The sequence below is a fragment of the Rothia sp. HMSC058E10 genome (assembly GCF_001809415.1).
GTDB classification, from domain to species: Bacteria; Actinomycetota; Actinomycetes; order Actinomycetales; family Micrococcaceae; genus Rothia; species Rothia dentocariosa.
Genome location: NZ_KV797619.1, coordinates 259,501 through 317,171 on the forward strand (window position 1 = coordinate 259,501; position 57,671 = coordinate 317,171).

Annotated in this window: 49 protein-coding genes, 2 tRNA genes and 1 riboswitch (1 of these 52 running past the window's edge); of the genes, 13 read left to right on the top strand and 38 right to left on the bottom strand. The window is 49.5% G+C overall.

Annotated features, from left to right (window positions below; genetic code table 11):
* Nucleotides 1-573: 573 nt before the first annotated feature.
* The 4 genes from HMPREF2609_RS04030 to HMPREF2609_RS04045 all read left to right on the top strand — a co-directional run bounded on the left by HMPREF2609_RS04030 (nt 574) and on the right by HMPREF2609_RS04045 (nt 7,010).
* A complete protein-coding gene (locus tag HMPREF2609_RS04030) occupies nt 574-1,938 on the top strand; it encodes a hypothetical protein (protein ID WP_048754325.1) in 1,365 nt (454 codons plus the stop codon).
* Nucleotides 1,939-2,632: 694 nt separating this feature from the next.
* Nucleotides 2,633-3,973 carry a hypothetical protein gene (locus HMPREF2609_RS04035; protein ID WP_239661842.1) on the top strand — a complete coding sequence of 447 codons (1,341 nt, stop codon included), beginning with the start codon at nt 2,633-2,635 and terminating at the stop codon, nt 3,971-3,973.
* A gap of 154 nt (nt 3,974-4,127) precedes the next feature.
* Nucleotides 4,128-5,444, top strand: a complete 1,317-nt coding sequence (locus HMPREF2609_RS04040; RefSeq protein ID WP_070448653.1) for a hypothetical protein — start codon at nt 4,128-4,130, stop codon at nt 5,442-5,444.
* Nucleotides 5,445-5,558: 114 nt separating this feature from the next.
* On the top strand, nt 5,559-7,010 hold the full coding sequence (locus tag HMPREF2609_RS04045; RefSeq protein WP_048754323.1) for an alpha/beta fold hydrolase: 1,452 nt from the start codon (nt 5,559-5,561) through the stop codon (nt 7,008-7,010).
* Nucleotides 7,011-7,086: 76 nt separating this feature from the next.
* Here the strand turns inward: HMPREF2609_RS04045 and HMPREF2609_RS04050 are convergent, their stop codons facing one another.
* Entirely contained in the window at nt 7,087-7,611 is a 525-nt protein-coding gene (locus HMPREF2609_RS04050) for an NAD(P)-dependent oxidoreductase (RefSeq protein ID WP_246825564.1), read from the bottom strand.
* A gap of 237 nt (nt 7,612-7,848) precedes the next feature.
* On the opposite strand from HMPREF2609_RS04050, the gene HMPREF2609_RS04055 reads away from it, so the two are divergent.
* On the top strand, nt 7,849-8,247 hold the full coding sequence (locus HMPREF2609_RS04055) for a winged helix-turn-helix transcriptional regulator (protein ID WP_048752271.1): 399 nt from the start codon (nt 7,849-7,851) through the stop codon (nt 8,245-8,247).
* Between the two features lie 21 nt (nt 8,248-8,268).
* On the opposite strand, the gene HMPREF2609_RS04060 is transcribed toward HMPREF2609_RS04055, so the two are convergent.
* The 5 genes from HMPREF2609_RS04060 to HMPREF2609_RS11105 form a co-directional block, all read right to left on the bottom strand.
* Nucleotides 8,269-8,964: a hypothetical protein gene (locus tag HMPREF2609_RS04060; protein WP_070535130.1), complete on the bottom strand. Its 696-nt coding sequence runs from the start codon at nt 8,962-8,964 to the stop codon at nt 8,269-8,271.
* Nucleotides 8,965-9,118: 154 nt separating this feature from the next.
* Entirely contained in the window at nt 9,119-9,802 is a 684-nt protein-coding gene (locus tag HMPREF2609_RS10555; RefSeq protein ID WP_083296690.1) for a transcriptional initiation protein Tat, read from the bottom strand.
* Between the two features lie 209 nt (nt 9,803-10,011).
* Nucleotides 10,012-12,180: an excinuclease ABC subunit UvrB gene (gene uvrB, locus HMPREF2609_RS04065; RefSeq protein ID WP_070535132.1), complete on the bottom strand. Its 2,169-nt coding sequence runs from the start codon at nt 12,178-12,180 to the stop codon at nt 10,012-10,014.
* Nucleotides 12,181-12,294: 114 nt separating this feature from the next.
* The gene (locus HMPREF2609_RS04070; RefSeq protein WP_246825565.1) at nt 12,295-13,494 is read right to left on the bottom strand and encodes a hypothetical protein; all 1,200 of its coding nucleotides are present in this window, start codon (nt 13,492-13,494) and stop codon (nt 12,295-12,297) included.
* A gap of 139 nt (nt 13,495-13,633) precedes the next feature.
* On the bottom strand, nt 13,634-14,326 hold the full coding sequence (locus tag HMPREF2609_RS11105; RefSeq protein WP_371326039.1) for an IMPACT family protein: 693 nt from the start codon (nt 14,324-14,326) through the stop codon (nt 13,634-13,636).
* Between the two features lie 33 nt (nt 14,327-14,359).
* Between HMPREF2609_RS11105 and coaE the strand changes: the two genes are divergently transcribed.
* Nucleotides 14,360-14,980, top strand: coding sequence for a dephospho-CoA kinase (coaE, locus tag HMPREF2609_RS04075; RefSeq protein WP_246825566.1), 621 nt, complete (start codon nt 14,360-14,362; stop codon nt 14,978-14,980).
* 116 nt (nt 14,981-15,096) lie between these two features.
* Here coaE and rpsA read toward each other — a convergent pair whose 3' ends face one another.
* Both rpsA and polA read right to left on the bottom strand, forming a co-directional pair.
* Nucleotides 15,097-16,557, bottom strand: a complete 1,461-nt coding sequence (gene rpsA, locus HMPREF2609_RS04080) for a 30S ribosomal protein S1 (protein ID WP_004004572.1) — start codon at nt 16,555-16,557, stop codon at nt 15,097-15,099.
* Nucleotides 16,558-16,877: 320 nt separating this feature from the next.
* Nucleotides 16,878-19,823, bottom strand: a complete 2,946-nt coding sequence (polA, locus tag HMPREF2609_RS04085; RefSeq protein WP_080972532.1) for a DNA polymerase I — start codon at nt 19,821-19,823, stop codon at nt 16,878-16,880.
* Between the two features lie 229 nt (nt 19,824-20,052).
* Between polA and HMPREF2609_RS04090 the strand changes: the two genes are divergently transcribed.
* Nucleotides 20,053-21,330 carry a dicarboxylate/amino acid:cation symporter gene (locus HMPREF2609_RS04090; RefSeq protein WP_048754319.1) on the top strand — a complete coding sequence of 426 codons (1,278 nt, stop codon included), beginning with the start codon at nt 20,053-20,055 and terminating at the stop codon, nt 21,328-21,330.
* A gap of 79 nt (nt 21,331-21,409) precedes the next feature.
* Here HMPREF2609_RS04090 and HMPREF2609_RS04095 read toward each other — a convergent pair whose 3' ends face one another.
* Complete coding sequence (locus tag HMPREF2609_RS04095; RefSeq protein ID WP_037230878.1) at nt 21,410-21,823, bottom strand: nuclear transport factor 2 family protein; 414 nt, start codon at nt 21,821-21,823, stop codon at nt 21,410-21,412.
* 112 nt (nt 21,824-21,935) lie between these two features.
* Here HMPREF2609_RS04095 and HMPREF2609_RS04100 point away from each other — a divergent pair, with 112 nt between their 5' ends.
* Nucleotides 21,936-22,400 (top strand): PaaI family thioesterase, encoded by a 465-nt coding sequence (locus HMPREF2609_RS04100; protein ID WP_048754318.1) that lies wholly within the window; start codon nt 21,936-21,938, stop codon nt 22,398-22,400.
* 440 nt (nt 22,401-22,840) lie between these two features.
* Here HMPREF2609_RS04100 and HMPREF2609_RS04105 read toward each other — a convergent pair whose 3' ends face one another.
* Complete coding sequence (locus HMPREF2609_RS04105; protein ID WP_048754317.1) at nt 22,841-23,455, bottom strand: ANTAR domain-containing response regulator; 615 nt, start codon at nt 23,453-23,455, stop codon at nt 22,841-22,843.
* A gap of 211 nt (nt 23,456-23,666) precedes the next feature.
* On the opposite strand from HMPREF2609_RS04105, the gene HMPREF2609_RS04110 reads away from it, so the two are divergent.
* A tRNA-Leu gene (locus tag HMPREF2609_RS04110) sits at nt 23,667-23,746 on the top strand.
* A 199-nt stretch (nt 23,747-23,945) separates the two neighbouring features.
* Here the strand turns inward: HMPREF2609_RS04110 and pyk are convergent.
* Entirely contained in the window at nt 23,946-25,424 is a 1,479-nt protein-coding gene (pyk, locus tag HMPREF2609_RS04115; RefSeq protein ID WP_013398979.1) for a pyruvate kinase, read from the bottom strand.
* Nucleotides 25,425-25,933: 509 nt separating this feature from the next.
* Here pyk and HMPREF2609_RS04120 point away from each other — a divergent pair.
* A complete protein-coding gene (locus HMPREF2609_RS04120) occupies nt 25,934-26,506 on the top strand; it encodes a flavodoxin domain-containing protein (RefSeq protein ID WP_048751652.1) in 573 nt (190 codons plus the stop codon).
* Between the two features lie 228 nt (nt 26,507-26,734).
* On the opposite strand, the gene lgt is transcribed toward HMPREF2609_RS04120, so the two are convergent.
* The 12 genes from lgt to pnuC all read right to left on the bottom strand — a co-directional run bounded on the left by lgt (nt 26,735) and on the right by pnuC (nt 38,737).
* Entirely contained in the window at nt 26,735-27,865 is a 1,131-nt protein-coding gene (gene lgt, locus HMPREF2609_RS04125) for a prolipoprotein diacylglyceryl transferase (protein WP_080972530.1), read from the bottom strand.
* A 1-nt stretch (nt 27,866) separates the two neighbouring features.
* Nucleotides 27,867-28,718: a tryptophan synthase subunit alpha gene (trpA, locus tag HMPREF2609_RS04130; RefSeq protein ID WP_048751648.1), complete on the bottom strand. Its 852-nt coding sequence runs from the start codon at nt 28,716-28,718 to the stop codon at nt 27,867-27,869.
* Nucleotides 28,715-30,046 (bottom strand): tryptophan synthase subunit beta, encoded by a 1,332-nt coding sequence (gene trpB, locus HMPREF2609_RS04135; RefSeq protein WP_013398974.1) that lies wholly within the window; start codon nt 30,044-30,046, stop codon nt 28,715-28,717. Before trpB ends, trpA begins: the two co-directional genes overlap by 4 nt.
* A 187-nt stretch (nt 30,047-30,233) precedes the next feature.
* On the bottom strand, nt 30,234-31,028 hold the full coding sequence (gene trpC / locus HMPREF2609_RS04140) for an indole-3-glycerol phosphate synthase TrpC (protein WP_048751644.1): 795 nt from the start codon (nt 31,026-31,028) through the stop codon (nt 30,234-30,236).
* A 94-nt stretch (nt 31,029-31,122) separates the two neighbouring features.
* A complete protein-coding gene (locus HMPREF2609_RS04145; RefSeq protein WP_048751642.1) occupies nt 31,123-31,377 on the bottom strand; it encodes an HGxxPAAW family protein in 255 nt (84 codons plus the stop codon).
* A gap of 173 nt (nt 31,378-31,550) precedes the next feature.
* On the bottom strand, nt 31,551-32,234 hold the full coding sequence (locus HMPREF2609_RS04150; protein WP_070535134.1) for a Trp biosynthesis-associated membrane protein: 684 nt from the start codon (nt 32,232-32,234) through the stop codon (nt 31,551-31,553).
* Between the two features lie 24 nt (nt 32,235-32,258).
* Nucleotides 32,259-33,851 carry an anthranilate synthase component I gene (locus tag HMPREF2609_RS04155; protein WP_070535136.1) on the bottom strand — a complete coding sequence of 531 codons (1,593 nt, stop codon included), beginning with the start codon at nt 33,849-33,851 and terminating at the stop codon, nt 32,259-32,261.
* A gap of 139 nt (nt 33,852-33,990) precedes the next feature.
* A complete protein-coding gene (ribH, locus tag HMPREF2609_RS04160) occupies nt 33,991-34,464 on the bottom strand; it encodes a 6,7-dimethyl-8-ribityllumazine synthase (RefSeq protein ID WP_048751639.1) in 474 nt (157 codons plus the stop codon).
* An 82-nt stretch (nt 34,465-34,546) separates the two neighbouring features.
* A complete protein-coding gene (locus HMPREF2609_RS04165; RefSeq protein WP_048751638.1) occupies nt 34,547-35,308 on the bottom strand; it encodes a GTP cyclohydrolase II in 762 nt (253 codons plus the stop codon).
* Complete coding sequence (gene ribB, locus HMPREF2609_RS04170) at nt 35,305-36,582, bottom strand: 3,4-dihydroxy-2-butanone-4-phosphate synthase (RefSeq protein ID WP_070535138.1); 1,278 nt, start codon at nt 36,580-36,582, stop codon at nt 35,305-35,307. Before ribB ends, HMPREF2609_RS04165 begins: the two co-directional genes overlap by 4 nt.
* 191 nt (nt 36,583-36,773) lie before the next feature.
* Entirely contained in the window at nt 36,774-38,021 is a 1,248-nt protein-coding gene (gene ribD, locus HMPREF2609_RS04175; protein WP_070535140.1) for a bifunctional diaminohydroxyphosphoribosylaminopyrimidine deaminase/5-amino-6-(5-phosphoribosylamino)uracil reductase RibD, read from the bottom strand.
* Nucleotides 38,018-38,737, bottom strand: coding sequence for a nicotinamide riboside transporter PnuC (gene pnuC / locus HMPREF2609_RS04180; RefSeq protein ID WP_070535143.1), 720 nt, complete (start codon nt 38,735-38,737; stop codon nt 38,018-38,020). Before pnuC ends, ribD begins: the two co-directional genes overlap by 4 nt.
* Before the next feature lie 123 nt (nt 38,738-38,860).
* Nucleotides 38,861-39,000, bottom strand: a riboswitch (FMN riboswitch).
* A gap of 479 nt (nt 39,001-39,479) precedes the next feature.
* Between pnuC and HMPREF2609_RS04185 the strand changes: the two genes are divergently transcribed.
* A complete protein-coding gene (locus tag HMPREF2609_RS04185; RefSeq protein ID WP_070535145.1) occupies nt 39,480-40,955 on the top strand; it encodes a GH25 family lysozyme in 1,476 nt (491 codons plus the stop codon).
* Nucleotides 40,956-41,163: 208 nt separating this feature from the next.
* Here HMPREF2609_RS04185 and fabF read toward each other — a convergent pair whose 3' ends face one another.
* The 14 genes from fabF to orn form a co-directional block, all read right to left on the bottom strand.
* Nucleotides 41,164-42,432: a beta-ketoacyl-ACP synthase II gene (gene fabF, locus HMPREF2609_RS04190; protein WP_070535147.1), complete on the bottom strand. Its 1,269-nt coding sequence runs from the start codon at nt 42,430-42,432 to the stop codon at nt 41,164-41,166.
* Nucleotides 42,433-42,520: 88 nt separating this feature from the next.
* A complete protein-coding gene (locus HMPREF2609_RS04195) occupies nt 42,521-42,763 on the bottom strand; it encodes an acyl carrier protein (protein WP_004004541.1) in 243 nt (80 codons plus the stop codon).
* Between the two features lie 202 nt (nt 42,764-42,965).
* Nucleotides 42,966-43,991, bottom strand: coding sequence for a beta-ketoacyl-ACP synthase III (locus HMPREF2609_RS04200; protein ID WP_004004540.1), 1,026 nt, complete (start codon nt 43,989-43,991; stop codon nt 42,966-42,968).
* A 56-nt stretch (nt 43,992-44,047) separates the two neighbouring features.
* On the bottom strand, nt 44,048-44,947 hold the full coding sequence (locus HMPREF2609_RS04205) for an ACP S-malonyltransferase (protein WP_070535149.1): 900 nt from the start codon (nt 44,945-44,947) through the stop codon (nt 44,048-44,050).
* A gap of 294 nt (nt 44,948-45,241) precedes the next feature.
* Complete coding sequence (locus HMPREF2609_RS04210) at nt 45,242-46,312, bottom strand: tyrosine recombinase XerC (protein ID WP_083296692.1); 1,071 nt, start codon at nt 46,310-46,312, stop codon at nt 45,242-45,244.
* A 60-nt stretch (nt 46,313-46,372) separates the two neighbouring features.
* Nucleotides 46,373-47,707 carry a DNA-processing protein DprA gene (gene dprA, locus HMPREF2609_RS04215; RefSeq protein ID WP_246825567.1) on the bottom strand — a complete coding sequence of 445 codons (1,335 nt, stop codon included), beginning with the start codon at nt 47,705-47,707 and terminating at the stop codon, nt 46,373-46,375.
* 200 nt (nt 47,708-47,907) lie between these two features.
* Nucleotides 47,908-49,452 carry a YifB family Mg chelatase-like AAA ATPase gene (locus tag HMPREF2609_RS04220; RefSeq protein WP_070535154.1) on the bottom strand — a complete coding sequence of 515 codons (1,545 nt, stop codon included), beginning with the start codon at nt 49,450-49,452 and terminating at the stop codon, nt 47,908-47,910.
* Nucleotides 49,452-49,898 carry a YraN family protein gene (locus HMPREF2609_RS04225; RefSeq protein ID WP_238789094.1) on the bottom strand — a complete coding sequence of 149 codons (447 nt, stop codon included), beginning with the start codon at nt 49,896-49,898 and terminating at the stop codon, nt 49,452-49,454. Before HMPREF2609_RS04225 ends, HMPREF2609_RS04220 begins: the two co-directional genes overlap by 1 nt.
* A gap of 279 nt (nt 49,899-50,177) precedes the next feature.
* Nucleotides 50,178-50,513, bottom strand: coding sequence for a DUF2469 domain-containing protein (locus tag HMPREF2609_RS04230; protein ID WP_013398957.1), 336 nt, complete (start codon nt 50,511-50,513; stop codon nt 50,178-50,180).
* A complete protein-coding gene (locus HMPREF2609_RS04235) occupies nt 50,513-51,307 on the bottom strand; it encodes a ribonuclease HII (protein ID WP_070535156.1) in 795 nt (264 codons plus the stop codon). Before HMPREF2609_RS04235 ends, HMPREF2609_RS04230 begins: the two co-directional genes overlap by 1 nt.
* 163 nt (nt 51,308-51,470) lie before the next feature.
* Nucleotides 51,471-52,601, bottom strand: a complete 1,131-nt coding sequence (gene lepB, locus HMPREF2609_RS04240) for a signal peptidase I (RefSeq protein ID WP_070535158.1) — start codon at nt 52,599-52,601, stop codon at nt 51,471-51,473.
* Between the two features lie 105 nt (nt 52,602-52,706).
* Nucleotides 52,707-53,339, bottom strand: a complete 633-nt coding sequence (gene lepB / locus HMPREF2609_RS04245) for a signal peptidase I (protein WP_070535160.1) — start codon at nt 53,337-53,339, stop codon at nt 52,707-52,709.
* Nucleotides 53,340-53,361: 22 nt separating this feature from the next.
* Complete coding sequence (gene rplS / locus HMPREF2609_RS04250; protein ID WP_004004530.1) at nt 53,362-53,709, bottom strand: 50S ribosomal protein L19; 348 nt, start codon at nt 53,707-53,709, stop codon at nt 53,362-53,364.
* 256 nt (nt 53,710-53,965) lie between these two features.
* Nucleotides 53,966-54,601, bottom strand: a complete 636-nt coding sequence (gene orn / locus HMPREF2609_RS04255) for an oligoribonuclease (protein ID WP_004004529.1) — start codon at nt 54,599-54,601, stop codon at nt 53,966-53,968.
* Between the two features lie 256 nt (nt 54,602-54,857).
* Between orn and mptB the strand changes: the two genes are divergently transcribed.
* Together mptB and HMPREF2609_RS04265 are read left to right on the top strand one after the other, a co-directional pair.
* Nucleotides 54,858-56,501: a polyprenol phosphomannose-dependent alpha 1,6 mannosyltransferase MptB gene (gene mptB, locus HMPREF2609_RS04260; RefSeq protein ID WP_037230863.1), complete on the top strand. Its 1,644-nt coding sequence runs from the start codon at nt 54,858-54,860 to the stop codon at nt 56,499-56,501.
* A 172-nt stretch (nt 56,502-56,673) separates the two neighbouring features.
* Nucleotides 56,674-56,746, top strand: a tRNA-Arg gene (locus HMPREF2609_RS04265).
* A gap of 104 nt (nt 56,747-56,850) precedes the next feature.
* Here the strand turns inward: HMPREF2609_RS04265 and HMPREF2609_RS04270 are convergent.
* Nucleotides 56,851-57,671: the 3' portion of an HNH endonuclease family protein gene (locus HMPREF2609_RS04270; protein ID WP_070535162.1), read on the bottom strand. 85 nt of this gene lie beyond the right edge of the window; only the last 821 of its 906 coding nucleotides appear in the window; the start codon falls outside the window, past its right edge; its stop codon occupies nt 56,851-56,853.

The following is a 57,671-nucleotide window of genomic DNA, read 5'->3' on the forward strand; positions in this document are numbered from 1 at the left end:
CCCCCCCCCCCGCGTCTATAAAATTATCCTCTTCCACATCATTTTGCGCCGTCATACATTGCAAATAGCTTGCGTAGTTTGATGTACTTATAGTCCACATACCGCGTTTATCGAACACGCTCATTTTCCAAATATGAAGAATAGTTTCTTTACTTAGAAAAATATGTCACAAATCACAAATTTCCGCCAAAGTGCCTAAATTTCTAGAATATTTAGTATCTTACATCACAAAAACTTCTATAAATCTTAAATTTTTTGTGATCTGAAACAAATTTTATGGAAGTGCACTACCAAAATCTCTCTGCATTTCCGACCACTACAATCTTCAACCACGTAAACTATAGATACAGTTACGATTCAAAACACACAGATAACAAGAATCTAACCTTAATATCAGCATATATTCTGCCAAGTATATACTTATACCTGACATATATTGTTGATTACAGATTAAGGTTCGCCTATGTAATTCTTTGCGTCTGTTGTGCTCAGTAACGCATCCCGGAATTTGCTCTGATAGGCAAACAGGGAAAGACAGTATCACTACATCTCAGACATTTAGGATTATCATACGTGGCAAGCTCAATTTCTAGACGTCGTGTTATTCAGGGCACCACATGGGCAACCCCCATTGTTATCGCCAGCTCCGCCGTTCCTGTATACGCATCATCCCGCGAAAAATGCGTTCCCGACATTTCTGTCCCGGTTAACCAGAACCTCACTAATGATGGGTCATCTACCCTAGAAGCTTTCACCATTCCTGCTGGTGTTGAAACCGTTACTTTCCGCATTACTGGCGGTGTGGGCGGCTCTTACCGCGGTCTTGCAATGCATGGTTCCGGCGGCCGAGGCGCACTCATTACTGGGACTCTTGCGGTCAAGGAGAATGACGTTCTCAAGTTTGTTCTTGCTGGGGGCGGCGCCTATAACCGCGATAAGCCAACGGAACCAGGTAAGGGCTGGGCTAACGGCGGTTCACACGGACCATCCTACAAAACGACCGACGCACGCACCGTTAAATTCTTTGAAGGCCCCAACACTGCCGAGGAATACTACGGCCCTACGGGCGGTGGCGCATCTGCGGTATTCCTCAATGACAAACTCATTGCCGTCGCCGGTGGAGGTGGCGGAGCGGGAACTAGGTTCTACTCCTACACCGTATGGAACGATATGCAGTCCGGCCCCCAGCCCAAAGAGTTTCTCCCTCTCGTTCTTGAAACAACCGAAGCTGCCCAAGGCGGCAGCGGCGGCGCTGGAAACGGCGCAAATGGCAGCTCATTCTCTGAGATCTACAAGTTCTTCCCTGGTCCCAGCATAAGAGCAAACGGTGGTTTTGCGGGAGAGAATGGTAAGGGTGGTGCTGGCGCAGCAACAGGTGGTCTGCGCAATATGGATTCCAATGCTTCCATTGTTTTTGCAACTAACGATGAAAACGACGTATTTTACGAGGATGTAGCTGGCAAATCGGGTGAAGACGCTACCCTTGACAGAAATAGCCTCGGCAATAACGGCGGCACAGGTGGTGGCAGCGTAGTTGGTCGCGCCTTTGTCGATAACCGTCAGTTTACCCACAAATATCTGCACCAGGGCGCGCTTGTGCACTCCTCAACCGGTGGCGGGGGTTACGGCGGGGGCGGCTCTGGCTCCGTAACAACCGCAGGTGCTTATGCTTCTGATCAGCGCTGGGTTAAATACGACCGAGGCGGCTGGGCTCCTGTTGGTGCTGCCGCTGTGTCTGGCGGCGCGGGTGCGGGCGGTTCATACCTAACCCATGACGATGCTCTCCTTGAAGGGCAGATCCTACCGGATCTGGCCACCCGTCCGGCTACTGCTTTGAGCCGTATTAACGCAGTAGCAGAACTTTCTTGGTGCCGCCTCCCCAACAACGAGGACCCCAAGAAAGAAAACTCGGATAATAAAGACAATAAAGGTGAGTAAGTAAAGACAACGCCGAATAGCATATGATGATGCTTACGCGTTACGGTGCTCTCTAGAGATAAGGCTTTGCATGTGTAGAATTTTGACCATGCAAAGCCTTATCTCATATACCCCAAATAAGTAAAACTTTACATCAATACTATTTCGAATCTGACTTCATGCGTGTATCGCAAGCCATAAATTTTATCAAAAATAACTTTACTAATAAATCATTTCTAGATGCTCCCTATATCAAAATCTCTTCTCATGCATTTCATCATGCTCCCTCATTCACTACATGACACATTCTTAATATTTTTACTCGATATCATTCCGTAAGAGGTTGAGAGATTTGTAAATATCACATCAATATTGACGTAAAATAGTGAATTTTATAATATTCTCAACTTTGGAAATACATTTCACAGAGAAAATACTCTATAATCCTTAAATAATCCATGCGCTTCAAATGATCGTACTATATCTATCCTCGAAAGACACCGCTACACAAAATAACTTAGGACTTTCTCATCTCCGCAGAGCAGTTTCATATCAGAGGTTTAACAGCTCTGGCTGATAAATCTGCAGAGATACCAAGGATAATGACACCTATCGCCTACTAATGACAGTGGTGATAATGCCATCATTCGATAGTGCGTCAAAAATAGCGCTAAGATTTTCATATCACTCACATATCAAACACTGGAAGGACACAATGAAGCATTCCATATCTCGCCGCAACGTTGTGAAAGGTGCTGCGTGGGCTACTCCTATGGTCGTAGCAAGCGCTTCTGTACCAGCTTTCGCATCATCACTATGCACCCCAGGTATTACCCTGGATGTACCCACTAACACTACGACAAACGGTGATTCTGTAACCCACACCTTCACCGCTGGCAATATTGAAGTCATGACCTTCACCCTTTTGGGTGGAGCTGGTGGTACTTATCAAGGCAATGCCCGCGATGGCCACGGTGGTTCTGGTGCTCTTGTTACCGGAACCCTCGATCTTAACCCAACCGATGAGGTAACCTTCATCATTGCTGGCGGCGGAGGCCCATATAATAATACCCCGTCTACACCGGGTAAAGGCTGGGCTGACGGTGGCTCTCATAGTGAAGCGATCATGGATGAAAATGAGTACACGAAGCGGTACAAGGAGCATTCTAGCAAGAGCCTAATAAACGAGCTATATGGTCCTACTGGCGGCGGTGCATCAGCAATCCTCTTGAATGGTACTCCTATTGCTATTGCTGGCGGCGGCGGCGGTGCAGGGGCTCGCCAGATTTCGCGTACTTCTTGGAATAAGGAGTTTTACGGTCCGCAGCCCGAAAGCTTTAAAGGTCTCAAATTTAATACAGGCGATATGGCAAACGGCGGTTCTGGCGGACGTGTGGGTGAACGCGGCGGCAGCTACCAAGAAACCTACTTGTTCTTCCCAGGACCTGCCCTCAACATGAACGGTGGTCTTGGCGGCGGTAATGGGCAGGGCGGAGCAGGTGCACCTGCAGGTTCTTTGTCTGATCCGAAGAGCAACAGTGCTATTTCCTTTGAGGGTTCACAAGAGCGCTACTTATTCAGCCAAAACGTTGCCGGTAACGCAGGTGCCGATGCTACCCTCACAAAAAATTCCCAAGGAAATAATGGAGGTCAAGGCGGTGCAGGCGTGGTTGGTATCGGTATGGCTATTACCTGGTACCGCACAAGTGATCTGAACCAGTGTTCCATTCTCCACGGCTCAACCGGCGGCGGTGGATACGGCGGCGGCGGTAGCGCGTCAGTGACTACTGCTGCCGGTTATGGCGCGGATCAATCCTACGCCTCTGTCACAGGTTGGGTTGATGGGAACTACATCGAGGGGGGATACTGGTCACCAGTTGGCTCAGCGGCGTTCTCCGGCGCAGGTGGCGGTGGAGGGTCCTACGTCGATACCTCTCGCGTCTATGACTCCAATATAACTATTGGTAGCAACATTGGTAAGCCCGGTATGCGTGTGAATGGCGCGGCAACCGCTGTTGTATGCCGTAATTTCACAGCAGACAAGAAGACCAAGTAAATAAAGTACGGTGCGAAATACTTGTACGTATTTCGCACCGTATTTCTTTCCCTATAATACGTGTAACTAGGAATCTACACCTTATACGTTGATTGTTCCGTCCTCCTTACTGCACTTTGCAAATCTTTATTCAACTTCTCAAGGAGTTAATCCCATGAAAGCAAATTCCTCCCCTTTCTTATCTCGTCGAACTCTTGTACAGGGGTCGGCGTGGGCTGTCCCCCTCGTGACAGCAAGCGCTACCATTCCCGCTTACGCATCATCGGTGGAATGTGAATATGGCGGCTACGAACAGGCCTTTGCAAATACCTCAGCCGACGGTACGTCGCGTACATATACTGTAACGGTAGATAAGAAAACTAAAGCCTTCAAATTTTCTATTACCGGTGGCTCTGGAGGCTCGTACCAGGGGTCTGCCCAAGGTGGCATCGGGGGTGCGGGAGCCACAGTCTCTGGTGCTGTCAATGTCAATGAAGGTGACGTTATCACCTTCATTGTGGCCGGTGGAGGCGGCCCTTATGGTTCTACTGCTTCTACACCGGGACGCGGTTGGGCAGACGGTGGTTCCCATGTTGGTGCATATATTGGCACTAATAGTCAGGTACAAAGGTTTCAGGAGCATCCAGGCGGATTGATGGAGTTCTATGCGCCTACGGGCGGAGGCGCATCTGCGGTTCTTCTCAACGGTACTGTTATCGCTATCGCTGGCGGTGGCGGTGCAGGAGGCGGTCGCCAGACGCTTTATACGGACTGGCGAGAAGATAGCCTTGGACCTCGCCCAGCAGACTTTAAATCCCTTTATTTCACTCCGGGTACCGTCGCTAATGGTGGTACGGGAGGCTCTGGCGACACGAACGGCGGTAGTTATGAAGAAATATACCACTATTTTCCAGGTCTCGGACTCAAAATGAATGGTGGACTTGGTGGCCGTGACGGGCGCGGAGGTGCTGGCGGCGCTGTTGGCGGTACCGTTAATACACGGAATATCACTTCGGTTTCCTATGAGAATAATGCCGAGCATTCCACAATAAACCAGTACCTTGCGGGTAACATGGGAGACGATGCACGTCTAACGGGTAATGGTTCCAACGGTGGTACTGGGGGTTCCGGTATAGTCGGTATCGGCATGGTGAACACGACGAATTCATCCGATGAAGAAGTTAACCAATGTTCTATTCTCCACGGCGCAACCGGTGGTGGGGGTTATGGAGGCGGTGGTTCAGGTTCGGTAACTACATCGGGCGGCTACATCACCGATCAGAGCTGGACTCGTGAAACATATGGACCGTGGACTACCCGTACATGGTCTCCTGTGGGTGCCTCTGCTTTTTCGGGCGGCGGCGGCGCAGGCGGTTCATATGTAGATAGCTCGCAAGTCTATAACTCTAATATTTCTTCAGGCACGACTCCGGGTTCCCCAGGTCGTCGTGTTAATGGAACCGCTGAGTCTTCGCTGTGCAAGCTTTCCTAACGCATTAAGTACGCACATGTAAGCGAATCTGACTTCTTGCACTACCATAAAACTATCGCGCTCTGCCTTAAGAGGTGGGGCGCGATAGACTATACACACGATAAGTTTATAGGTATGAAAGAAGGTTCACCGTTGACCATTTCTGCACTTCCTCAAGTTGAATACCGCCAAGGCACTGTCATCAAACATGATGGATACGAAATTATCGACCATTGGTTTCAGGTTCCGCTCACTCACGGCCTGATTTTTTCCAAAGGGCGTGATGCCGCGCTATCTTCACGTTTTGCAGATCAAAGCATCAAAATTTTTGCTCGTGAAGTCATCAATACAAGCGAGACTCTGACTCTTCCCGTCGAGAAGCGTCCCTATATCGTCTATCTACAGGGCGGTCCTGGGTTTGGTTCTCCTAAGACCGGTTCCATTGGCGGGTGGATAGCCGAGTTGGCTAAAACTCACCGCGTTATCCTGCTGGATCAGCGTGGCACCGGTATGTCTTCTCCCCTATCCGCACGCAACATTACAGCGGTGGGTGCCCCCCAGATTCAGGCCGAATATGTTGAGCTTTTTCGAGCAGACTCCATCATCGCAGATGCGGAAGCTATACGCGAGGTCTTACTCGCCGACCGTGAGGACAAGCGGTGGTCAACCACCGGCCAGTCCTTCGGCGGATTCTTGACCCTGTCTTACCTGTCCTTCGCCCCACAATCACTGCGTGATTCGCGGATTACTGCGGGTTTGGCGCCAATTCGCACCACAGTAGACAACGTGTACCAGCATACCTTCGATCGTATGGCGGAGCGCAACAAGGAATACTATGAGTGGTTCCCCGAGGATGCAGTTCTCGCTACTCGCATCGCAGAGCATCTGCGCACCCACGAAGAGTACCTTCCCACGGGTGAGCGCCTGACCGACCACCGTTTTCAGATGGCTGGTCACTATTTAGGTGGGCGCTGGCGCGAGCGCGGTCTGCACTACTTCTTAGAAACTGCTTTCGCTGAAGGAGACGATCGCCTCTCAGATCAGTTCCTCTCATCTATGAGCAGCGAAGTTTCTTTCCTGGCAAATCCTCTCTATGCCCTTATGCATGAGACTATCTATGCAGATGGTCCCGCTGACGGTACCTTGCCGGGCATTGCGGGTTATGAGCTCTCACCTTCGCCTGCCCCCACTAATTGGGCAGCGGCACGGGTAGCGGCACAGCGCCCCGAGTTTTCGCCTGAAGCCGATACTCTCTTCTTCACGGGCGAGCACATTTTCCCGTGGTACTACGAAGAAGATCCTGCCCTGCGCACTCTGGCAGATGTTGCGCAGATTCTTGCGGAGAAGAAAGATTGGGGTCGACTCTACGATCATGAGCAGTTGCATCGGAATGAGGTTCCGGTAGTTGCTGCAGCTTACAACCCAGATATTTATGTGGATTTTGAGAACTCAATGGAGACAGCCCGCTGGGTTGGTAATACTCAGGTATGGACCTCGAAAACTCATCATCATGATGGTTTTGGTTCCGATCCACTTACTATTTTGGGCCATTTGAAGAATATGCTAGCAGAGGTTCATAATCAGTAAATTCTTCGTGAACACTAAAATCCGGTACAGCTTCGTAAGAAGCTGTACCGGATTTTAGTATTTCCAACCCTATATTTTAGTGAGCAACGGTAAAGCGAACACCGGGATGTTTTGGGGTTTCCGCTTCATCAAGTAGAGCAACAGCAAAATCTTCAGCACTAATCTCAGTACCAGCAGGAGTGTCAAGCGATACATTGTATTTGCCGGTGCGCTCACCGGGACGGATAAGAGGTGCGGGGGAAAGCAACGTCCAAGCTAGCCCGTCGGATGCTCGGTATTCTTCAAGGATCTGGCAGAAAGCTTTGGCTTCATTTTTGTATGCCTCGGGGAACCCAGCGGTATCAACGAGACGCACGCCATTTTCGTCCATGAGGGAACCGGCACCACCTACAATCAGTAGACGGCCAGCAGGCTTGGCTGCAATTAGCGCCTTATGAGCGTTGATAACCGGATCTGCAGAAGTACCGCGACCGGCAGAAACAGCAATAATGGTAACGTCGTGACCGTTAACGATTGAGACAAGTTCGTCGGTGTTAGCTAGATCAACGATTTTGCTTTCTGCACCCACCGGGTACAGCGTTACCAGAACGGCTGTATGCATCGACCTGATGCCCGCGCGCAACTGCCTCTGCCACAGTGCGCTCCCCGACCATACCGGTTGCCCCAATAACCGCGATGTTCATCTGTATATCCTTTCCTGTTTCCAAACACGCCAGCTCGGATTTTTGTCTTGTACTCCCCCAGCTTGCCGGGCTTCCGAGACAATAGTATCCTTTAGTAACCAGATACCTCAAGGTAACTATAGAAACTTTCTCAATTTTTGGACTGGAAAGTAGTTATGGCTGCAACTCTAACATCACGTAATGGAGCCCCCGCCAATATTCTGGCTAGCGCGTGTCCTTCACGTACTGTATTGCGACATCTTACGGACCGCTGGACTCCTATGATTGTTGCTGTTCTTGCCGATCAGCCAAGTGCTCGTTTTGGGGAGATTAAGGATCATATCGAAGGGTTATCCCCCAAAGTTCTTACCCAGACTTTGCGCTCCATGGAGCGCGATGGCCTGCTCACCCGCGCGGTCACGGCTTCTATGCCACCACGTGTAGATTATTCATTAACTCCGCTTGGTAATACACTTATTGCCCCGATGAATGCTTTACGCCAGTGGGCAGAAACTAATATGGATGCAGTTCTCGCCGCCCGCGAACGTTACGATCAGAACGTTGTTGCCTCATAGTTTTCCCTAGGCAGGAAGCATCTACCCCGCAAATTCAAAGCAGGGTGAGGTAATTCCGATTGCTCGGGCTACGACTTTATCGCGCCGTTTTTCTTCCGCGGCAACAGTAATAACAGTTTCGAGGCGGTAAAGCCCTTCCTGAGCAGTTACATAAACCTCATGCGCAGACACCTGCCCGCCAAGAGGAACAGAGGTTGATTTGTTAGTGTTCTGCCTCGGCTTTGTCGTATAGGTATGCCCACTGTTACGCACCTGGACCCCATCAGGGTCATAGAGGTAAACATCTAACTTGACGTCACCTTTGCCTTTGCGCCTACCATGGTCTGCGTCATGTGCCGCTACAGAGTATTTAAAAGAATACCGACATCCTGGTCGTAGCTGAGCTTCTGAATCGTAGCCAGCACGGTACGCCGTGCGCAAAACAATACTCGCTTTTTCATTGCCTGCTGCGGTGCTTTCCGACATCCAGTATTCCTGCCCACCAATAATTTTTATCCCATTCGAGGCAGGCGATATCAGTTCCCCGGATGCAGGATTGGAGATAGACCACCGCTCCAGCTGGGCAAAACTGGGCCCAGGTACATCTTCACAGCCGGAAGCTGCAAAAGCTGGTACTGTCACTGCTGACAGCACTGCAGGTACCGCCCAGGCTATACCTTTAGTAACAGTGCGGCGATTTGCCCTGTAATCGCAGCTCTGCGACGCACCGGTTCGCACAGGTATTGTTCCTTCTTTCAAGTTTTGATGACCACCTAAACCCTTATGGAACAAGAACACATCCGGAGTGTAGATATACGTGTAAATCTATGCATATGCACTACGACATTATTATCTTTCTGTGCATGTACAAGGTTATGCAAAATAATCTACTTTACATTGGCTCAAAAATTGGCACAGTAAAGCCAAGACCACGATTCTGGACTCGACGAGACTCCAGGCCCTCGGCAGGAACGTCAAAGACAGCCTCAAACCTATAGACTCCAGGAATTGCTTTGAGAGTCCATTCTTGTGCCTGTATATCTTCACCTAAGGGAACTGAAAGAAACCCCCCAGGTTGTCCAGCGGGGTCAGTGGTATATCGAAGAGTTTTTCCGTTAATAAGTTTTCCTCGAGGATCTCTCAGGGTAATAGTTACTTTAGGATTACCGCGGTATTCTCCAGAAGCTGCTCGTGTTTCTATAGCCGTCATATAGATACGTACACGATACATACCACATTCAGTATTTAAAATACTGCTGTCATCAGTTCCTGATTCAAACCCCGCAGTAATCCTAATAGTAGCGGGTTCTTCGCCTAAAGCAGTTGTATTTGAAATCCAATATTCTTTTCCATGAAACGTGCTCGGACGATTAGATCCAGCGGACTTGAGTTTTCCTCTGTCTGGATTCTTAATGGCCCACGAACCCGCCTGGCGAAATCCAGGGGCGCTCTTAGGATCACATCGGGATGCAGCAACTGCGGGAACCGCTGTAGAAGCGACCACTATCGGGGTAGCCCATGCGACGCCCTTAGCCACAGCACGTCGATTAATAGATATTGACTTATTTCTGGGCAAAAGCTTCTCCTTGAATGCCTACGCATATCTTGTGAGTGAGTGTAATTGCTTCTCTGCTGATAAGTAATTATAATGCGCAAATTCCTATACATCTGTGAAGCGAAAATGACGCATATCTTCATCGAAGCAATATTCTAAATTTTAGGGCAAAACACAATATCTCAACAAGTATAAGGTTGAACCTTTATATTTTCATTCTTAATAAGACATTACGCATGCCCAGCTTCTCGCATCTGCCGAAATTCTTTTTTGAGATCGGTAAGTTCATCACGTAAACGTGCCGCTAACTCAAACTGCAGGTTTTCTGCAGCCAGACGCATCTGCTCACTCAATTGTTCGATAAGTTCCAACAGATCCTCAGCAGGCTCAGCTGCGAGACCATCGGCGCGAACACGGTCTTGAGCTTTGGCAAGAAGAGCATCCGACTCTGGAGTACTTGCTACGATCTTCGAAGAAGTACTTGACCCTGTCTTCGCTCCGGCTTCAACTGTTCGAGAACCTTTCTTACCGCTCTTGCGTAATTGCAAAAGCTCATGGGTGTCTTCCTCTTCGCGAGCGAGAACATCTGTAATATCCGCAATTTTCTTCCTCAGAGGCTGCGGATCTATGCCATGCTCCCGGTTATACGCCTGCTGAATCTCTCGACGACGGTTCGTCTCGTCAATAGCAGTACGCATTGAATCGGTGACAGTATCTGCATACATATGTACCTGCCCCGAGACGTTACGCGCTGCACGACCAATCGTCTGGATGAGCGAGGTCGTCGAACGTAAGAATCCTTCTTTATCAGCGTCCAAAATAGCCACCAGTGAAACCTCAGGAAGGTCCAGTCCCTCACGAAGCAGATTAATACCTACCAGAACATCAAAAGTGCCCATGCGAAGCTCACGTAACAGCTCTACGCGTTTGAGAGTATCTACATCGGAGTGCAAATATTGCACACGTACTCCATGCTGCACCAAATACTCGGTCAAGTCTTCTGCCATACGTTTGGTTAGAGTCGTCACCAAAACACGCTCGTCGCGTTCAGTACGCTCTTGAATTTGTTCAAGAAGGTCGTCAATCTGCCCCTTCGTAGGCTTTACAATAATCTCTGGGTCCACCAGTCCTGTTGGACGAATAATCTGCTCAACATAACCATCAGCCTGCGAAAGCTCATACTTGCCGGGAGTAGCCGAAAGATAAATAGTTTGCCCTATGCGCTCTAAGAATTCATCCCATTTTAGAGGGCGGTTGTCCATGGCAGAAGGCAGACGGAACCCATGTTCCACGAGCGTACGTTTACGAGACATATCGCCCTCGTACATGGCGCCGATTTGAGGTACCGTCACGTGTGACTCGTCGATAATAAGCAGGAAATCATCGGGGAAATAGTCTAACAGACAATGCGGAGCCGAACCTGCTGAACGACCGTCGATATGGCGTGAATAGTTCTCAATACCACTGGTGAACCCCATCTGTTCCATCATCTCAAGGTCATAGGTGGTACGCATACGTAGCCGCTGTGCCTCCAGAAGCTTCCCCTGAGATTCTAGCGTTTGTAGACGTTCCTGGAGCTCGTCTTCGATAGAGGCAATAGCGCGAGCCATGCGCTCAGGACCGGCAACATAGTGGCTCGCTGGGAAGACATACATCTCGTCTTCCTCTCGAATAACCTCACCCGTGAGCGGGTGCAGAGTATAGATAGCTTCAATCTCATCGCCGAAGAATTCAATACGAATAGCATGCTCTTCGTACATAGGGATGATTTCGACAGTATCGCCCCTCACCCGAAAGGTTCCACGGTGAAAATCCATGTCATTGCGGGCGTACTGCATATTCACGAATTGGCGCAGCAGATCATCACGATCTATCTCATCCCCGCGCTTAAGAGTGACCATCTGCTCCACATATTCTTCGGGCGTACCCAAACCGTAAATACACGAAACAGTCGAGACCACAACAACATCGCGGCGAGTCAAAAGGGAATTCGTAGCAGAGTGCCGCAGGCGTTCTACTTCTTCATTGATTGAGGAGTCTTTCTCAATAAAAGTATCCGTCTGCGGAACATAGGCCTCAGGCTGATAGTAGTCATAGTATGAGACGAAATACTCGACCGCGTTATTGGGCAAGAGTTCACGTAGTTCATTGGCTAACTGGGCAGCAAGAGTCTTATTCTGCACCATAACAAGCGTAGGGCGCTGCACAGATTCGACCACCCATGCCGCCGTAGCAGATTTACCGGTGCCGGTGGCACCCATCAGAACGATATCTTTTTCACCGTTCTCCACGCGCTCAGTAAGCTCAGCAATAGCCTTAGGCTGATCACCAGCTGGCTGATATGGACTGACAACTTCAAAAGGGGCTACGACTCGTTTAATCTCCGGAGCAAGACTCATACATCTATTCTAGTTGATGTATTCGAGAAATCAGAGGGTTTCACTCTAGGAAGATGTATGCCACCATCTAAGAAATTAATGGGTTTCATATTCCACACGATCCAAACTTGATACTTATTTAACTACAGCTCCCGATAGCTGCATGAAATCTCGTACTGTCATGGGCAGGTAACCATTTAGCGCTCCCATGAGAGCGGCGAGCGTATTGTCTTCGTCAGCTTTCATTGGAATGCCGACCGCAGGCATAGTAATTCGTTGCTTATAAAGATCGAGTACGGCACAAACCGTGCGCCCTGGAACATCCAGAACGTGAAAATTACCGCGATGTGCAACCGGGCGAATATTTTCATCCGGGGTAATAATCAAAGATCGCAGATCTGGCGCAACCCGAGAATCAAACCGTGGAGCGCCATTTTGCGACGGTGCATTACAGGTATCATCCTCATCAGTGCTCTGAGGAAAGCACTCACCTACAAGAGCCGTCACTACGACGTACCGCGTCCCCATTTTCATGGCGCGGTGCACGTTAATTTCAGCGTACTCTTCAACACGGTATCCCAGCTCAAGCCCACATCGAATATCGTTCTCTGAATCTTCTACTTCTTCATCCCAGAAACATGAGAAGCAAGTATCTGGTGCACCCCGCTCTATGGTATGCACGCGTTGGTAGTCATCGTCGAGGAGCATAACAGATAGTTCATACCCATCAGGAATTTCACGTATACCTGTAGCACTCAGCGCCGCAGCTTCATTGGAGTTTCCCAACGGAAAAGTTTCCCACAGACTGGGTATAAAGGGGTTAACTGCACCATCGAGCGCTGGGTTACATGAGACTGGCTGAGGTTCAGTTTCCATAGGCCGATAAAAATCTTGAGGCGGCATGGTCACAATTAGTCCACGCATCTTAGGTGCCAAACAGAGCTCTAGGGCTAGGAGTAGACGGGCAGCATGAGCACGAGTTATCACAGGGACCTGGATGATATGCAGCATACGAGAATTATCTTGAGAGATTTTCTCCCCCACGCCGCGAGCTGCGTTGGAATACTGATTATAGAGGCGAACTAGGGTTCCTTGAGGAAGATTTTCGCCTACTTCTTGAAGAGTGACTGCTATACGTTCAATTTCAGAAGGAAAAGCACGGCAAATACGGTTAAGCTGTTGCGCAAAATCATGCGGCCGCTGCGTCAACACGTTCAGGAGCGTATCTAGGTTACCCTGCGCATAAGCATTGAGAATCTGCTCAACAGTCGCAGGTTCAACATCGGGTTTAGACGTATGTGTGACGGAGCTATGCTGTTCAGAGTTAAAATGCACGGGAAAATTCTCGGCTTTCACTTGCGGTATATGTGGCAGACAATGCTGCACCGTATTCAACGTACCACAATCAGCACCAAGATACTATGCCTAGCCTAGTTTAAAATTTAGGGTATGCTCCAAATCTAATATGGCTAGGCTAAAAACAGGGAATATCTACCCACCGGGTATCGCCCCATACGATATTTTTCCGACCAGAAGTTATTGCTATAACACGTTCCTGTGCCTCGCGCTTCTTCTGCTCCCGGTCGAAAACACCTAGAGAGATCTGGGCGCCGTCTACAAGATAATCCGTACCTAATACTTCAATTCCTGATGCCCGAATCTCATTCTCCACTCGCCCAACCTCAGCCAGAGAAACTAAAACGGTGCCTACCCGCATCCGTTCCCGAGAATCAAAATGGGCGTTATCGAGAGTCTGCACCACCGCATCGGTATAGGCGCGCACCAATCCGCCAGCGCCCAGTTTGATACCCCCAAAATAACGCACAACAACGGCCACAAGATCAGAAAGATCAGTACCGCCCTCATCGATGCGTGTCTGGCGTGCTAAAAGAGCTTGAAGCATTGGAATTCCTGCAGTACCGGCAGGCTCGCCATCGTCCGATGAACGTTGAATTTCACGGTCCGCTCCAAGAACAAATGCTGAACACACATGACGGGCATCGTGATAGCTCTTCCGAAGCGAATCTATGTAAGCACGTGCCTCATCTGTTGTGTATACGCGTTTAACATGACCAATAAATTCGCTACGCTTAATCTCAAGAAGACTCTCATAGGGTTCTATTCCATGCAATACTGTGTATCGTTGTGTGCGGGATTCTTGGAACATTTGAGTACTCACAACTACTATTCTAGGGGTTTCATGGACGTTACACAGTACCGTCGCTACGCTCTGACAGGCGGCATTGGAAGCGGTAAAAGCACAGTCGCGCGGATGTTCAGGGATCTAGGCGCCGTTATTATTGATGCAGATGCGATCTCGCGTGAACTCATGGAGCCTGGGCAGGAAGTCCTCACTCGCACAGTCACCCTCTTCGGAGAGTCCGTCCTCAATGCAGACGGAACCCTTAATCGCGCTCGTTTAGCGGAACGTATCTTTGCCCATGACGCAGAGCGAGAGAAACTCAATGCTATTGTGCATCCCAAAGTTCGTGCTCGCGCCGCTGAGCTTGTTGACGATGCAGTAAACTCCCCCAACTTTTCGGGCATTATCATTGACGATATTCCCCTCCTGGTTGAGACTCAACGCGCTGCAGAGTTCGACGGTGTCATTGCGGTACAGACAGATCTCCCCATTCGTCTAGAGCGACTTAGCAAAAATCGGAATATGTCTTATGCAGAAGCTCAAGCACGCATTTCTGCTCAAGCCACCGACCAACAGCGCTCCGCCATTGCTCGGTGGGTTATTACCAATAGCGGATCTCGTGATGATACTCAAGCACAGGTTCAAAAGGTCTGGGACGAGCTACGTGCTGAGGTCTAGATCTGTACGTGAGAAAAAGCGCACAAATACTACATGAGGGTTCCCCAGGTTTGGGGAACCCTCATGCGTGATACTTATACTCTAGAACTAGAGGCTACTACATAAACGAGTAAACCTTAGTTGCCAGTCAGCTTCTTACGCAGTTCTGCTAGAGCCTCGTCAGATGCGAGAGTACCAGCGGAAGACTTCTCATCGGAAGAGTAAGATGATGCGGGTGCTGGCTCAGCTGCGGCAACGGGAGCAGCAGCGGCTGCCTCTGCGTCAGCTTCAAGTGCTTTAGCAACCTGAACCTTGTGTGCCTCGAAACGAGCCTGTGCTTCTGCATATTGTGCTTCCCAAGCCTCGCGCTGTGCGTCAAAGCCTTCAAGCCATTCGTTAGCTTCGGGATCGAAGCCTTCGGGGTACTTGTAGTTGCCAGCTTCATCGTATTCAGCTGCCATACCGTACAGTGCGGGATCGAACTCAGTAGCGTTGGGATCAACGCCTTCGTTAGCCTGTTTGAGGGACAGGGAGATACGACGACGATCCATATCAATATCAATGATCTTGACGAAGAGCTCTTCGCCCACCGAAACAACCTGCTCTGCCAAATCAACATGGCGCACAGCAAGCTCAGAGATATGAACCAGACCCTCAATACCGTCTTCAACACGAACAAACGCACCGAAGGGAACGAGCTTAGTAACCTTACCGGGTACAATCTGACCCAGAGCGTGGGTGCGAGCAAATGCCTGCCACGGATCTTCCTGGGTAGCCTTCAAGGACAGCGAGACACGCTCACGATCCAGATCAACCTCAAGAACTTCAACGGTTACAGGCTGACCAACTTCGACAACTTCGGAGGGGTGGTCGATGTGCTTCCAGGAGAGTTCGGAAACGTGAACCAGACCGTCCACGCCACCCAAATCGACGAAGGCACCGAAGTTGACGATAGACGATACAACACCTTCGCGTACCTGGCCCTTTTCGAGCTGGTTGAGGAAAGTGGAGCGAACCTCGGACTGAGTCTGCTCAAGCCATGCACGGCGAGAGAGAACAACATTGTTGCGGTTCTTGTCAAGCTCGATGATCTTAGCTTCGAGCTGCTGACCGATGTAGGGTGCAAGATCGCGAACACGACGCATCTCAACGAGGGATGCGGGCAGGAAGCCTCGCAGACCAATGTCAAGGATAAGACCGCCCTTGACAACCTCAATAACGGTACCGGTGACGACGCCGTCGTTTTCCTTGATCTTTTCGATGTCGCCCCATGCACGCTCGTATTGTGCGCGCTTCTTGGAGAGGATCAGGCGACCTTCCTTGTCTTCCTTAGTCAGGACGAGAGCCTCGATTTCATCGCCAACTGCGACTACTTCACCGGGATCTACATCGTGCTTGATAGAAAGCTCGCGAGAGGGAATGACGCCTTCGGTCTTGTAACCGATGTCGAGCAGAACCTCGTCGTGATCAACCTTAACAACCTGACCGGAGACGAGATCGCCATCGTTGAAGTATTTGATGGTCTCGTCAACTGCCTTGAGGAATTCTTCCTCGTTGCCGATGTCGTTGATTGCGACCTGAGGGATGTTGGTGCTCATGTAGTTAGGGCTCCAATTGGATTAATAATAGGTCGACGTCTCCGGCAAGTTTGCGAGCGCTCACTTACTGTTTCCTACTCAAAGCAGAGAGGTGACGTCGAGTCTGACGGATACTTACCGCGCGTATCATCCGGAAGATGCGTAGGTACATGCCTCTGGTGCATAGGGATGCTGATACACGCGATTACTAGTGTACGTGTTTTTCGGGCGTGTCGTCAATGAACGACGCGCATCGATGCGGGTATTTCTTGCACTATTCTGTGTGCAATATATTCCGAATAAGTCCGACGGCATCGTTCATCTCTCTTCGCGGCTTCTGACTAGTGTCCGGCTTCTTCCCAGGACTTGCCCCAGCCAACTTGCACGTCGAGAGGAACCTTCAGCTCAATAGCTTCACTCATCTCCTCTACTAGGATGCGCTGCGCTGCTTCGCGTTCACCGACGGCAACTTCGAGGATAATCTCGTCGTGAACCTGCAAGAGCATGCGGGTCTTGAGATTCTCTTCTTGAAGTCGGCGGTGAATGTTAATCATTGCGATTTTAATGATGTCTGCAGCTGTCCCCTGAATTGGAGCGTTGAGGGCAGCTCGTTCGGCTGCCTCACGTCGAGTTCGGTTTGGAGAGTCAAGATCTGGCAGTGAACGTCGGCGCCCATAAATAGTTTCGGTATAACCGTCGTTATGAGCCTGTTTGACGACCCCGCGCAGGAAACGCCCCACACGACCAAATCGTTTGAAGTAGTTGGTACGCAACTCCCCTGCCTCATCGGAACTAATATTGAGCTGCTTTGCGAGACCAAACCGAGAAAGACCGTATGCCAATCCATAAGACATTGCTTTAACTTTCGCACGCATCTGGGGTGTCACCTCTTCGGGGGCAACCCCGAACACCTCAGAGCCAACGTACCGATGCAGGTCTTCACCATCCGCATAAGCCTGGATTAATTTCTCATCGGCGGCAAGATGCACCATAATACGCATCTCAATCTGCGAGTAGTCGGCGGTGAGCAAACCTTCATACTCTACACCGTCTAAAACTTTTGGAGCCACGATAAAGGCACCGCGGATACGTCGTCCTTCATCAGTGCGGATTGGGATATTCTGCAGGTTCGGTGCCGTCGAGGAAAGACGCCCCGTTGATGCAGCATTTTGCTGGAAAGTAGTGTGTACACGACCATCTGTGACTGCCGCTTTTTGTAAACCTTCGACAGTCTGCTTGAGCTTGATATTATCTCGGTACGCCTGGAGCGCAATCAAGAATTGAGCACCATCTGATTCCGGCGATACTTTGGTCAACAAGTCAGCCACAGATTCTGAATCCGTTGAATACCCGGACTTAATTTTGCGGGTCTTCGGAAGACCGAGCCTCTCAAAGAGTACAGTTTGGAGCTGTTTCACAGATGCCAGGTTGAGGGGCTCACCATTGACGTCACCGCCAATAAGTACTTTCGCCTGTTCCTCGGCCATGGATGCGCGTGAGCTAAACGTATCATTAAGCTCGTTTAGTAAGGCATCTGAGACAGCGATACCCGCCTGCTCCATATCAGCCAGAACGTACAGAAGCGGCAGCTCAATATCTTCATAAATCTTAAGCTGGCCCTGTTCTTGCATTTCGAAGTGCAGAATACGCGCCAGTTCGTGAATAACCCGTGAAACCTGGGTAAAGTAACGTAGGTTCTCTTCACCAGGCATCTCAAAAAGTGAGGGTGCTTCCTCTGGGAAGACAAGTTCACTGAATTCCTGTTGGGGAATCCAAAGATATTTCTCAGCTAAATCCTCAATACGTTCAGCAAAGAGCCTACGATTCGCAGCTGCTATGTATCCGCACATGTACGAGGATAACGACGGATCTTCGATGGCTCCATCGAGTTTATACCCGTACTCACGTAAGAGTTTCCGCTGATTTTTGAGATCCATCACGATCTTACGCATTTGAGGGTCAGAAACCCACTCCGCGAATGCTGAGGCGAGATCTTCGGAAATATTCGTCAGGTTGATCCACAGCGACGATTCTTTCGAGGTCAGAATAATTCCTCGCAGTACCGGATTCTCTTCAGCAGCACGAATCTTAGTCTTGGTAACTTTCACACCTTCACGAGCTACAGGCACATCAATCACAGGGAAGAGCGTAACCGCGCCTTCAAGCCTTTCGGGGACCTCTATGGCATTCCCCGATGCGTCACGCCCATACCCAACGTGGGTTGCATGCTCGCACCATGCACGAAAATCTGCGGCCGATGTCACGGTGATCGAATCATCGGTACGAATCGGCTCAAAGGTGGGACCACTCGGAACCCCGTTATCTGTCATGGGTTCTTCACCTGCGGTACGAGCTTGCGCGCCCAAAGCACGTATGACAGGCCCTAATATATCCTGGGCCCGCTTACGAATAGTGCGGAATTCCACTTCATCGAAGAACGTTTCAAGCTCCTGAAGGTCCGGAATAAACCGCATTTGATCGAACTCAATATCCAAATTGAGCGTGTCAACAAGCTGGTTGAGGCGACGGTTCCTGCGCACATTCTCAATGTTTTCGCGCAGAGCCTCACCTTTTTTACCTTTGATGTTCTCGCTATTAGCAAGTACACCTTCAAGATCACCGTACTCGTGAAGCCATTTAGCAGCAAAGCCTGGTCCAACTCCGGGGACTCCAGGCAGATTATCGGCTTGCTCACCGGTGAGCGCAGCGAGATCCGGATACAGCCGAGGTGGTACTTTTGTTTTTTTCTCAACCGCTGCAGGATCCATACGCTGAATACCTTTGGAGGGACCAGTCGTTACGGGATACAGCAATGTAACATCGTCCGTAACAAGCTGGAAAATATCGCGGTCTCCTGAAAGAATGAGCACTTTGTATTGAGCTTCTGATCCCTGCCGTGTCAGGGTCGCGACGATATCATCTGCCTCATAATTCTCCTGGGTGAGCGCCGGGATTTTCAGAGCTCCGAGCATCTTCTTGATGAGATCAAGCTGCCCGTCGAAGGCTTCAGGGATAACGTTACGACCGCTCTTATATTCGCTGTATTCCTCCGTGCGAAAAGTACCACCGGGCAGATCGAATGCCACCGCAATATGGCTAGGGTTATGGTCTTTAATAATGTTCAGCAAGGTAGACAGGAAGGCATGAACTGCTTCCGTATGCTGCCCGTCGCTTCGCACAAAAACATGGTTTCCCGTTTTCTCTGCCATTGTATAAATGCCAAAGAAAGAGCGAAGGGCCAGTGAATGTCCATCAATAAGGAGCAGGGTATTTTCTGAGTTACTCACAATCCCATTCTAGAGGTTTTCGACGGCGGGAGTGATAGTGAACGCAACACGCCTGAAAACTTCTAAAAGGCCTAGTACCGGCTAGGCGTTTTCATGTCATGAACGTCTGTCCTGTCGCTGGATAAACATATTCATTCACGCTAGGATATAACTCTATACTTGAGTGTTCCCTGAGAATACCGGGGATGAGCGGCATGGATCTTATCGGTCCCAACACACATAGGAAATTATGAAACTACTCAAAAAGATCCCTCTCCTTGCCTGGATTGTGATTGCAATTCTTGCAGGTGTTCTTATCGGTGCTACAACTCCTGGGATGATCGGTGGCATAAATAGCGGGCTGGGTATCTCTATCCCTACCGATGTTGTAGTTCAGATCTTTGTCTCGTTCTCTACTGTTTTCAGTGCGTTCCTGAGCTTCTCTATCCCGCTTATTATTATCGGTTTTATCGTTCCAGGAATTGGTTCGCTAGCCCAAGGTGCAGGTAAGATGCTGGGCATTACCGTAGCTCTGTCATATCTTTCCAGTATTGTTGCTGGATTTTTAGCTTTAACGGCGGCACTATTCCTGTACCCTATTTTGTTGAAGGGGCAACGGTTAGAATCTTTTGATAACCCTGAAAATGCACTCTCGACAGGATACATCAAGTTTGAGCTTGACCCCATTATGGGAGTGATGAGCGCACTTATTCTGTCCTTTATCCTAGGTCTGGGAATAACAGCCCTCAAGACTCGTAGCATGCTCAATCTCTTCGAGGATTTTCAAGTTATCATTGAGAAGCTTCTCAGCTACGTTATTATTCCGCTTCTACCCATCCATATCGTGGGTGTCTTTGCGAATATGACCCTTGCGGGCCAGGTTGCTAAGATTCTTTCGGTCTTTGGCATGGTATTCATTATGGTCATTATCTTGCACTGGGTAACGCTAACGCTACAGTACACAGTTGCCGGAAGCGTTTCAAAACGCAACCCGTTTAGGATGCTCAAGACCATGATGCCCGCCTATTTCACGGCCATTGGAACTCAGTCCTCAGCAGCTACCATCCCGGTAACGGTTCGATCCGCGAAGAAGGCTGGTATTTCTCCTCGCGTGGTTGATTTCGCTATTCCGCTATGCGCTACCATCCACCTTTCCGGTTCTATGATCACGATTACTTCATGTGCAGTCGCAGTCCTGTATATGACTGGGCAAAACCCCAATTTTGCCTCGGTAACTCCAGTAGTGCTTATGCTAGGCATTATGATGGTCGCGGCCCCGGGCGTACCCGGCGGAGGCGTGATGACCGCCATTGGGCTGCTGGAGTCGATGCTTGGTTTCAATGAATCCATGATCGCCCTCATGATTGCTCTGTACCTTGCGCAAGACTCTTTCGGTACCGCAACTAATGTCACCGGAGATGCCACCATTGCAACGTTTACCGAACGTATCTCTAAGATATTGGGAGTTGATCCAACTGCCGGGATTAGCGATGAAGACATCGAAAAAGCAGAAGCAATTTCGGCATAGCCTTGATCTAAACGACGGGGTGCGCGTCCAGAAACCTTGGATGCGCACCCCGTTATTCATATGGAGCTTTACTTACACCTTACTTATTCCGTACGAGGGCTTCGCTAATATGCTGACATCCTTTCCAACCCCAATAGATGCGATGGTTCACAATAAGCCCATCAGATATTTCCATGAGCTCTAAGATATCTATTTGTTCTCCTTCAGGAGTTTCTCGCGGATATTCCCACACCAAAGTTTTCCCATTAGTCAGATACTCCCCCGTGCGGTACCAACGTACAAGTTCATTCGGACGACGGTGGGTGCCCTCTTCCAGAAAATGCTTAATCGCTTCTCGTCCCCGCAAAACTCCGCCGCCAGCTCCGGGAATTATTGCTGGCACGAGGGGGCTTTCAAAAACTGCGTCCTCAGCATAAAGGCTGAGCAGTCCTTCAGTATCACGGTTTTTAGCGTACCGATGCCATTCTTCATAGATACGTGCGTGATCATCCATATTCTTACACCTTCCAAAGCAGGAATCTCGTTTCTTCTCAATCCCGACAAACACATACTTTATAAGAGCTCTTTTTCTACTCCACCCTATCACTGGGAGTACACTTGAAGGCATGACTGAATCTACCCCTAAACTATCTGCTGACCTTGTAGCGCAGCTCAACGAGTACGGTGTACCCGCAGAGGCTCATAAATTCTTTCCGAAGGGTTTGGGAGAGCTAATCCCCCGTATGGGAATTATCTTTAGTGAGCTAACTGCTGAGCGAGCTGTGGCATCCATGCCTGTGCAGGGGAATACCCAGCCTGTCGGTTTGCTCCACGGAGGTGCCTCGGCTGTTCTTGCAGAAACTCTTGGTTCATTAGCAGCAGGTATTCATGGAGGAGTTGATTCCATAGCCGTTGGGGTAGATCTCAATGCAACTCACGTGCGCCCCGCTATTAGTGGCCACGTTACGGGAATCTGTACGGCAGTTAAGCTGGGACGTACCGTTTGCGTACACACTATAGAGATTATGGATGAGTCCGATCGAACTATTTGTACAGCTCGTATAACTAATATGATCATTCCACGACCCTAAAGCAGACATATAGAGGATTGATATGGCGCGCCAACCGTATTCCAAACGCTATCCAAAAATCGTCCGTGCAAAACGTATTACATTGCCCTTAGCCATAGCTGTTCTACTGGTATGTTGGGTTGCCGCTATGGGAAATCCAGGAAGTTTCTGGTGGTTAGGACTTTTCATAGCAGCCGGCGTTTTACTCTGGGCTGGGTCCCCAACAGCACGCCCGATTAAAGGTCCTCATAGTAGTGATGACGATGACGACATAACCCGTATAATGCGACGCTAATACATTCATTTCAAGGCTGTCGTGAGCAAATAAAAGCGTAAAGCAGGAGTGTGGATTTTCAGGACAACAAGAGTCTTGTTGTCCTGAAAATCCACACTCCTGAATTTTATATTCTAGAGCAGCAGCTAATCATCGTTTGGGACTTGACACTAAGGTCCCAAGAATATTACTCAGACAGCTGCTTGATAATAGTATCGGATACCTCTCGCATAGAGAGGCGACGGTCCATTGAGGTCTTCTGAATCCACCGGAATGCCTCAGGCTCGGTGAGGTTCATTTTGGTGATAAGCAAAGACTTGGCACGATCTACGAGCTTTCGAGTCTCAAACTGATCACGAATAGTTGTAACCTCTTTCTCTAGCGTACGCAGCTGTTCATATCGAGAAAGCGCCACCTCGATAGCGGGGAAAAGGTCATTAGGAGTAAAGGGCTTGACCACATATGCCATGGCCCCAGCTTCAACAGCACGATCCACCAGCTCTTTCTGGCTGAAAGCGGTCAGGAGCACCACAGGCGCTATTTTTTCCTTTCCGATTTCCTCGGCGGCTGTAATACCGTCCATAATCGGCATTTTGACATCCATGAGCACCAAATCGGGATGGTGTTTTTTGGCAAGCTCGATAGCGGTTTTACCATTATCGGTCTCTGCCACGACCTCGAACCCTTGGTCCTTCAGGATTTCGACGATGTCCAGGCGAATCAATGCTTCGTCTTCGGCAACCACAACGGTGCGCGCCGAGACCTGCTCTCCCTCGTGTTCGTGAGCGGTCTTCTCTGACATAACTCTCTCCTTGGTCTATTTTCAGTCGCCTTTATTCTACAGTAGTTAATAAAACTTCATCTACTGTATAAGGTTGAAATTTGTATGTTTCTCGTCTAGGTGCAAAACTATCGTCGAGGATTCAAAGAATACTGTGGATATTTCTTGCTCTTTGTAATTCGATTTTCTGCCAATCGATAGGGTAGAATCTTATGCGTACCTTTGAGTGCAAGCCCGAGTGGCGGAATTGGCAGACGCGCCTGACTCAAAATCAGGTTCTTCGGAGTGTGGGTTCGAGTCCCACCTCGGGCACATTGACTAAACTCGTCTCGACCATAGTTATGGCTTTGAGACGAGTTTTTATTTTCTTGGAGCTCCAGTTCAATAGATTGGGTACCCGCAACTCATATGGTGGGTCTTTCCGCATATAGAAAGTCCCGCCTCCTGCATCAAAGAGGCGGGACTTCTCATAGATTCAGTTCGAAAAATGTTTACACGATAAAGAAGAACCTTACTTGTGTTCGTCTTCCCCGTAGGGGCGCAGGTGCTCACGCTCTTCCGGTTCATGTTCGCCGGAACCCTGTTCCTTAATACGGTGTACCTTAACCATATTGGTTGATCCCGCCACCCCGGGAGGCGAACCTGCAGCAATCACAATAAGATCACCCGGTTCTGCGAGCTTATGCTCGACCAGGTAGTCATTTACGATGTCGGTCGTACCGTCAATGTTGGTCGCCACCGGCGCATGCGCAGCTTCAACACCCCACAACAGTGAGATAAAAGCACGCACCTTTGGGTTGGGGGTAAAAGCAAGTACCGGCTGCGCAGGGCGTAGACGTGCTAAACGGCGTGCTGAGTCACCCGTCTGGGTAAAAGTACTAATGTAATCTACATCCAATTGTTCCGCAATGTTTACAGCTGCACGCGTGATGGCACCACCACGAGTACGGGGCTTACGGTCCAGCTGTGGTACGCGGTATAGACCCTTTTCTTCAGTATCACGAATAATGGAGGCCATTGCCGCAATGGTAATAATGGGGTAATTGCCCACCGAAGTCTCGCCGGAGAGCATCACCGCATCGGCGCCATCCAAGATTGCGTTTGCACAGTCAGAGACTTCCGCGCGCGTAGGAGTCGGGCTAGAGATCATGGACTCAAGTACCTGAGTTGCCACAATAACGGGCTTAGCCCAGCGACGAGCCATCTCAATAGCTTTCTTCTGAACCAGTGGCACCTCAGAGAACGGCAGTTCCACGCCAAGGTCGCCACGGGCAACCATGATGCCATCAAACTTGTCGATAATATCTTGCAGATTATCAACGGCTTGAGGCTTTTCGATCTTGGCAATCACCGGAATACGGATACCCTCTTCGGCCATGATCTCATGAACGCGGTTTACGTCTTTCCCGCTACGTACAAAGGAAAGAGCAATAATATCTACGCCCAAATTCAGGGCAAAACGAAGGTCAGCCTCATCCTTCTCGGTCAGTGCGGGAAGAGAAACGGCCGCCCCAGGAAGGTTGATGCCTTTATTGTTTGAAATAGGTCCGCCTACAATCACACGAGTGCGAACACGAGTTGGAGTTACTTCAACGGCTTCCAGCTGGATCTTACCGTCATCCAGCAAAAGTTTATCGCCAGGCTTCACATCGCCAGGAAGACCTTTATAAGTCGTACCACAGATATCTTTGGTACCCTCAACGTCCTCAGAAGTAATCGTAAAATCAGCGCCAGGCTTTAGATATTCTTCCCCGTTTACAAAGCGCTCCAAACGGATCTTAGGACCTTGCAGATCAGCAAGAATAGCTACTTCTTTCCCCAACGCCGCGGATTGTTCACGGATAGTTGTGTAAGAGTTAGTGTGAACGTCGTGGTCACCGTGACTCATATTCAGACGGGAAACATTCATACCCGCCTTGATCGCTTCCGCAATTTTTTCGGGAGAAGAAATAGCCGGACCAATGGTTGCAACGATTTTTGCGCGCCTCATGTACCTAACCTTCGTGTGTTGGGGTGGAACCTTCTAAGAAAGATACCCATAATATAGATGGAACCTTCTCATCAGGAGCCCCAATTATTCCCACACAACACCATGTATACACAACATGGCATGTGCGGCATTCATCCCTTCTAGTATATTCCTTCTCAAGCGTTTTCGGGAGGAAAATTCTCGGTATTTTCAGGAAATCCTTGTTTTAACCTCGAACCATGTTGCCCACTCAAGACTCACGTGCTCTCTACCTGCCCCTCAGAACAATAATTAGGTTTTAGTTGTTTTCTGACATCTCATTTGAAACTATGGTCAAGCGCTCCTGTCCGAGAAACAAATATGCCCACATCATGTATGACACACCTTGATGTTCATCGCTCACTCCCCTCTTCCATGTGATAAAAACGACACGCCAGTATTGGCTAAGCAATTTCACATTTATCACCACCTGCCATAGACTGGAATCAATAATTAGTATCTTGTATGCAAATTTGCTTTGGGAGGCTTCAGTGACCATTCGTGTGCTGATTATCTTCGGTTCAACCTATGGGTACACCGAGCGTTATGCGAACTGGATAGCAGAAGATCTGCGAGCATTACCACAGGCTCCTGAAGTCGATACTTTACGGGCTACAGAAGTAACCCCTGAACTTGTGGAAGCAGCGGACTCCGTTATTATTGGCGGTAGCGATTACGGCGGGTTCCTTACAGGCGCTCCCAGCCTCAAGAAGAAGATTGTTCCCTTTATTCTCCCTAAAAAGGAACGTACTGCATTCTTCACGGTTTCCTTCACAGGCGAGTACTCCAAGAAACTGCTCGACAAGGCTGTCGCTAAAAGTTATACTACAGAACTCACCGATGGACGCCCAACTTTCCATTTACGTGGTGGGATTGACTTTTCAGAGCTTTCACTTGCTCATAAGACCGCTCTTAAAGGTCCGGTTCGCGCTTGGTTGATGGCTAATCCAAACCCCAACGAAGGTATTCAGCAAATGCTTGAGTGCTATAAAACCGGTCATGCGGATTACACCAACCGAGAGTCTCTAAAACCACTTGTTGAAGCAATATCCAAATTCCTCTGATATTGCATAGCAGGTTACCAAAATAGACTTGGCCGGAGGTTTTCTCTCCTCCTCCGGTCTTTTGATTCCGGATGCGGGTGCGAGGCCGCGCCGATAACGTATTCGGTTGCAGGGGGTGGGTCTTGTGTGTGCGGCCCACCCCCTCCTTTTATCTTTCATCAAGGAAAAAGTCAGGTCCTCTCCACCATTGAAATAGTGAAGAGGACCCAAGATTAGTTGTCCAAGAATTTACGATTTAGATTTTTTCCACGGGATCTCAGGGGTTTTATCCTGCTTATCACCGGTCTGAACCCTATCTGCAGGCTCTTCCTGGGTGCCTGGTTCTTTGTCTTTTGTAGCTTGCTTCTCTTCCGTTACCTTCTTCTCAGATATCCGAGATTCTTCCAAGGTCTCTTTACCCTGGTTAGAAACCTCATCCGAATCTTGGGCGGCAGTCTTCTCTGAGTTGGGGGTCTGCTGAACAGATGATCCCTGCACTGGAGCTTCAGCAATGCCCGCTGCAGCTTTAGCCCTAGCGCGGATACCAGCGGCAACAAAGCCGATCAACCCTAGTACAATCAGGGCACCCGATGTCCACACGTGAACCCGCAGCCCCAGAAGTGTTTCAGAGGTATCAATACGCAGGAACACTTCAATGAAGAACCGTCCAATACCGTAGTACAGCACATAGAGCCAAAAAGTTTGTCCGCGCTTCAGGAACCTATTCCCCAGGAAAATTAGAAGGAATGCGCCCACAAGATTCCACAATGATTCGTAAAGGAACGTGGGATGAAAGAGAGTTCCTGCGGGATATTGAGCAGGAAAATTCCCACTCGATTGACTAATCTCCAAACCCCACGGAAGGGTAGTAGGCTTACCGAAAAGCTCCTGATTAAACCAGTTGCCCCAACGACCAAAAGCCTGCGCCAAAATAATACCTGGTGCAACTGCATCCGCAAATGCTGCATAGTTAATCTGGTATCGGCGACAAGCAATCCAGGCCCCCAGGGCTCCTACGGACACCGCTCCCATAATGCCGATGCCGCCTTCCCAAATCTTCAGGAAAGCCCAAGGATCAGAGACATTGGGACCAAAATAGCTGCCAGGGTCTGTAATGAGCACATGGTAAGCACGCGCCCCAATAATTCCAGCGGGAATAGCCCACATTGCCACGTCATATACGCGCTCACGTGTGCCGCCAACTTGTGCCCAGCGCCGAGCGCTAAGCCATAGACACACGATTATTCCGGCTAAAATGCAAAGTGCGTAAAAATGGATACGAAACGGCCCAAGCTGAAGATAAGATACACTCGGCGACGGGATTGACGCCAGAGGAAGGGATACTGCTGAGGTAAAGGATTCCGATAATATAACATTCATACTATGCACGTCCTGCAAGTTCACGAGTTAGTGCTCCCACCGCAATAGGACCTCCATCAGCTAGAGCTTTTACAAGTGCCGTTCCTACAATCACACCATCTGCATAAGTTCCGATCTCTTCAACATGAGCACGAGTTGAAACGCCTAAACCAACACACGCGTATTCAGCGCCTGCAGCATGAAGGTTTTCGACAAGTCCTTGGGCAGCTTCTGAGACTGAGGTGCGAGCCCCTGTAACGCCCATGACAGAAACGGCATAAACGAACCCGCTCGAGGCCTTAGCGATAGTCTCTAAACGTTGAGGCGATGATGATAGCGCCGCCAAGAAAATACGATCTAACCCGTATTTTTCAGAGGCTTCGAACCAAGCCGATGCTTCATCGGGTACTAAATCTGGAGTGATCATTCCAGCTCCTCCAGCAGCCGCAAGATCACGTGCAAAATTATCAACACCGTAGGCAAGTACGGGGTTCCAATACGTCATCACGACAACGACAGCTTGGGTTGCCTCAGTAATGCGCCGTACAGCATCAAAAACCCGAGAAAGTTTGAAGCCGCCTTCTAATGCGGTACCTGTTGCGTGCTGGATAACGGGGCCGTCCATGACCGGATCCGAGTACGGTACGCCCAGCTCAATAATGTCGGCACCGTTATTGCCTAATTCGATAGCTGCTGCCACAGAATCTTCAAAGTTGGGAAAACCTGCGGGGAGGTACCCGATAAGTGCTGCACGCCCATCTTCTTTGCATTCGCGTAACAGCTGTACGAGAAGCGAGTTCGGGTTTTGGGGCGGGAAGGTACCGTCAAGGACTTCGTACTTTGCCGCATGCGGCTGTGCGTCTTGATAGCTCATGCGTGCGCCTCGCTTTCTGCCTGCACTGCCTTCTCAGCAACTGCCTCTTTATTGCCTGTCATGAGAGAAGATGACGGGGTTGCTTTCCCTAGATCGAACCATTTCAAGGCAGTCTCCATGTCTTTATCGCCACGACCAGATAGGCACACCACCATTATTTTTTCACGGGCAGACTCAGAATCTTGATGCGCCCACTCCTGACAGACCCGTAACGCACCGGCAAGTGCATGCGCCGATTCGATGGCAGGAATAATACCTTCAGTACGGCAAAGCAGTTGAAAAGCATCCATAGCTTCAGTATCGGTCACCGGCTGGTAGCTGACACGGCCTAAGTCTGAAAGGTACGAGTGTTCGGGCCCAACGCCGGGATAGTCTAGGCCAGCAGAAATCGAATGCGACTCTATAGTTTGCCCATCTTCGTCTTGCATCAGGTAGGTTACGGCACCGTGAAGCATTCCTGGGCGTCCTAGATTAATAGTTGCGGCGTGACGTCCGGTTTCTACACCGTCTCCCCCCGCCTCAAAACCGTAAAGTTTTACATCGTGGTCATCAAGGAATGCATGGAAGATTCCAATGGCGTTTGAACCCCCACCAACGCATGCAGAAACTCCGTGGGGAAGACGCCCAGTCATCTGTTGAATTTGTTCGCGTGCTTCAGAACCAATAGCATCATGAAAGAAACGCACCATCGTAGGAAAAGGATGTGCTCCCGCCGCTGTACCCAGCAGATAGTGGGTATTCTCGACATTAGCGACCCAGTCTCGAAGAGCCTCATTAATAGCGTCTTTCAGAGTACGGGAGCCATTCTGAACGGCAATAACTTTCGCGCCCAAAAGCTGCATACGCGCCACGTTCAAAGCCTGCCGCTCAGTATCTTCTTCACCCATGTAAATCACACAGTCCATACCGAAAAGCGCAGCAGCCGTTGCCGTTGCTACACCGTGCTGACCAGCACCGGTCTCTGCGATCAGACGTGTCTTACCCATGCGCTTTGCGAGAAGTGCTTGTCCTAAAACATTGTTAATCTTGTGGCTACCGGTATGGTTAAGATCTTCACGTTTCAGAAAGATCCGAGCCCCAGCGTGCTCTGAGAACCGCGGAACTTCCGTTAGCAATGAAGGACGATTCGAGTATTCAGCAGAGAGTCGCTGAAATTCCGCAATAAACTCTGGATCCTGCTTAGCATTCTGGAAGGTAGACTCAAGCTCATCCATGGCGGCAATTAACGATTCAGGCATCCATCGCCCACCGTATTGCCCGAAGTAGGGACCGGGTGCATTTTTGAGGGATTTCCCCTCAAGAAATGCGTCTGCCAGGTTTTCACTCATTGTTGTCCTTCCCGGGTACTTTTATTCTCATCCATGAGTTAGGTTTGTACACTTAACTCATGGTACGGCTTGTTCGTATTTTTACTATTCTACGCGGAATGACATAGCGTCAGCGTATATAAAGAAAAGCCCTATGATTATTCACATGTGAAAAACTGTCATCTACGTAAGATAGCTCTAATCTGCATTAGAGATGAGGGACAGCCGAAAATTCACGTACAGTTTTCTCCGGGTCTCCAGATTTGACCAGAGTCTCACCAATAAGCACGACATCAGCACCAGCCTGCGCGTAGTTCTGTACATCGCTCAGCCCAGATACACCAGATTCTGCAACTTTAATAACGCTTTCCGGCAGGTCGACCGCAAGCTCTGCATAATGCGCGTTCTTGACTTCAAGAGTTTTTAGGTTGCGAACGTTAATACCTATAATTTTGGCTCCGACACGCTGAGCGATAGATATTTCTTCTGAAGTATGTGCTTCTACGAGAGCATTCATACCAAGCGATTCGGCAAGCTCTAAGAAAGCGCTCAAGGTATCTTCTTCCAAGGCAGCAACAATAAGAAGCACCAGATCTGCGCCGTGTGCACGTGCTTCCCAAATCTGGTACTCATCAACAATAAAATCTTTACGCAATATGGGAATACTGACGTGAGCACGCACCGCGTCCAGATCCTCCAGGCTTCCGCCGAAACGGCGTTCTTCGGTAAGCACCGAAATAGCTGCTGCTCCTCCACGCTGATACTTCACCGCTAGTTCCGCTGGATCCGCTATTTCCCCCAGGATACCTTTCGATGGAGACGAACGTTTCACCTCTGAAATGATACGCACAGTTTGGCCATCACCGCGTAAAGCACATACAGCGTCAAGAGCTGGTGCCGTAGAGAGCGCTAGCTCCTGCACCTTTTCCAGAGGATGTTTTGCACGACGAACCTCTAAATCCTCACGTACTCCACCAATAATTTCATCTAGTATGGTACTCAACAGTGTTCCTTCTCATAGTCATCAAATATCCAAAAGTTTGAGATAGCACAAGAGAGAGCGCCTCGTCATGGGCGAGGCGCTCGTAGCGTATTTACTAGTGACGCTCAGTATTTTTGGTTTTAGAACCGCCTTGACCGTAGCCAGCACTCTTGAGAAGCAATCCAGCCACTAGACCCAGCACGATAATGCCAGCACCAACAAAGACGATAACGGGCTGAGCCAGATCATACGCAACAGCACCAACAAGTACCCCGGTCGTCATGATGGCGATCATAACCCACGATGCTACGGTGCTACCGTGATTTGCATACGGGCGTTCAGGAACAATAACAACTTTCTCTTCCGTCACGAAAACTCCTCATGTGTGTGCACAGATACGCGAATAATGCGTACAGACGTCCTTTCTTCGATTTTAGGTCATGACCTCGTCTTCTGTGAATTTGCTGGTGAGAATCGTACAAATATTTAGACGAGCAATGTTGTACAACTCGCAGTGTTTGAAGCCTCTTTCACTATTTAAAACTATTTTTCTACGGTAGGGTCTTCTCCCCTGCTCAGCAGGTCCCATGCATCCATATTGTCGACCTCACCAGGAGCTTCTTGCAGGTTACGCACTGTGCGGTTATATTTACGCCCACCTTGCCAGTGTCGAGCCACTACAAGAGTCCAAAGTCCCACGCACATAATAAGAAAACCTGATATGCATGAAATCCACGGCCAAACAGTCACAGCATACGTACCTGTAGACGCCACGGTTCCCGTTACCTTGCTGGTCTCAGTTACAACCGCACCTGCGGGATTCATCACCACCGACAGCGCAGAGAGAATAATACCTACCCCGGATCCTAAACTTACCAATGCGATAACATACCGCAAAAGCTGAGGGGCTATGCGCGCCGCTAAAGGAGCTGCTAAAGCTACCATCGCCAGTGCGCTTACTGCGGGGGCCGCTCGAGACCCAGTAATGTCAAGATTTTGTTCCCCCAAGACCCCGTTCACATGCGCTTGGACCCAAGGAAAAAGCGTCGTGCTAAAGGCAAGGGCAGCCACAGCAAGCCCTGTTAAAAGCACCAGTCCAGGCGCTTGTAGTCGCGCAGGTTTCGAGTGTAAGTTTTCATCCGCCGCACTAAAAGCCGTAGCAGTACTCGTTGTCTCGTAGTTATTTGATTGATTCAAAGACGAGGATTTATGCCGCTGTGTATTCATGGGATTATGCCCTCCCGCAGGTTCTTAATCTGCTGTGGTAATGCGTTTTGTCTGCAGAGGTTTCAGGCCCGATGCCGTCAATACGGCACGGAGCGGAGCGGCTGATTTATTTACGGTCTCTTCAGTCTCGGACTCCGGGTTGGAGTCCATCACAATACCGGCTCCAGCCTGTACGTAAGCTTTTGTTCCCTTGAGAACAGCAGTACGAATTGCAATAGCCATGTCCATGTTTCCAGCAAAATCAAAATATCCGCAGACACCCCCATAAACCCCACGGCGGGTCGGCTCATACTCGTCGATAAGCTGCATGGCCCGCGGTTTGGGAGCCCCCGAGAGAGTCCCCGCCGGAAAAGCAACGCGAAGTACATCGTAAGCACTGAATTGAGGGTCAAGTTCAGCACTCACTGAGGAAGAAATATGCATGATATGGCTGAACCGCTCAATCACCATGAATTCATCAACAGAGACCGTTCCAGGCTTTGCAATTCGAGACAGATCATTACGCGCCAAATCAACCAGCATCAAATGCTCAGAGCGCTCTTTTTGATCGGCAAGAAGCTCTTCAGCAAGAGCTATATCCTGTTCACGAGTTGCACCGCGAGGCCGGGAACCAGCGATAGGATGCGAGGTCGCACGCCCCTCCTTGAGGGTCACCAAGGCTTCTGGGGAAGAACCGACAATTTGGAAAGGAATACCCTCAGCATCCTCAAAGTTAAAGAGGTACATGTAGGGTGAAGGGTTAGATTGGCGAAGTACACGGTAGACGTCAAGCGCATCCGCGCCAGTTTCAACTTCAAAACGACGTGAGATCACGATCTGAAAGACGTCGCCATCAATAATATTTTTCTTACAACGATCAATTGCGTCTTGATAACCTTGCACCGACCAAGTTTGAGTAACCTCACGATGAATTCGAGCATTTACCTCAGAAACTCCGGTTAAGACCGATGCCGTTTCAGAGGCACCCTGTTCTAGCTGCTGCAGCATACGGTGCAGACGTTCGACCGCATCGACGTATGCATCATCCACATTTTCATCGGTATCGTTGAAGTTAATGGCATTTGCGATCAAGAGCACTGTACCGTCAGTATTATCATGGATTGCCATGTCAGAAACCATGTTCAAGGCAAATTCTGGGAGATTCACGTCATCAGCTGGCGGATACGGCAGGTTCTCCCAGCGGCGTACTACGTCCCAGCCCAAGTAACCTACCAACCCCGATGTTAACGGTGGAAGGCCAGGAACCGGTTCAGTATGAAGCATACGAAGGGTTTGTTTGATAGCTTCAACGGGGTCGCCTTCTGTTGGGGCTCCCGCCGGAGTTTGCCCTTGCCAATATATCTTGCCGTCTCGTGTGGTCAGGGTTGAACGAGAAGAAGCGCCGATAAAAGAATACCGGTCCCAAGCTGCCGATTCCCCCTCGGTCGCGATCTTAGCCGATTCAAGCAAAAAAGTTCCAGGATCAGCGGCACCATCGTGTAGAACCAGCGAACGATAAATACCAATGGGTGTGAGCGAGTCTGCAAGAATTTTGATGCACACCGGAATAACTCGGTGAGTCACTGCGCGTTCCCGGAATTCTTCAAGAGAGGGTGAGATAATGCCCAAATCCTGCATAGGACTAATCCTTCGTGCTCGATTGCTGATGCCCAAACTGTTGCCTGGGGCTCTCGTATTAGTGTACAAGTTCCACCACATCTAACAGTGGTTTGAACAAACAGCGCGAAGTATCAAAATTGACACTTCGCGCTGTTAATTAGCTCAGTCGTTTGAGAGTCGCTGCGGTTTGCAAAGCTGCCGCCGTTGCCTCATAGCCTTTGTCTTCAGAGGAACCAGGAAGTCCGGCACGGTCTAGAGCTTGTTGTTCATTATCGCAGGTGAGTACCCCGAAACCGACCGGGCGACCAGTCAGCACGGAAACATCGGTCAGACCACTCGTAGCGCCCTGACATACGAAGTCAAAGTGAGGAGTTCCACCGCGAATAACAACGCCGAGGGCAACAATCGCATCGTATTTTTCGGCAAGACGGGTTGCTGCAACAGGTAGTTCAAAAGTCCCCGGAACACGCACAATAGTCGGCTCCAGCCCCGCATCAGCGGCGGCGCGCTGCGCCCCATTGAGTAACCCTTCCATGACCTGAGTGTGCCAGCTTGCCGCAACAATAGCTAGTTTGAATCCAGTGTAGTCCTCGGGATTGAGAGTGGTATCTGCTGCTCCTGCGCCGCTCATATTTCTTAACTCCTTGGTGTCGTTGGTTTATATCGCAAAGTCGTCCTCTGACCACACAGCAAGCTGTTATCAGCCAGAAGAACTATATACTAGGCCCATGGAGCCTATGCCCCATACGCCGACGTTTTGTTTCAAGGTACTTGGCGTTCTCAGCACGCGCCGGAATTTCGTCAGGAATTACCTCATGTACTTCAAGCCCCAGCTCGGTCAGCGCGTCAACCTTTGCCGGATTATTTGTGATAAGTCGCAGATTATGAACCCCGAGTTCTTGCAGAATAAGTGCCGCCTGCGTGTAATCACGCATATCTTCGTCTAAGCCAAGCGCTAAATTTGCGTCTAGGGTATCAAGGCCAACGTCTTGAAGTGCATAGGCTCGCAACTTATTTACAAGCCCAATACCTCGCCCTTCATGATTGCGAATATAGAGCATCCAACCACCATAACGCGAGAGAATTTTTAACCCATTCTCAAGCTGCTGACCACAGTCGCATCGGAAGGAGCCCAGAATATCTCCAGTAGCACATTCGGAGTGGATTCGCACTGCGGGAATCTGAGCTTCTCCCGAAAATGCAATAGGGTTCCCTTGGGCGTCTATAGCACGAATGCTCATATGCTCAGCACCATCGGCAAACCGCCAAGCACGTACCCCAAAGTTTCCATGGGGTGTAGGAACAATAACCTCAACGGTCGATTCCACCAGTTGCGGGCTGGGATGAGGCACTAAGTCTAAAGGCGAAGCTGTGTATTGGTGGGCAAATCTCTCAGCAAGATCGCGTTTCTCAAATTCGAGCTCTGAGGGTATGTGCTTGTGCTGAGTGCTCTGCTTTTCTGGAGTATCACTCATGCTCGTTCCTTCACATACTGAATAAGGTCTTCGATCGAAATCATGGGGAGGCTGTGTGCAGCTGCAAAAGAGCGCAAAGCCTCAAAGCGCATCATACTTCCATCATCATGAACAAGCTCGGCGATAACGCCTACGCCCGAAAGACCTGCCGCACGAGTAAGTTCTACGGCCGCTTCTGTATGCCCAGCACGTTCCAACACCCCACCAGCTACGGCACGCAAGGGAAATATGTGTCCCGGACGGCTCAAATCTTCAGGGCCCGCTGAGGCGTCTGCAAGAACTCTGACTGTACGGGCACGATCGGCGGCGCTAATACCTGTTGTGGTTCCTACACGCGCATCGCAAGAAACCGTATATGCAGTACCTTTAGGATCTTCATTGTGCGCGGTCATCGGCGGCAAGTTCATGCTGTCTGCGCGTTCGTGACTCATTGGAGCACATATCACTCCGGAAGTATAACGGATAGTAAATCCCATGAGTTCTTCTGTAGCATATTCAGCCGCAAAAATTATATCTCCCTCATTTTCACGGTTTTCATCATCCACTACAACGACAGCTCGACCGATGGAGATAGCCTCAATGGCCTCCTGAATAGAATCCAGCTCTTGTGCAACTACGGAAGTTTCATGGAAATCTACATTTCTCATTTCCATCAACCGGGCTACATATTTAGCGAGCGCGTCTGTTTCAAGATTGACAGTGTCTCCTACAGTAAGCTGCCCTAGATTAGTTGCGCTAAGAGTTTCAGGAATCAAACCGACTTCAAACCAGGGAGCGCTCTCAGCAGAGGCAGAAACCGCTGTTACTGTCAGCGATACGCCAGAGACGGCGATAGAACCTTTCTCAACCAGATACGGAGCAAGTTCTTGAGGAATGGAAAAACGAATAGTGCACCATGCATCATGTTCAGTTATTGATATAACCGTCGCGATACCATCTACGTGTCCCTGGACTACGTGTCCGTCGAACCTTCCGTTGGCAGGCATGCACCGTTCAAGGTTAACGATCGATCCTTGAGTTAGCGCGCCTAAATTAGTCCGAGTGAGCGTCTCCCCCATTGCATAAGCGCGAAATTGCTGCGGTTCAATGCTATCCTCATCGACGGCAGTTAGACATACACCGTTGACAGCTAGGGATCCTCCATGATCCAAGTCAGAGACAATATCACCAGCGTTAATAGTGATATATGCAGCTCCGGTCGAAGTCCCTTGAGCGTCATAGACTGGTTGAACGGACTCAACGGTACCTAGCGCACCGATAATTCCTGTAAACATGTGTGTCTTCTCCTCTGTGGCAGCTGCACCAGGATGGAATTCAGATGCCGCTACGATACTTGCACTATAACTATAAAGATGAGTCTTTTATTCCCCGAAATATCGTGCAGGTGCATACCGGAACGATCTCAAAGACGATGTTCCCTTTCCTACACTTTGTTTCCAGGAATTATGCATAACTTTTGTAGTTTTTATTCTCGTGATTCTGGAAAATATTTGTGCGTGAAACGTGGAAGTACACGACGAATACCCGGTGTATTTTTTGCAGTGCTACGGGGGCTTGGTATCAGGTGCGTTGCGGTGTCTTCGCCTAAGACCCGGACTGATGGAAACATCCCAAGATCATCAAGCTGCAGACGAGGGGCATTTTCCAACGTGTTGGTAATAAGTCGGTACATTGCACTTTTACCGTGCCCCATGAGTATAGGAGCGCGGTACCAAACAAGTTCGTCAAGAAGATCTTCCCCGGTAAATAGGCCAACCATTCCCGGTCCTCCCTCAATCATGAGGTGTCGCACCCCACGACTGTAAAGTTCGTCAAGAAGGACTCGGGGCTCATGAGTGTAAACCTGCATGTAATTTTCTGGGTCTCTTGTACCTAGACCACACACTTTATAGGTGCTTGGTATATCTGTTTCTCCCATGACAACCCGTAAAGGCTGTTTCTTGTAGCGTTGCCCTGAGATATCACGGGCATCTAGTGAGGGATTATCAAGGAGTGTAGTGCGGGTTCCGATCATCACGGCGTCTGCGCGTTTTCGGATGAGATGCCCATCAGCACGTGCTTGTGAACCAGTTATCCATTTACTGGTGCCGTCTGCTGCCGCGATAAAACCGTCAAGAGTTGAAGCAGATTTAACGGTAATAAACGGTCGTTTTTCTGCGACCGAAATAAACCATCGTTCATTTAGCGAGTACGAGTCCTCAGCAAATTCTCGCATATACGTTGTTACGACTCCGTGAGAGCGTAAATATTCTGCTCCGCCAGAAGCCTGAGCGCTCCTATCTGGATATGCATAAAAGACCTGAGAAATTCCAGCTTCTTTGATAGCATGCGAGCATGGACCAGTTTTGCCTGTATGATTGCAGGGTTCTAGCGACACATACATTTTTGCATCGCTCATATCCGTGCCAGCCGCGCGGGCTTGAGCTAAGGCATCAGCTTCAGCATGAGGTGTTCCTGCCCCGCGATGCCATCCAATATGCAGTACTTGACCGGCAGAGTTTGTAATAACCGCTCCAACAAGTGGGTTAGCTCCTCGTATACCCTGACGAGCGGCTTTTAAAGCTAAACGCATAGCACAGTCATCGGTCAATGACCCTTCAGGGATCTTCATGGTTACCGAAGCAGGTATTCCTTGAAGATGTCCGTACTCCGCAGCAGAATAGTCAAGGTCATTTACGGGCGTATACATCTCAGGGCCTAGATACGTTGTCATGATTTGCTCGATTCCACGTCAACAGTAATATCTGGAAATTGCGTTTGAACTCGGGTTTTTTCTTCACGATTCCGAGTACTCCACCATACGAAGAAGCCTACAAGAGTAAAGCATCCGTAGAAAACATACATCAGAGAGGTGGCATAGTAGCCTGCGCTCCAAAGCAGCGGAACACCAACAATATCAACAGCAACCCAAATTAGCCAGAACTCTACCCATCCTCGTGCCATACCATAGGTCGCTATAAGCGAACCGGTAAATATCCAAGCATCTGACCATACGGGCTCGTATGACCCTAGAGAACGAAATATTGGAGTTAACGCTATCGTGCCAAGAATAAGTACAGAGATAATGCTAAAACGTTCCAGCCTGGATGCCCATCGTGGAATTACAGCTGCCCCCTCGGCACGCGTTCCTTGAGCTCTGCAGGACTGCCGCCAACGATACCAGCCCCATACAGAAACAGTTATGAACATAATCTGGCGCCCAGCCTGACCAAGCATATTAATGGGGTTAGGGCTGCCGAAGAAGGCACCCATAAACACGGTAAAAAGCAGCAGATTTCCGGCTATACCGATCGGCCATGCCCAGACTTTACGGCGCATTCCGCCCAAAGCTGAGGCTAAACCGAAAAGGTTACCTAAAACTTCGCGCACAAGAAGAATCTGGTCTCCAAACTGTATTTGTGCGTCGAAGAGCCACCGCAGAACGTTCACTGTTCCTCCCTTTCATCGTCATTGCGGCGACTCCGGGGAGAACAAAATGCATTGATTCCAGCAATTGCTGGAACATTAGATAACGGTTTCGAATATATACCGTGACCGCATCCCGTGCTTTCTGCTCGTGCTGCCTACCATCCAGACTGTACTGTCGGTACCGGAGTTTCACCGGTTCGGCCGTAAGCATCACAATAACTGATACGCACGGTTCGCGGACTGTCACCGCCGGTTCGGAATTTCACCGACCCCGGAGCACGATTACGGGTCAATTATGGCACACCACGCAAGATCGCCAAAAGCAGGTCTTGAGGAAGGCACCAGCGCTATCACAGTATGGGCTAAAGATATGTCAATTTCTTTACCCTTAATTTGTGATTTAGACATTATGTAATCTCAAATAGAATGTACTTTTCTCCTTGCCTGTTTATATTGAAAAATATAAACTTTTCCACCACATATGAGGTTTAACATACAATTTAATGATATTACTCTTGGGGTATCAGATATTTTAATACTTGACACTTAAAAAATACTCATACTTTCACAAAAACGCGCTACAAAGGGTTGAATACTTGAAATTTATAGGAAATTATCTTTAGAATACTCTTCGTTCACGCTTCCTTTGAGAAGCATGATCTGCAGTGCATTTTTAAGAATCGAAAAATATTCTTCGCATTTTTGAATCATGCACAACACATATCACTCTCACATACACAACTAAATAAAATTGCAGGTAAACATGAAACTTTTTAACCGGCAAAAGTCTGTTTCAAAGACCCTAGCAGCCATTGGCGCTATGGTGCTGGCTTTAGGGACTATAAGCCCGGCAGTAGCTCATGAAAATACTTCTGATGCTTCTGCTACAGCTCAAATTCCCGCTCACGAGGAAATGAATACTCCAATGGGTGCAGGTGAGCGAGCTCGCCTTGCAGAGTCGCAATCCTCAACTCTTGGCAAGATCTCCCCTAATGCCACTTCCATGTGGACTCCCACAGGTGGGACCCTCGGTATGGACGTTTCTTCATACCAAGGAAATGTAGACTGGAACCGTGCATATAATATGGGCTCCCGTTTTGCATACACAAAAGCAACAGAGGGTAACTATTACACTAACCCTTACTTTGCTCAACAATACAACGGTTCCGCACAGTCGGGCATGATTCGTGGTGCCTATCATTTTGCCAACCCACGCTCCACCTCTGGAGCTGAACAGGCACGCTATTTCGTCAGACATGGCGGTGGATGGAGTAACGACGGAATTACAATGCCCGGCCTACTCGATATTGAATACAACCCATATCCAAGTCTTGGCAACACCTGCTACAACATGAGCAGTGCCGATCTCACTCGGTGGATTCGTGATTTCATGGAGACCTACCGCAGCCTCACCGGTCGATATCCTATGATTTATACCGCTAATTACTGGTGGAGGCAATGCGTAGGTGCAACAGAGTTCGGTAATCATCTTTTGCATTTGGCAAATTACAATTACCACCCGGGTCCTATGCCAGCAGGATGGGGCAATTACGATATCTGGCAGTTCTCTTCTGAAGGTCCGTTCGTTGGAGATTCGAATTTCTTCCCGGGTACAGTTCACGATTTACGCGCTCTAGCAGTTAACGCGGGAGCTAAGAACCGTTCGTGGCATCCTCAACCTGCCCCCCGTGTAGAAACGGCTCCTAAGACCCGGTTCCGAGATGTTCCGCAGAGCTCGCCTTTCTATAAAGAAATTGAATGGTTAGCCAACAAGAAAATTACTACCGGCTGGCCGGATGGAAGCTTCCGACCGGACGCAGGTGTAGAACGCGCTGCAATGGCAGCTTATTTCTACCGTATGGCTGGCTCTCCCCCGGTTAATCTTCCAGCACGTTCACCTTTCCGCGATGTAACGCCTCAAGACCAGTTCTATCGCGAAATCGTCTGGATGCATCAGCAAGGTATCGCTACCGGTTGGGCTGATGGCACCTTCCGTCCGCACGATAGTGTCAACCGCGCTGCAATGGCAGCTTTCTTCTACCGTTTTGCGGGGAAACCAGCGGTGCCCGCAGGCCGTAATTTCTCAGATGTTGGAGCGAACAATCAATTTTATCGAGAAATTATGTGGCTCAAAGGTACTGGTATCGCTACCGGTTGGGCTGATGGTACTTTCCGTCCTTGGCAACCTGTTGAACGGGGTGCGATGGCAGCGTTTATCTACCGCTATAAGCACAAGTAAAATAGTCGCTCCTCATTAATAACAGGGAGGCTTCCCCACAAAACTGTGGAGAAGTCTCCCTGTATTATTCCCGCGGCACTTTCAGATATGACAGCTGCGTTAGGTACGCATACCTCACTGTTTTTCGTGGCTTCACAGCTGTAAACAGATGCGAAAAGGGCCTTCTCAGGTAATTCCCGAGAAGGCCCCAATGCAGTATTATGCAGAGTTACTCAACAGAACGGAACGCGACGACTGCGTTATGTCCACCAAAGCCGAAGGAATTCGAGATACCAACGATCTCTCCTTCAGGAAGCTCCCGTGCCTGTGTCACAACGTCAAGATCAATCTGCGGATCCTGGTTTTCCAGATTAATAGTAGCCGGAGCTTTGCGGTTGTAAATCGCCAATACGGTAAGCACTGCTTCAAGGGCTCCTGCACCACCCAACAGATGCCCCGTCATAGACTTGGTTGCAGAAACAGCAATATTCTTTGTATGCTCACCGAAAGTAGCATGCATAGCAGTTGCTTCTGGTAGATCCCCCGCAGGAGTTGAGGTTGCGTGTGCGTTAATATGCACAACTGTAGTAGGGTCAATATCCCCATCTTTGAGTGCTTCGCGCAGAGCTCGTGTGGCTCCTAGAGCATCAGGATCGGGAGCGGTTATATGGAAGGCATCAGCAGAGACACCGGTACCTGCTAGCTCGGCATAGACTCGCGCTCCACGGGCTCGGGCATGCTCCTCTGATTCAAGAATCATAGCCGCAGCGCCTTCGCCCATCACAAACCCGTCACGATCCACATCATAAGGGCGTGAGGCTTTTTCGGGGTCATCGTTACGCGACGATAGTGCCTGCATACGCGCAAAGGCCGCTAACGGAAGAGGATGAATTGCTGCTTCGGAACCGCCGACAACAACCACATCTGCTTTACCTGTGCGAATCATATCGACCCCCAGCTCCATAGCTTCCGTTGAAGAAGCACAGGCAGATACGACGGTTTGAGCAGCGGCGCGCGCTTTCAGGTTCATCGACACAGCGGCTGCGTTGCCGTTAGGCATTAACATAGGAACTGTCATGGGAAGAACCCTTCGAGGTCCTTTCTCACGCAATGTATCCCATGCATCAAGCAGGGTCCACACACCACCAATACCAGTACCAAATGCTACACCGGTGCGTAAGGGATCAACTTCTTCTGCGGATTCAGCGTCGGAACCCGAAAAACCAGCATCTTCCCAGGCTTCACGAGCAGCGATAAGTGCTAGCTGTCCTGAAGGATCTAAGCGCTTTGCTTCAACTTTGGTGAGTCGTTCTGACTCGTGAGCAGGCTCTGCGAGGCGCCCAGCGATGTAAACAGGCAGGCTGTATTCTTCTACCCAGGGCTCATCAATTTTAGTGATACCCGAGACGCCTGTAAGCGCATTTGCCCAGGTGGTGGGGACGTCGCCGCCAATAGGAGTGGTTGCGCCGAGACCGGTCACCAACACTTTTCGAGACATCTTCACACTTTCTTGGTTATATCGGTGGAGGGTGAAACTAGACAGATGGGCGCGGTTACTTGCCCGCGCCCATCGTCGGCAGCCTAATTTAGGCTGTTTTTGCGATAAAGTCTACTGCGTCACCAACAGTCTTGAGGTTCTTGACCTCTTCGTCTGGAATAGTAACTTCGAACTTTTCCTCAGCGTTCACTACGATAGTCATCATCGAGATAGAGTCAATATCGAGGTCTTCGGTGAAGGACTTATCCAGCTGAACATCTTCAACTTCAACACCGGTCTCTTCGTTTACAATCTCAGCAAGACCTGCGAGGATCTCTTCTTTGTTAGCCATGAAGGGCTCCTTTGTCATAGAAGTGGTAGCACGCTCCTGGTTAAGAGCATGTGCATAATCGAGTTTATCGTGTCTGTGTAAGTATCTCACACAATAACCCCGAGTTTTTCAAATTCGTACTGTAAATCTAGTGTTTGCAGGTACGAATTTGAGCTATCTCATAAAAGGTATATTCAGATACCTTAAGAGTGATCTCGATAACTTACGGAAGAACAACAACCTGTGCCGCATATGCAAGACCGGCCCCAAAACCAATCTGTAATGCAAATTTTCCAGAAAGTTCAGGCTGTTCCTGCAAAAGACGATGCGCTGCCAAAGGAACGGAGGCGGCAGACGTGTTACCAGCATCAGCAATATCTCGCGCAATAGCGACATTTTCAGGCAATTTCAGGGTTTTTGCCATCTGATCGATAATGCGAGCATTAGCCTGATGCGGAATTAATGCACCCAGCTCATCCGGAGTAATACCTGCCGATTCTAAAGCCTGCTGTGCAACTTTTGCCATTTCCCACACGGCCCAGCGGAAGACTGAAGGTCCATCTTGACGCAGGGTAGGCCAAATCTTTTCGTCTTCCTGCACGGGGTTAGCGACAAAATCACGGTTACGGATATCGAGGAGGGAATGGGTCATTCCAACAGTTCCCCAACGAGAGCCGTCTGACCCCCAAATAGTCGGGGCGATGCCGGGTTCGTCCGATACGCTGACAACAGCCGCACCCGCTCCATCTCCCAACAAGAATGAGATAGAACGTTCCGTATTATCTATAAAATCTGAGAGTTTTTCAACGCCTATCACGAGAACATTCTGCGCCATACCAGAACGAACCATAGCATCTGCCTGAGCTATACCATAGCAGAAGCCAGCGCAGGCCGCAGAAATATCGTAAGCAGGACACCGAGACCCAATGGCATCCGCAACCAGAACAGCTAGTGACGGAGTAGCATACGGATGGGAAATTGTTGAGATAATAACGGCATCAATCTGTTCACCCGTCACGTGTGAGTTGGCGAGCGCATCATGAGCTGCTGCGATTGCAAGGTCATTAACGGTTTGGTTTTCGCTAGCTCGATGTCGGGTTGAAATCCCGGTACGCTGCTTAATCCACTCATCAGACGAGTTGATAGCTTCAACGATATCGTTATTATGAACAATTACCTCACCACGGGAAGCCCCATAGCCTAAAATGCGGGAGTAACGATTGTTCTCATATTGTTTGAGGGTAGTCACGTGTTTACTGTTCCTTGAGCTGTTTCTTCGTGGGTCTGATCTGATACGCCTTAAACCTATGCACCAAATTTTTCGAGGTCTTCAGGAGCGTTAACGGCGATGAAAGGTACACCACGCATTGCGCGTTTTGCCAATCCGACGAGGGTTCCTGCAGGTGTTACCTCAATAATATCGGTGACTTCGTCTTGCAACATCTGAGCCATACACAGATCCCACCGCACAGGGTTTGTAACCTGCTTGACGAGAGAATCGAGAAATTCCTGTCCGGAAGCGACCACAGAGCCATCGCGATTACTCAAAATTTTGTGCTTTGGATCTTCAACCGTGATCGTGTCTGCAAATTTCTTGAGTGGTTCCACGGCCGGGGCCATAGCTTCTGTGTGAAAGGCGCCAGCAACTTTAAGCGGAATAACACGAGTACGAGCCGGTGGATTCTCAGTGAATTTTTCAAGAGCGTCAAGTGCGCCTGCTGCAACGATTTGTCCACCGCCATTGGAGTTGGCTGCAACTAGCTGCGCCGCTTTAATTGCTTCACGAACCTCTTCTTCATCGCCGCCCAGGACTGCTGCCATACCGGTTGGGGATGCAGTGGCGGCTTGGGCCATGCCGGTGGCACGAACGCGAATAAAACGCATAGCATCTTCATCGCTAAGAATTCCAGAAAGCGCAGCTGCTGTAATTTCTCCTACGGAGTGCCCTGCGAAAAGTAGATTCTCTGTTCCTAGATGAGCAAGCGTTAGACGCCCGGTGACAATACCTGCAGCAACAATCAAAGGCTGGGCAATAGCGGTGTCTTTAATAGCTTCTTCCTCGGCTTCGGTGCCGTAATGGATAAGGTCAAGCTCTGCTGCTTGTGAGAGACGCTCAAGGTGTTCACGAACTCCGACAATCTCAAGCCAAGGAGTGAGAAAGCCCTTTTTTTGAGATCCTTGACCGGGGCAGACAATAGCGTACATTCTTGACCTTTCAAATAGCTCATGATGCTCTCGCGTATAGTATTCTATCGCTTTATCATCGTACGGAGTAGCTCAAATGCCACATATTATTGATAAACGCTCCAGAGATATTCTACTCATCTTTTGTCTTAGCCGGTATATTCCATAAGCGCCCACCACAGGCTCCGCTGGATATTGGTCTTGATATCTTATGCCTTCTAAGCACCAGTTGCTTCTTGTAACGTCATCATTTTTCGCTTACCGCGCAGGGCAGGCACACGAAAAACTTCAATAGCCTTTTCCGCTTCCGTACACTCAAGCTCGCGGATGAGCACGAGTATAGGTATCTGCTAAACGTTTCATGGAGACATGGGTATAGATCTGTGTCGTTGAGAGCGATGCGTGCCCTAACAGCTCTTGAACGGTACGAATGTCTGCCCCTCCGTCAACAAGATGAGTTGCAGCAGAATGACGAAGGACATGTGCCCCTGAAACCTCGGTATCCTCAAGTGTACGTAGGATTCGGCTAATATCTTCACGAATTTGTCGAGGGTTTGCACGTTTGCCGCGTGGCCCTATAAACAGGGCAGTTACATCGCGTGAACCTTTGGCTATCCAATACGGGCGCCCTATTTTGACCCACTGTGAAAGAACTTTCATCGCGAGGGTTCCCAATGGTACAACACGTTCTTTATTACCTTTACCGATAACGCGAACCGTCTTATTAGCTCGGTCTATACTCGATAGATTCAAGCCTGTAAGTTCTGAGATACGCATACCCGATGAGTACAGAACCTCTAGAACAGCCCAAAGCCTCAGCATCCGGATATCCTGCGGATTTTCGCGGCATCGCAATGCTACGGTGTCCAAAACGGAGCTCATTTGTTCCTGACTCAGGACAGCAGGAAGATATCGGTCGCGCTTAGGCGTACTCATTCCCCGGGTAGGATTTTCTGTGATGAGTTCTTCCTCATGAGCCCAGCTGAAAAAAGTGCGCAGGGTCGAACCACGTCGAGCTACAGTTGTCTTGGCATTTTGTTTTAGGTGCATAGACCCCAGCCATTCACGGATAAGCTGCAGGTTTACATCTTCAACACGGCTAATTCCCCGTCGTCCGATAAAGCCGAAAAACCCGTAGAGATCAGATATGTACGATCGGATAGTCTCTTCGGAACGATACTTCTCGTACCTGAGATAACGTTCGAAATGCTCGACAATAGGTAAAAATACTTCTCCAGATAAGACGGGAGCAAGGTCTGGGGCGGGGTCCTGCTGGCTTGCTGACATGGGGAGGGTAGGGGCTAATGAACTTTCCGGTAGAACTGCATCGGGCATAGGTAAAGTCTTTGAAAGCTCTTTATTATCATCCCAAAATGCTGCTGTCATCTCGCCTTCCTCCTTTCTGTCCCTATCTCTTCTGCGAGGTTAGCAAGTCCATGTACTAAGCTATGATGCTGAGCGAGCTTCCTGCCGTATTTTACGCCACCCGAACCCATCGGTTTCTGCCAGACCTTGTTGCGCCAATTGGCTCAGTTCTACCATAGTACCGCGCAAAGGCAAGCCGATGTGGCCCGCAAGCTCCTCCGCCGATCGATAGGTCCGCGGGGACATCATGTCCCAAAGCCGTCCCTGCGCCTCCGACATGGTATCGAGAACTGTGCTTTGCTCGTGATCATGACTTTGCTTTTCTTCCTGCAGAGCATCGAACCCTTCACGAGCTTCCAGAATATCTTGTATCTCGCTCAGGATACGAGCATAGCCATCCCGAATAAGCCTGTGACAACCTACAGAGTTCGGAGAGTTAATATTCCCTGGAACAGCCCAAAGTTCCCGTCCGATTTCAAGTCCGTGCCGGGCGGTGTTGAGGGCGCCCGACCTCCAACGTGCTTCTACCACCACAATGTCGTGTGAAAGGGCTGCAATAAGACGGTTACGCTCTAGGAATCTCCACCGTGTGGGTGTATTTCCAATAGATACTTCGCTCAGAATAAGGCCTTCCTCCACAATACGGTGCAAAATCTCGCTGTTCTGCACGGGATAGAAATGATCCAGGCCTCCAGCCATGAGCGCAATCGTAGGAACCGCAGAACTTCCTGCGGCAAGCGCAGCACGATGGGCAGCCACATCAATGCCATAAGCCCCACCGGAGATAATAATGTGACTCTTCTGCGCTAATTCGTGTACTAAATATGATGTTGCATCAGCACCGTACACACTCGCATCGCGCGAACCAACGACCGCAACACATTTCTGAAAATACTCTGTTAGTATCCGTAATTTTGCGGGATCACCCTTGCCCCACAGACCATACGGAGTTTCATCCCCTAAATCTTGAAGGTGGTTAGGCCAAAAATCATCAACAGGGGTTACAAGCCATATGCCGCAAGATACCGCCATAGCGCATTCACGTCGAGGTTCAAATCGCTGACGTCCCTGCCATCTCCTACGCTTCTTTGCGATACCACGAGTAAAGTCCTCATAGCTCATGGAATGCTGACCGGGTGTATAACTGACCCCTGCGGCACGAAGTACATCGGCAATTTCTTCGCTGGGTTCTCCCCCATTCCACCACGTTTCCGTCATTCCTTCCGGATTAGTCACGCAATACAAAGTAAGCGGAGCCCCCAAAGTTTTTAGTCCCTCAACGATCAGAGGGTCCGCAGGATCAGCAAAGCGCATAATAAGGGCGGTACATAACCGAATATAGGCTCGCACCTGGCGTATCCGTTCTTCCGGTTCCAGGTTTTCCTCAAATAGCAGCTCGGCTTCTTCATCCTGCAACTCCGCATTTATTCGCCACTGAAACGGTGTCGAACTTTCAAAAGGTTCCGGGATGTACGCTTGGTCTAGGCTTTCAAGCTCTTTCCGGCGATACATCATTAGCTGTTGAAAATATGTATGGTTTTCTACGTCTAAAAGTACGTCTGGCATGATAGTTCTCTCTTCACTATGCTCGTTTATTCCATCAACGTGGATAATTTTTATAGCCCTTGATGCCCACCCTGCTGCCGCAGGAATAAAGCCACATCAAGATGTTCCTGTTGGGGTGAGGTCGTGCCGTCTAGGTCGCTCAGAGTCCATGCGGTGCGTAACACGCGATCGTATCCGCGCGCTGTTAAAGTGCCCCGGTCTACGGCTCGGTTAAGACCTTGTACCAAGGTTGAGTTCAGCCGAAGCGGTCCACGTAGAATTTTTCCATTCGTCTCAGCGTTAACCCGTAACCCAAAGGGAGATAATCTTTCCACCTGGGCAGCACGAGCTGTGATAATCCTTTCTCGAATACTGCGAGAACTTTCCCCGCGTTCTTGGCTGGCAAGCTCGGCGGAGGATACTTTAGGAACCATCAGATTAAGGTCTATACGGTCAAGAAGTGGTCCCGATAAACGACTGAAATATGAGCGTCGCTCACGAGGGGTACAGGTGCAATCAGCACCGGTACCTACGTTCATTCCACAAGGGCAAGGGTTGGCAGCAAGAACTAATTGAAACCGGGCCGGGTAAATTGCTGAGGCCGCAGCTCGATCAAGAACTATTTCTCCGCTTTCCAAAGGCTGGCGCAACGAATCGAGCACTGTACGTTTAAACTCTGGAGCTTCGTCCAGAAAAAGTACTCCGCGATGGGCTTTTGAAACGCAACCCGGTCGCGGTATTCCGCTGCCTCCTCCCAAAATAGCGGGTGCAGATGCGCTATGGTGCGGAGCTTCAAAAGGCGGTATACGCACTAGTTCGCTCAAAGATGCGTCCGATGAGCAGAGCGATTGAATCGCTGTTACCTCCATAGCTGCTTCATCATCAAGAAGAGGCAGAATAGTAGGAAGCCGCTCTGCCAGCATTGTTTTCCCAGATCCGGGAGGACCCTGCAACAAAATATGATGTCCCCCGGCGGCAGCAATTTCGAGGGCAAATCTTCCCTGTTGTTGCCCCGCAACATCAGACATATCAGCTAATACCGCAGTATGCGCAGAAGGATTCGGAGTCATCGGCTCAACCGGCGCTGGTGGATATTTCAGGTTCTCTGTGCTCGCTCCGAAAGCAGAAAATACTTCTGCCAAACACCGAAATCCGGCAACCTGAATTTCCGGGATTAACGATGCCTCTGCAACGTTGGCATGGGGCACCACTACGCGCGAGTGCCCCGCATCAGCGGCAGCTTTTACAGCTGGCAGTATGCCAGGAACAGACCGCAAAGAACCGTCGAGCCCTAGCTCCCCAAGAAAAACGCAATCGCCGCTAGGATGTAAATTTCGTTCAGCTTGCAGAGCCGCGATTACCATCGCAAGATCAAACCCAGAGCCACGCTTAGGCAGTGTTGCGGGTGTCAGATTAATGGTGAGTCTGTGCTGTGTTAACGAAATACCCGAGTTCTTAGCGGCAGAGCGAACACGCTCTTTAGATTCGTTAAGAGCTGTATCAGGAAGGCCCAAGAGCACAAACCCGGGAAGCCCCTGAGAGACATCCGCCTCAACATCAACGATATGGCCGTGAAGCCCAACCAAAGCTACAGAGTACGTACGTGCAAACCCCACTACGCCACCCCCATCAAGTGTTCGAAGGTGAACTTTTCAGGAGTTCCTGTCACTGCAATAGCATCAACACGAAAATGCCCAAAATCAAGGTTCTCGCGTAGACGACACCATAGTATAGCGAGTTCACGTGTGCGTTTAGCCTTATCACCATTGATAGCTTCAAAAGGATGCCCGTACTCTTCTGAGGATCGAGTTTTAACTTCGACAAAAGCCAGCTCGTCCTGGGGAGTAATAGCAATAAGATCTAGCTCTCCCCGCAACGGAATATCTAGCCCTGCGGGCGGACGCCAGTTACGTTCCAGAATCCGGTACCCATTAACACTAAGAATCTGGGCAACTAGGTCTTCGCCCCAGCGCCCCACCCGATGTGCCTTCGCAGGTCTACGAATCCAGCTTGGCTTTCCCAGTGTGCGGCTCGATGGCGTGCGCGACGTTATAGCGGTCATAGTGGCTCCTCATGAGAACACCAAAACTCATGCGAAGCTCACTAGCTCCCCAGATTCTTGGCGCATAGCAGATGTTCTTGCCTCTACTATGACCGCTGTATCCATAGTACGCGGGCTCTACTCTGAGATTTGTGGAAAACCTAAAGGAGTGGGACACTTTTCTTTGTTATCCACAGCGATTTATACGAAAAACTTCCCATTAACCCCAAAAAATTGAGTTTGAGAGCCGACTATAAACCGCTATATTAAGCTCAGTCTTTTGCCGCGCTACGGTCGCTTTTATCCTAAATCATCGGGGAGATCAGCAATTTCTGGCACCGTAAAGTCCTGATTTGGTAGCCGTTCTTCAACATTTACGTCACGAGTCGAAAAAGCTCGAACATTCTTGACGAACCGATTAGTACGAAAAACATCCCACACCCACACATCATTCATCACGACCTCAAAGTATATGGTTCCCTCGCGGATCTGAGGCGTTACATCGACCTTATTTGCGAGATAAAACCGGCGGTCCGTTTCAACAGCATAGCTAAATAGCGACATAACATCTTGGTACTCCCGGTACAATGCTAGTTGAGCATCGGTCTCATAGTTTTCCAGTTCTTCTGCACTCATTAACTTTCCCCGTCTTCTTCCGAAACTTTCAATACTTCGCTGCGACCGATACGTGTATTCGTCAGTTGCTCTTCTGTAGCCGGTAACGACCATGAAAGACGATGATAAATACTAGGTCCATACTCGCTAATAGCCTGACGATGCGCCACAGACCCATACCCCTTGTTCTTCGCCCAACCGTAGTGTGGGTTCTCTGCCGATACGGATTCCATAAAGGCATCACGATCGACTTTGGCAACCACCGAGGCGGCAGCTATAGAAGCACACTGATAATCACCCTTAATAATCGTGGTGACTGGACCACTCCAACCTTTTTCTACGGCCGAGTTAGCACCGTTCCATACGCGGTGAAGCAATTCCTCATACCGACGGTATACAGGGTCTATAGAATCGAGCAGGTTCGCAGGCTGAGGGCTGAGCCAATCATGTTTCCCATCCAAAAGTACGGCCTCAGGGTATAAACCTCGATGCGCAAGATCGGCGAGCGCTCGCTGCGCCGCCAGTCGCAGTGCGTAGGTCATTCCTAAAACGTCTATTTCGGCGGGTGTAGTGTGCCCAATAGCGTAGGAACACCATTTTTGGATGCGCGGTATGAGAGCTTCACGGCGTTTTGGGGTTAGAGCTTTTGAATCCGTGAGTCCTTCAAGTATCCGCTGATTTTGTTGGTCTAACACGGCAACACCTACGCTTACGGGGCCTGCTAATGCTCCACGTCCGACTTCGTCGAGACCAGCGATCAAGCGATACCCTGCGGTAAAAAGTTTTTGTTCATGCTCAAGATTCGCGCTATGCATGTGTAGTCTTATCTTTCCACGTGAAAATGCAAACGGACGAGGGGCTTGGTATCGCCTATATAAACATCGTGTATATGAGATATACAGTTTTATAGGTACGAGGTGGAATAGGATTTTCTTCCTATTCCACCTCGTGAATGGGCAATATGTTCGCGCTGGTCAATTACGGGTTAGGGACCGAGTCGAAGACCTTCTTTTCGTCATCCAACATTCCGAAGTGGTTCAGCGGCCAGGCGATGACGAAAACTGTTCCCGCTATGTCATCTCGTGGGATGAAGGCGTGCCCGTCGGCAATGTGAAACCGGGAATCGGCAGAGTTATCGCGGTGGTCGCCCATCATAAAGTACTTTCCTTCGGGTACCGTCACCTTAAAGGGAATGTCTGAGGGGTTTGACCCGGGATGTAGATAGGGTTCCGTGATCTCGACACCGTTAACCTTGATCTTTCCGCTGCCATCACTTTCTACCGTATCACCGGGCAGACCAATAACTCGTTTCACCAAGTAGTTTGAGGATGTGTCGGGCAGAATGCCAACAAAGGTAAGTCCATCGGAAATGGGGTTGGAGCTCTTCTGCCCTGAGGGAATCCAGCCCTGTGAGTCTTTAAAGACAACAACATCACCACGTTTGGGGTCATTGAAATACGATCCAGCAACGTTAATGAAGACCCGATCGTTAACCTGCAGAGTATTTTCCATAGACCCTGAGGGAATGTAAAAGCCGCGAATCAGGAATGTTTTAATAACGAAAGCAATAATCAGAGCATAAAGGATGATCGTGCCTGTTTCACGAACTTGAGTCCAAGCCCATTCGCTTACTCGACCCTCAGCTTGCGCCTGTTTGAGGGTCAAAGCCTGTTTCTCTTTTTTCCTTTGCTTCTTTTCTTCTTTAGCGCTGAGAGCTGGAGCGGGTTGTTCTGTCTCTGGTTCTTCCTCATCAGCTTCTATGTCTGCCGTATATTCTGCCTCATCATTACCATCATATTCGGAAAGATAATCGTCATATTCAGCCGAGGCTTCCTCAAAATCTACTGGTTCTTCCTCATATTCCGGATATTCCACATACTCTGAGGCATCATATTCTTCCGATTCATACACATTCTGCTCGTCTTCATAAGCATAATCCGTATACTCGCCCTCTGGATCGTCTTGCGACTCAATGTACGACTGTTCTTGTTCTTCATAGACCAGGCGCTCTTCAAGCTCCCGGCGCTCACGGCGGCTCCGCGGCTGATAGTTAGCTGGGACGGAGTTCTCATCGCGTGATGAACGTGACGAGCCGTACTGGTTAGCCATATCGAAGACCTTTCTAGGGGCGAATGGTTCTTAGCTATTGTATAGGTGTCTGCCCTTCAAATGCAGTTTATTTGGGGGTTTTACGCCTGTAGACATACACAGATGTCAAAAATGGAGACGAAAATCCACGGTTCCAATAATCTTATCGGTTCGGATTAGCCCTCCACCAGGTGCTCCTAGCAAAGACCTAGAGTCAACTGATACCGAGCGATGATCACCCATGACCCACATGCGTCCGTGCGGTACTACAACGTCAAATTTTGTGGTTGAAGGTGAGTCTTGTGGGTAGATATAAGGCTCGTCGAGAGGCTCTCCGTTGAGAGTTATCTTTCCTTGGTCGGTGCAGCAGGATACGGTATCGCCCTCAAGTGCAATCACTCGTTTAATGTAAACGGTTTCTGTAGGGGCTAAACCCAACCACTGACCTGTGTGTTTTACTGGGTCGTTCCAGAACCCATCCCCTGATTTATAAGGCGACAGTGAACCGGCACCATCGAAAACGACAATATCGCCTCGATGTATGTGGGAGCTACCAGACAGCTTCGAGACTAAAACACGATCCCCGGGCATATAGGTAGGTTCCATAGAGTTAGATGGAATGTAGTAAACATCCGCTATAAAGGTACGGATGCCCAGCATAATGCATAGTGCAAGAGCGCAAGCCACAAGAACAAGGCGCCATCCCCTAACGGAATGACGCCTCATCTGAGGTTCTGCCGAAGAATCGGCTAACTCCATATGTATAAGACCTTGATATGTCTTAGAACTCGCGCTTCTCGCGGATACGAGCTGCCTTACCGTGGCGATCACGCATATAGTACAGCTTGGCACGGCGAACATCGCCGCGGCTAACAAGCTCAATCTTCTCAATTACCGGGGAGTGCACCGGAAAAGTACGCTCAACACCAACACCGAAAGAAATCTTACGCACGGTGAAGGTTTCGCGAATACCAGCGCCCTGGCGTCCAACAACAAAACCTTTGAAAACCTGAACACGGCGGTTCTTACCCTCAACAATGTTCACATGAACGTTCAGAGTGTCACCGGGTGCAAATTCGGGAATATCGTCACGAAGGGACTTCTTGTCGAGGAAGTCAAGAGTTTGCATGTGTTGTTCTCCTGAGTCATCTGCCGCAGGTCAAATAGACTCGATTAAATCTATCGTCCAAGGTGGTGGATAGAAGTTCTAATAACTTAGAACATGATTGATGTTCTAAGGTTCGCACTGTTATGGTCGCTCTTCCCCCTACGGCAGGGGCGTGCCCAGCGCAAACACAGTTTTTTATTATGGCAGATGCCGTAGCCGGTGGGCAACTACGAGCTTCTATCGAAGCACGTTTTCAGAGCCTAAGAGGGCGTATCTCTTACGCCTCTTCAAGAGTCTGACGCTCTGCTTCCACGTCGCGAGCTATACGAGCTGCGGTAATCGCATCCGGCGCATCTGGAACAAAAATTGCGCGACGGTAGTATTTGAGTTCATCAATCGAGTCTTTGATATCTCCAAGAGCACGGTGGTTTCCGGTCTTAACTGGCGCATTATGACGAGCAGCCGGGTACCAGCGAGCGGCGAGTTCTTTGATCGTCGATACATCAATTACGCGGTAGTGCAAATGCTTCATAAGATCTGGCATATCGCGCTCCAAAAAGCGTTTATCCATGCCGACTGAATTTCCGCCCAACTGCGCTTTGCCCGCTACAGGAACATACTTCTTGACGTATTTAAGAACTGCTTCCTGCGCTTCATGCATAGATACGCCGTGTTCAAGGTCCTCTAGCAGCCCCGAAGACTCATGCATATTTCGCACATAGCTATTCATGTTCTCGAGAGCGCCAGCGGGTGCCTCAGAACCGGGTTTGATCACGAGCTCCACGCCTTCACCCAAAATATTGAGGTCAGAATCCGTCACAAGAACACCTATTTCAATCAGTGCATCCTGTGTAAGATCGAGCCCGGTCATTTCGCAGTCAATCCATACAATACGTTCACTTGAAATACTCACGCTTTAACTCTACAGATTTTCTACGTACTCTCCCAGCTACAGCAGTTCATAGCTTTCTTATTTTTCTGTATCTACCGCCCTAAAAAGTTTGATTGTGACCTATATGAGAATTAAACCTTCTCCACACGCGACCTAAAACACGTGCGAAGAACGGTAGTCTTGTGGGTTTCACACAGGAGACAATGAAGGTGCTCGGGTATTATGGAGAGCGTATTGGATGTAGAGCTAAAACCCCTAGTGAAGGGATTCCTAACGCATGAAAACGCGGTATATGCAGTGGCGGTCAAGATTTTTTACAAAGCCCACCGCAACGTCGCCGCGTCTGCAAAAGTACATTGACAGTAACCGTCTTCGCACGCTACTGCTGGGTGCCTTTGGATCTATTCTTATCACTCTCAGCTCATACGGCGTTGGTTGGATTGCAGATAGCTCAGGTTTTTGGCGCAACAATCTGATACGCACTATACGTTATGAAGTTTCGTGGGTAATCGTTTGTATTATCGCGCTTTCACTAGGTGCCATGATTATGTGCCGTGAGTGGCTGCGTATCTACCAGAAGATGGGTACCTGGAATAATTCTTCGCTCAGGTGGATGATCGCAATTGTTACCTGCTGGTCACTGCCCCAGGTTTTTGCTCTTACTATTTACAGCCGCGACATGTTTTCCTACTATGGGCAGGGCATGGTTATGGCTCACGGACTGAACCCCTATAAACAGGGGGTTTCTGAGATAGCGAACTTCATGCAAAATGGTGCGGACCCGCAATGGGCTGAGTCTCCTCCGCCCTACGGGCCTATCTCACTCAAAATCGAAGAATTCATCGCTCGCATCGTCGATGGAAATATCGATCTCGCCATTTTCTTGTTTCGTCTTGTCAGTGTCCTCGCCGTTATCGGCATTTTGTTCTTTGTCGTAAAACTCGCACAGCTTTACAAATATAATCAAACGCGAGCGCTCTGGCAGGTAGGCGCTAATCCCCTGTTCATAGCTTCTTTCATAGCGAGTGGTCACAACGATTCCTTGATGACCATGTTTATGCTTGCAGGTCTCTACTTTGCGAAGCGATACCCCAATGTCTATGGTGGCGTTCTTGGCGTTACGATGGTGACTTTCGGCGTCGGGGTGAAGCCTCTAGCACTTGTGGTGCTCCCCTTTGTTGGCTTGCTGTGGGCGGGTAATAACGCCAGCTGGGTACGCAAATTCACTATCTGGTTTATCTCAGGAATTATTCTTCTTGCCGAGCTCGCTATTTTAGGTTACATAAGCGACCTTGGTTTCGGTTGGGTCAGCGCGCTATCTACTACGGGCGGTCAGTACATTTGGTACACTCCCATCGGCTTGGTGATCGGTTTCATTGGGCTTTTCGCACACGGCGACTCTTTCGATACTGTTAAGAAAATTCTTGAGAATATTGGCAAACTTCTAGGCATCCTGAGCGCGTTAAGCTTCGCATTTGTCGGTCGATACCGTAATGTGGTGCGGTACGCAGGTCTCGCGATTCTCGCCATGCTCTTTTTCAGCCCTATGATTCAGTCATGGTACATTCTCTGGGCTGTTCCTATGATCGCCGCGACAGGTCTGCGCTCTCACTTCCAGCTGATGTGGTACTTCGTGACAACCCTGTTCTTTATGGCGTATGCGGTATGTGATCAGCTGTACATCTCACCATATCTGAACGATTTCAACCAGGGAATGGCGCGTCTTATCGCCATTTTGATCTGTCTGGCCTATATCGTCTATCTGATGGCGTTAGACCCGGCAACGCGACGTATGGTGTACTTGAGCTTCCACCCACATCAGGTAAAGCGAACTATCACACGGATGTGGTGGCAACTCTTCCCTCAGACACGTGAAAGGCTCCGTGCGCGGCGCACCCGTCAAATATTACAAAAACATTAAGCTCGGCGGATACTTGGGCGTAAACCCCTGTCATGGTGCGGAACCATGCTATGGCGATTCAGGATTTTTTCCATAAATTTGTGTCATTTTTCGAGTTCGTTTACCATAATGTGACTTTTCGGTGTACTCTATAAATGTATTTCACACCGATATCGAAGACAGTGAAATGCATGCCTCAGTAGCTCAGAGGATAGAGCAGGAGCCTTCTAATCTCTTGGTCGGGGGTTCGATTCCCTCCTGGGGTACCCGTACACACGAGCGCCGTTCCCTCATTCTGAGGGAACGGCGCTCGTGCTTGTACCGATAACCCCGTAACCACCTGCGCATTCTTGCAAACAGGTGTGTACCGTTATTTCTTCACAGGGTTCGTGTCTTTACACGAGTTCAGCACGTTATCCATAACGCGTTTTTCATCGGCAGTGACCCATAGCTGATACTTTGCTTTTACATGCACCTGCCGCGCCACATATGTGCATCGGTAGGCCGTATTGCCAGGAAGCCAGTCAGAAGCATCAGCATCAGATTTCTGCATATTTGCGGGCCCGTCTGCTGCTACCAGGTTCTCGGGGTCGTTCGCGAGCTCACGACGTTTTTCCTCGCCAATATCTTGAGCCCCGGTCTGCCACGCATTCGAAAGCGCCACCACATGGTCGATCTGAACGGCACTTGAAGACTTCTTACCTCGTTTAAATTCGATTGTCCTGCCGGTATAAGGATCGTCAAGAGTTCCGGTTTGTACGGTGCAAGCACGAGTTCCCGCTTTGAAACGAATATTTGTTAAATCACGACGCAAAATATCATCACGAGTATTACATCCATTATGATCGACATCGTCCCAGGCAGCACCAAATTGCTCACGCGTATACCCGGCTTTTGATGCCCGCTCTTTCACAGGCAGGGCAGCAAGCTCCTTCTTCGCCGTCGATAAGTTAGGTGCATATGCTGTGGCTGGATCAACCGCATCATGCGGGTTCTTGACCTCTTCCAGAGACTCAGTTTTGACGTTCTGCTCTTCGCCGTCCCCTGTAGCAGAAGATGAGGCACTAGGGTTACCCAACAGCCCGCCTTGGCTATGCCGCCCAATATAGATAACGGCAATAATCAGCACGATGATCACAAGAATAGCCAAAGCAGTATAGAGAAAACGCTTGTTCTTAGGATCCATATCTG

What these genes read in the sequence shown, in the direction of transcription:
- HMPREF2609_RS04095 (WP_037230878.1), bottom strand. Translation starts at nt 21,823, where the DNA reads ATGGATGATCACGCACGTATCTATGAAGAATGGCATCGGTACGCTAAA.
- HMPREF2609_RS04195 (WP_004004541.1), bottom strand. Translation starts at nt 42,763, where the DNA reads ATGGCTAACAAAGAAGAGATCCTCGCAGGTCTTGCTGAGATTGTAAAC.
- HMPREF2609_RS04205 (WP_070535149.1), bottom strand. Translation starts at nt 44,947, where the DNA reads ATGTACGCTATTGTCTGCCCCGGTCAAGGATCTCAAAAAAAGGGCTTT.
- lgt (WP_080972530.1), bottom strand. Translation starts at nt 27,865, where the DNA reads ATGAATGTTATATTATCGGAATCCTTTACCTCAGCAGTATCCCTTCCT.
- ribH (WP_048751639.1), bottom strand. Translation starts at nt 34,464, where the DNA reads ATGAGCGGCGCAGGAGCAGCAGATACCACTCTCAATCCCGAGGACTAC.
- HMPREF2609_RS04155 (WP_070535136.1), bottom strand. Translation starts at nt 33,851, where the DNA reads ATGCAGGATTTGGGCATTATCTCACCCTCTCTTGAAGAATTCCGGGAA.
- ribB (WP_070535138.1), bottom strand. Translation starts at nt 36,582, where the DNA reads ATGTTTACAGGAATTATCGGTGCGCTAGGTACCGTTGAGTCCGTTCAA.
- fabF (WP_070535147.1), bottom strand. Translation starts at nt 42,432, where the DNA reads ATGTCTCGAAAAGTGTTGGTGACCGGTCTCGGCGCAACCACTCCTATT.
- rplS (WP_004004530.1), bottom strand. Translation starts at nt 53,709, where the DNA reads ATGCAAACTCTTGACTTCCTCGACAAGAAGTCCCTTCGTGACGATATT.
- HMPREF2609_RS04185 (WP_070535145.1), top strand. Translation starts at nt 39,480, where the DNA reads ATGAAACTTTTTAACCGGCAAAAGTCTGTTTCAAAGACCCTAGCAGCC.
- lepB (WP_070535158.1), bottom strand. Translation starts at nt 52,601, where the DNA reads ATGGCTAACCAGTACGGCTCGTCACGTTCATCACGCGATGAGAACTCC.
- HMPREF2609_RS04050 (WP_246825564.1), bottom strand. Translation starts at nt 7,611, where the DNA reads ATGCATACAGCCGTTCTGGTAACGCTGTACCCGGTGGGTGCAGAAAGC.
- trpB (WP_013398974.1), bottom strand. Translation starts at nt 30,046, where the DNA reads ATGAGTGAAAACCTGGCAGACGCATTTCTTGAGGGGAAATCCCTCAAA.
- HMPREF2609_RS04035 (WP_239661842.1), top strand. Translation starts at nt 2,633, where the DNA reads ATGAAGCATTCCATATCTCGCCGCAACGTTGTGAAAGGTGCTGCGTGG.
- mptB (WP_037230863.1), top strand. Translation starts at nt 54,858, where the DNA reads ATGAAAACGCGGTATATGCAGTGGCGGTCAAGATTTTTTACAAAGCCC.
- uvrB (WP_070535132.1), bottom strand. Translation starts at nt 12,180, where the DNA reads ATGAGTCTTGCTCCGGAGATTAAACGAGTCGTAGCCCCTTTTGAAGTT.
- HMPREF2609_RS04045 (WP_048754323.1), top strand. Translation starts at nt 5,559, where the DNA reads ATGAAAGAAGGTTCACCGTTGACCATTTCTGCACTTCCTCAAGTTGAA.
- coaE (WP_246825566.1), top strand. Translation starts at nt 14,360, where the DNA reads ATGGACGTTACACAGTACCGTCGCTACGCTCTGACAGGCGGCATTGGA.
- HMPREF2609_RS04210 (WP_083296692.1), bottom strand. Translation starts at nt 46,312, where the DNA reads ATGACAGCAGCATTTTGGGATGATAATAAAGAGCTTTCAAAGACTTTA.
- HMPREF2609_RS04230 (WP_013398957.1), bottom strand. Translation starts at nt 50,513, where the DNA reads ATGAGTGCAGAAGAACTGGAAAACTATGAGACCGATGCTCAACTAGCA.
- HMPREF2609_RS04100 (WP_048754318.1), top strand. Translation starts at nt 21,936, where the DNA reads ATGACTGAATCTACCCCTAAACTATCTGCTGACCTTGTAGCGCAGCTC.
- HMPREF2609_RS04165 (WP_048751638.1), bottom strand. Translation starts at nt 35,308, where the DNA reads ATGAGTGATACTCCAGAAAAGCAGAGCACTCAGCACAAGCACATACCC.
- HMPREF2609_RS04150 (WP_070535134.1), bottom strand. Translation starts at nt 32,234, where the DNA reads ATGAATACACAGCGGCATAAATCCTCGTCTTTGAATCAATCAAATAAC.
- lepB (WP_070535160.1), bottom strand. Translation starts at nt 53,339, where the DNA reads ATGGAGTTAGCCGATTCTTCGGCAGAACCTCAGATGAGGCGTCATTCC.
- HMPREF2609_RS04090 (WP_048754319.1), top strand. Translation starts at nt 20,053, where the DNA reads ATGAAACTACTCAAAAAGATCCCTCTCCTTGCCTGGATTGTGATTGCA.
- HMPREF2609_RS04225 (WP_238789094.1), bottom strand. Translation starts at nt 49,898, where the DNA reads ATGACCGCTATAACGTCGCGCACGCCATCGAGCCGCACACTGGGAAAG.
- ribD (WP_070535140.1), bottom strand. Translation starts at nt 38,021, where the DNA reads ATGACAACGTATCTAGGCCCTGAGATGTATACGCCCGTAAATGACCTT.
- HMPREF2609_RS04040 (WP_070448653.1), top strand. Translation starts at nt 4,128, where the DNA reads ATGAAAGCAAATTCCTCCCCTTTCTTATCTCGTCGAACTCTTGTACAG.
- rpsA (WP_004004572.1), bottom strand. Translation starts at nt 16,557, where the DNA reads ATGAGCACCAACATCCCTCAGGTCGCAATCAACGACATCGGCAACGAG.
- HMPREF2609_RS04055 (WP_048752271.1), top strand. Translation starts at nt 7,849, where the DNA reads ATGGCTGCAACTCTAACATCACGTAATGGAGCCCCCGCCAATATTCTG.
- pyk (WP_013398979.1), bottom strand. Translation starts at nt 25,424, where the DNA reads ATGAGGCGCGCAAAAATCGTTGCAACCATTGGTCCGGCTATTTCTTCT.
- HMPREF2609_RS11105 (WP_371326039.1), bottom strand. Translation starts at nt 14,326, where the DNA reads ATGTTCCAAGAATCCCGCACACAACGATACACAGTATTGCATGGAATA.
- HMPREF2609_RS04235 (WP_070535156.1), bottom strand. Translation starts at nt 51,307, where the DNA reads ATGCATAGCGCGAATCTTGAGCATGAACAAAAACTTTTTACCGCAGGG.
- trpA (WP_048751648.1), bottom strand. Translation starts at nt 28,718, where the DNA reads ATGAGCTATCAAGACGCACAGCCGCATGCGGCAAAGTACGAAGTCCTT.
- HMPREF2609_RS04105 (WP_048754317.1), bottom strand. Translation starts at nt 23,455, where the DNA reads ATGTCAGAGAAGACCGCTCACGAACACGAGGGAGAGCAGGTCTCGGCG.